At 42.2% G+C, this 57,215-nt stretch carries 56 protein-coding genes, 1 tRNA gene and 1 pseudogene (2 of these 58 only partly in view); 31 read left to right on the top strand and 27 right to left on the bottom strand.

Annotated elements, in window-relative coordinates; all coding sequences use genetic code 11:
• The 3 genes in view from ACST14_RS07905 to ACST14_RS07895 are tightly spaced (at most 5 nt apart) and all read left to right on the top strand, a layout consistent with a single transcriptional unit that may run on beyond the window.
• Positions 1-516: the 3' portion of a DUF1599 domain-containing protein gene (locus ACST14_RS07905; protein WP_459462326.1), read on the top strand. The gene continues 63 nt to the left of window position 1, outside the view; the window shows 516 of its 579 coding nt (coding positions 64-579); its start codon lies beyond the left edge, outside the window; it ends in the stop codon at positions 514-516.
• Positions 516-1,598, top strand: coding sequence for a BT_3928 family protein (locus ACST14_RS07900; RefSeq protein WP_459462324.1), 1,083 nt, complete (start codon positions 516-518; stop codon positions 1,596-1,598). The genes ACST14_RS07905 and ACST14_RS07900 overlap by 1 nt, the downstream gene beginning before the upstream one ends.
• 5 nt (positions 1,599-1,603) lie before the next feature.
• A complete protein-coding gene (locus ACST14_RS07895) occupies positions 1,604-2,122 on the top strand; it encodes a shikimate kinase (RefSeq protein WP_459462322.1) in 519 nt (172 codons plus the stop codon).
• On the opposite strand, the gene ACST14_RS07890 is transcribed toward ACST14_RS07895, so the two are convergent.
• Positions 2,119-3,672, bottom strand: coding sequence for a hypothetical protein (locus ACST14_RS07890; protein ID WP_459462320.1), 1,554 nt, complete (start codon positions 3,670-3,672; stop codon positions 2,119-2,121). The two genes, ACST14_RS07895 and ACST14_RS07890, sit on opposite strands and share 4 nt — an antisense overlap.
• Before the next feature lie 9 nt (positions 3,673-3,681).
• Positions 3,682-4,662: a hypothetical protein gene (locus tag ACST14_RS07885; protein ID WP_459462318.1), complete on the bottom strand. Its 981-nt coding sequence runs from the start codon at positions 4,660-4,662 to the stop codon at positions 3,682-3,684.
• A gap of 118 nt (positions 4,663-4,780) precedes the next feature.
• On the opposite strand from ACST14_RS07885, the gene proS reads away from it, so the two are divergent.
• Entirely contained in the window at positions 4,781-6,253 is a 1,473-nt protein-coding gene (gene proS / locus ACST14_RS07880; protein WP_459462316.1) for a proline--tRNA ligase, read from the top strand.
• On the opposite strand, the gene ACST14_RS07875 is transcribed toward proS, so the two are convergent.
• Both ACST14_RS07875 and glmM read right to left on the bottom strand, forming a co-directional pair.
• A complete protein-coding gene (locus ACST14_RS07875) occupies positions 6,250-7,392 on the bottom strand; it encodes a cysteine desulfurase family protein (protein WP_459462314.1) in 1,143 nt (380 codons plus the stop codon). The genes proS and ACST14_RS07875 overlap by 4 nt on opposite strands.
• Positions 7,393-8,781, bottom strand: coding sequence for a phosphoglucosamine mutase (gene glmM / locus ACST14_RS07870; protein ID WP_459462312.1), 1,389 nt, complete (start codon positions 8,779-8,781; stop codon positions 7,393-7,395).
• An 88-nt stretch (positions 8,782-8,869) separates the two neighbouring features.
• On the opposite strand from glmM, the gene ACST14_RS07865 reads away from it, so the two are divergent.
• From ACST14_RS07865 to ACST14_RS07850, 4 genes and pseudogenes are all read left to right on the top strand, one after another.
• Entirely contained in the window at positions 8,870-9,820 is a 951-nt protein-coding gene (locus ACST14_RS07865) for a bifunctional heptose 7-phosphate kinase/heptose 1-phosphate adenyltransferase (protein WP_459462310.1), read from the top strand.
• Entirely contained in the window at positions 9,801-11,057 is a 1,257-nt protein-coding gene (locus ACST14_RS07860; protein ID WP_459462308.1) for an AGE family epimerase/isomerase, read from the top strand. The genes ACST14_RS07865 and ACST14_RS07860 overlap by 20 nt, the downstream gene beginning before the upstream one ends.
• Positions 11,054-11,683, top strand: a pseudogene (locus ACST14_RS07855) (TonB-dependent receptor plug domain-containing protein); the annotation flags it as partial. The gene ACST14_RS07860 and the pseudogene ACST14_RS07855, both read left to right, overlap by 4 nt.
• 136 nt (positions 11,684-11,819) lie before the next feature.
• Complete coding sequence (locus ACST14_RS07850; protein ID WP_459462306.1) at positions 11,820-12,743, top strand: sugar phosphate isomerase/epimerase family protein; 924 nt, start codon at positions 11,820-11,822, stop codon at positions 12,741-12,743.
• A 50-nt stretch (positions 12,744-12,793) separates the two neighbouring features.
• On the opposite strand, the gene ACST14_RS07845 is transcribed toward ACST14_RS07850, so the two are convergent.
• From ACST14_RS07845 to ACST14_RS07830, 4 genes are all read right to left on the bottom strand, one after another.
• A tRNA-Gln gene (locus tag ACST14_RS07845) sits at positions 12,794-12,864 on the bottom strand.
• A 158-nt stretch (positions 12,865-13,022) separates the two neighbouring features.
• Positions 13,023-13,904, bottom strand: coding sequence for an ACP S-malonyltransferase (gene fabD / locus ACST14_RS07840; RefSeq protein WP_459462305.1), 882 nt, complete (start codon positions 13,902-13,904; stop codon positions 13,023-13,025).
• Between the two features lie 46 nt (positions 13,905-13,950).
• Entirely contained in the window at positions 13,951-14,286 is a 336-nt protein-coding gene (locus ACST14_RS07835; protein WP_459462303.1) for a thiol-disulfide oxidoreductase DCC family protein, read from the bottom strand.
• A gap of 1 nt (position 14,287) precedes the next feature.
• A complete protein-coding gene (locus ACST14_RS07830) occupies positions 14,288-17,101 on the bottom strand; it encodes a T9SS type B sorting domain-containing protein (RefSeq protein ID WP_459462301.1) in 2,814 nt (937 codons plus the stop codon).
• 171 nt (positions 17,102-17,272) lie between these two features.
• On the opposite strand from ACST14_RS07830, the gene ACST14_RS07825 reads away from it, so the two are divergent.
• From ACST14_RS07825 to ACST14_RS07775, 11 genes are all read left to right on the top strand, one after another.
• Positions 17,273-17,938 carry a succinate dehydrogenase cytochrome b subunit gene (locus ACST14_RS07825; RefSeq protein ID WP_459462299.1) on the top strand — a complete coding sequence of 222 codons (666 nt, stop codon included), beginning with the start codon at positions 17,273-17,275 and terminating at the stop codon, positions 17,936-17,938.
• Positions 17,939-17,959: 21 nt separating this feature from the next.
• A complete protein-coding gene (locus ACST14_RS07820; protein WP_459462297.1) occupies positions 17,960-19,939 on the top strand; it encodes a fumarate reductase/succinate dehydrogenase flavoprotein subunit in 1,980 nt (659 codons plus the stop codon).
• A gap of 9 nt (positions 19,940-19,948) precedes the next feature.
• Positions 19,949-20,707: a succinate dehydrogenase/fumarate reductase iron-sulfur subunit gene (locus ACST14_RS07815; RefSeq protein ID WP_459462296.1), complete on the top strand. Its 759-nt coding sequence runs from the start codon at positions 19,949-19,951 to the stop codon at positions 20,705-20,707.
• Positions 20,708-20,754: 47 nt separating this feature from the next.
• On the top strand, positions 20,755-21,333 hold the full coding sequence (locus ACST14_RS07810; protein ID WP_459462411.1) for a thymidine kinase: 579 nt from the start codon (positions 20,755-20,757) through the stop codon (positions 21,331-21,333).
• Entirely contained in the window at positions 21,299-21,796 is a 498-nt protein-coding gene (locus ACST14_RS07805; RefSeq protein ID WP_459462294.1) for a YkgJ family cysteine cluster protein, read from the top strand. The genes ACST14_RS07810 and ACST14_RS07805 overlap by 35 nt, the downstream gene beginning before the upstream one ends.
• Before the next feature lie 63 nt (positions 21,797-21,859).
• Complete coding sequence (locus ACST14_RS07800) at positions 21,860-22,777, top strand: ROK family protein (RefSeq protein ID WP_459462293.1); 918 nt, start codon at positions 21,860-21,862, stop codon at positions 22,775-22,777.
• 102 nt (positions 22,778-22,879) lie between these two features.
• Positions 22,880-23,116, top strand: coding sequence for an acyl carrier protein (locus ACST14_RS07795; protein ID WP_130895240.1), 237 nt, complete (start codon positions 22,880-22,882; stop codon positions 23,114-23,116).
• A gap of 118 nt (positions 23,117-23,234) precedes the next feature.
• Positions 23,235-24,482, top strand: coding sequence for a beta-ketoacyl-ACP synthase II (fabF, locus tag ACST14_RS07790; protein ID WP_459462291.1), 1,248 nt, complete (start codon positions 23,235-23,237; stop codon positions 24,480-24,482).
• A 7-nt stretch (positions 24,483-24,489) separates the two neighbouring features.
• The gene (gene rnc, locus ACST14_RS07785) at positions 24,490-25,236 is read left to right on the top strand and encodes a ribonuclease III (RefSeq protein WP_459462289.1); all 747 of its coding nucleotides are present in this window, start codon (positions 24,490-24,492) and stop codon (positions 25,234-25,236) included.
• Between the two features lies 1 nt (position 25,237).
• Positions 25,238-25,999: a hypothetical protein gene (locus tag ACST14_RS07780; RefSeq protein WP_459462287.1), complete on the top strand. Its 762-nt coding sequence runs from the start codon at positions 25,238-25,240 to the stop codon at positions 25,997-25,999.
• A gap of 69 nt (positions 26,000-26,068) precedes the next feature.
• Positions 26,069-27,967: a hypothetical protein gene (locus ACST14_RS07775; RefSeq protein WP_459462285.1), complete on the top strand. Its 1,899-nt coding sequence runs from the start codon at positions 26,069-26,071 to the stop codon at positions 27,965-27,967.
• On the opposite strand, the gene kdsA is transcribed toward ACST14_RS07775, so the two are convergent.
• The 3 genes from kdsA to ACST14_RS07760 are packed head-to-tail and all read right to left on the bottom strand — an operon-like array spanning position 27,964 to position 30,509.
• A complete protein-coding gene (kdsA, locus tag ACST14_RS07770) occupies positions 27,964-28,773 on the bottom strand; it encodes a 3-deoxy-8-phosphooctulonate synthase (RefSeq protein ID WP_459462283.1) in 810 nt (269 codons plus the stop codon). The genes ACST14_RS07775 and kdsA overlap by 4 nt on opposite strands.
• A 1-nt stretch (position 28,774) precedes the next feature.
• Positions 28,775-29,779, bottom strand: coding sequence for a UDP-N-acetylmuramate dehydrogenase (gene murB / locus ACST14_RS07765; protein WP_459462281.1), 1,005 nt, complete (start codon positions 29,777-29,779; stop codon positions 28,775-28,777).
• 1 nt (position 29,780) lies between these two features.
• Positions 29,781-30,509: an ABC transporter ATP-binding protein gene (locus tag ACST14_RS07760; protein WP_459462279.1), complete on the bottom strand. Its 729-nt coding sequence runs from the start codon at positions 30,507-30,509 to the stop codon at positions 29,781-29,783.
• A gap of 63 nt (positions 30,510-30,572) precedes the next feature.
• Here ACST14_RS07760 and ACST14_RS07755 point away from each other — a divergent pair, with 63 nt between their 5' ends.
• Entirely contained in the window at positions 30,573-31,475 is a 903-nt protein-coding gene (locus ACST14_RS07755; RefSeq protein WP_459462277.1) for a prohibitin family protein, read from the top strand.
• 18 nt (positions 31,476-31,493) lie between these two features.
• On the opposite strand, the gene ACST14_RS07750 is transcribed toward ACST14_RS07755, so the two are convergent.
• Positions 31,494-32,705 (bottom strand): bifunctional 3,4-dihydroxy-2-butanone-4-phosphate synthase/GTP cyclohydrolase II, encoded by a 1,212-nt coding sequence (locus ACST14_RS07750; RefSeq protein ID WP_459462275.1) that lies wholly within the window; start codon positions 32,703-32,705, stop codon positions 31,494-31,496.
• A gap of 68 nt (positions 32,706-32,773) precedes the next feature.
• On the opposite strand from ACST14_RS07750, the gene ACST14_RS07745 reads away from it, so the two are divergent.
• On the top strand, positions 32,774-33,463 hold the full coding sequence (locus tag ACST14_RS07745) for an ABC transporter ATP-binding protein (protein ID WP_459462274.1): 690 nt from the start codon (positions 32,774-32,776) through the stop codon (positions 33,461-33,463).
• Here ACST14_RS07745 and ACST14_RS07740 read toward each other — a convergent pair.
• Genes ACST14_RS07740 through ACST14_RS07730 form a run of 3 tightly spaced genes read right to left on the bottom strand, consistent with a single transcriptional unit; the run spans position 33,444 to position 36,366 of the window.
• Positions 33,444-34,223 (bottom strand): amidohydrolase, encoded by a 780-nt coding sequence (locus tag ACST14_RS07740; protein ID WP_459462272.1) that lies wholly within the window; start codon positions 34,221-34,223, stop codon positions 33,444-33,446. The genes ACST14_RS07745 and ACST14_RS07740 overlap by 20 nt on opposite strands.
• Before the next feature lie 12 nt (positions 34,224-34,235).
• Complete coding sequence (locus ACST14_RS07735) at positions 34,236-35,606, bottom strand: DUF4270 family protein (RefSeq protein WP_459462270.1); 1,371 nt, start codon at positions 35,604-35,606, stop codon at positions 34,236-34,238.
• Positions 35,557-36,366, bottom strand: coding sequence for a glycogen/starch synthase (locus ACST14_RS07730; protein WP_459462268.1), 810 nt, complete (start codon positions 36,364-36,366; stop codon positions 35,557-35,559). Before ACST14_RS07730 ends, ACST14_RS07735 begins: the two co-directional genes overlap by 50 nt.
• Before the next feature lie 124 nt (positions 36,367-36,490).
• Here ACST14_RS07730 and ACST14_RS07725 point away from each other — a divergent pair, with 124 nt between their 5' ends.
• From ACST14_RS07725 to ACST14_RS07715, 3 genes are read left to right on the top strand one after another with little or no spacing between them, the layout of a single operon-like run.
• Entirely contained in the window at positions 36,491-37,474 is a 984-nt protein-coding gene (locus ACST14_RS07725; protein ID WP_459462266.1) for a lysylphosphatidylglycerol synthase transmembrane domain-containing protein, read from the top strand.
• A complete protein-coding gene (rfaE2, locus tag ACST14_RS07720; protein ID WP_459462264.1) occupies positions 37,458-37,943 on the top strand; it encodes a D-glycero-beta-D-manno-heptose 1-phosphate adenylyltransferase in 486 nt (161 codons plus the stop codon). The genes ACST14_RS07725 and rfaE2 overlap by 17 nt, the downstream gene beginning before the upstream one ends.
• A gap of 4 nt (positions 37,944-37,947) precedes the next feature.
• Positions 37,948-38,628: a zinc metallopeptidase gene (locus tag ACST14_RS07715; RefSeq protein WP_459462262.1), complete on the top strand. Its 681-nt coding sequence runs from the start codon at positions 37,948-37,950 to the stop codon at positions 38,626-38,628.
• A gap of 221 nt (positions 38,629-38,849) precedes the next feature.
• Here the strand turns inward: ACST14_RS07715 and ACST14_RS07710 are convergent, their stop codons facing one another.
• Positions 38,850-40,568 (bottom strand): amino acid permease, encoded by a 1,719-nt coding sequence (locus tag ACST14_RS07710; protein ID WP_459462260.1) that lies wholly within the window; start codon positions 40,566-40,568, stop codon positions 38,850-38,852.
• A gap of 84 nt (positions 40,569-40,652) precedes the next feature.
• Here ACST14_RS07710 and ACST14_RS07705 point away from each other — a divergent pair, with 84 nt between their 5' ends.
• Entirely contained in the window at positions 40,653-41,657 is a 1,005-nt protein-coding gene (locus ACST14_RS07705) for a glycosyltransferase family 2 protein (RefSeq protein ID WP_459462258.1), read from the top strand.
• Here the strand turns inward: ACST14_RS07705 and ACST14_RS07700 are convergent.
• Positions 41,654-41,875: a PspC domain-containing protein gene (locus tag ACST14_RS07700; RefSeq protein WP_459462256.1), complete on the bottom strand. Its 222-nt coding sequence runs from the start codon at positions 41,873-41,875 to the stop codon at positions 41,654-41,656. The genes ACST14_RS07705 and ACST14_RS07700 overlap by 4 nt on opposite strands.
• A 212-nt stretch (positions 41,876-42,087) precedes the next feature.
• Between ACST14_RS07700 and ACST14_RS07695 the strand changes: the two genes are divergently transcribed.
• Positions 42,088-42,282, top strand: coding sequence for a cold-shock protein (locus tag ACST14_RS07695; RefSeq protein WP_395783928.1), 195 nt, complete (start codon positions 42,088-42,090; stop codon positions 42,280-42,282).
• Positions 42,283-42,429: 147 nt separating this feature from the next.
• On the opposite strand, the gene lysS is transcribed toward ACST14_RS07695, so the two are convergent.
• Complete coding sequence (gene lysS, locus ACST14_RS07690) at positions 42,430-44,145, bottom strand: lysine--tRNA ligase (protein ID WP_459462253.1); 1,716 nt, start codon at positions 44,143-44,145, stop codon at positions 42,430-42,432.
• 145 nt (positions 44,146-44,290) lie between these two features.
• Here lysS and ACST14_RS07685 point away from each other — a divergent pair, with 145 nt between their 5' ends.
• On the top strand, positions 44,291-45,766 hold the full coding sequence (locus ACST14_RS07685) for a Do family serine endopeptidase (protein ID WP_459462251.1): 1,476 nt from the start codon (positions 44,291-44,293) through the stop codon (positions 45,764-45,766).
• Positions 45,767-45,921: 155 nt separating this feature from the next.
• On the opposite strand, the gene ACST14_RS07680 is transcribed toward ACST14_RS07685, so the two are convergent.
• Positions 45,922-46,905: a pyruvate dehydrogenase complex E1 component subunit beta gene (locus ACST14_RS07680; protein WP_459462249.1), complete on the bottom strand. Its 984-nt coding sequence runs from the start codon at positions 46,903-46,905 to the stop codon at positions 45,922-45,924.
• A 111-nt stretch (positions 46,906-47,016) separates the two neighbouring features.
• Here ACST14_RS07680 and aroB point away from each other — a divergent pair, with 111 nt between their 5' ends.
• Positions 47,017-48,045, top strand: a complete 1,029-nt coding sequence (gene aroB / locus ACST14_RS07675; RefSeq protein ID WP_459462247.1) for a 3-dehydroquinate synthase — start codon at positions 47,017-47,019, stop codon at positions 48,043-48,045.
• 12 nt (positions 48,046-48,057) lie between these two features.
• Here aroB and gatC read toward each other — a convergent pair whose 3' ends face one another.
• The 4 genes from gatC to ACST14_RS07655 are packed head-to-tail and all read right to left on the bottom strand — an operon-like array spanning position 48,058 to position 50,408.
• Complete coding sequence (gene gatC, locus ACST14_RS07670) at positions 48,058-48,345, bottom strand: Asp-tRNA(Asn)/Glu-tRNA(Gln) amidotransferase subunit GatC (RefSeq protein ID WP_459462245.1); 288 nt, start codon at positions 48,343-48,345, stop codon at positions 48,058-48,060.
• On the bottom strand, positions 48,335-48,517 hold the full coding sequence (locus tag ACST14_RS07665) for a hypothetical protein (protein ID WP_459462243.1): 183 nt from the start codon (positions 48,515-48,517) through the stop codon (positions 48,335-48,337). The genes gatC and ACST14_RS07665 overlap by 11 nt, the downstream gene beginning before the upstream one ends.
• Positions 48,518-48,526: 9 nt before the next feature.
• The gene (gltX, locus tag ACST14_RS07660) at positions 48,527-50,029 is read right to left on the bottom strand and encodes a glutamate--tRNA ligase (RefSeq protein WP_459462241.1); all 1,503 of its coding nucleotides are present in this window, start codon (positions 50,027-50,029) and stop codon (positions 48,527-48,529) included.
• Positions 50,030-50,036: 7 nt separating this feature from the next.
• Positions 50,037-50,408, bottom strand: a complete 372-nt coding sequence (locus ACST14_RS07655) for a Rid family detoxifying hydrolase (RefSeq protein ID WP_459462239.1) — start codon at positions 50,406-50,408, stop codon at positions 50,037-50,039.
• 74 nt (positions 50,409-50,482) lie between these two features.
• Here ACST14_RS07655 and ACST14_RS07650 point away from each other — a divergent pair, with 74 nt between their 5' ends.
• Positions 50,483-51,364 (top strand): DMT family transporter, encoded by an 882-nt coding sequence (locus ACST14_RS07650; RefSeq protein WP_459462237.1) that lies wholly within the window; start codon positions 50,483-50,485, stop codon positions 51,362-51,364.
• A gap of 319 nt (positions 51,365-51,683) precedes the next feature.
• Here ACST14_RS07650 and ACST14_RS07645 read toward each other — a convergent pair whose 3' ends face one another.
• A complete protein-coding gene (locus ACST14_RS07645; protein ID WP_459462235.1) occupies positions 51,684-52,778 on the bottom strand; it encodes a chorismate mutase in 1,095 nt (364 codons plus the stop codon).
• A gap of 106 nt (positions 52,779-52,884) precedes the next feature.
• Here ACST14_RS07645 and ACST14_RS07640 point away from each other — a divergent pair, with 106 nt between their 5' ends.
• Positions 52,885-54,084, top strand: coding sequence for a proline dehydrogenase family protein (locus ACST14_RS07640; RefSeq protein ID WP_459462234.1), 1,200 nt, complete (start codon positions 52,885-52,887; stop codon positions 54,082-54,084).
• Positions 54,081-54,659, top strand: coding sequence for a lipoprotein signal peptidase (locus ACST14_RS07635; RefSeq protein ID WP_459462232.1), 579 nt, complete (start codon positions 54,081-54,083; stop codon positions 54,657-54,659). The genes ACST14_RS07640 and ACST14_RS07635 overlap by 4 nt, the downstream gene beginning before the upstream one ends.
• A gap of 65 nt (positions 54,660-54,724) precedes the next feature.
• On the opposite strand, the gene ACST14_RS07630 is transcribed toward ACST14_RS07635, so the two are convergent.
• The 3 genes in view from ACST14_RS07630 to bamA are tightly spaced (at most 45 nt apart) and all read right to left on the bottom strand, a layout consistent with a single transcriptional unit that may run on beyond the window.
• Entirely contained in the window at positions 54,725-55,333 is a 609-nt protein-coding gene (locus ACST14_RS07630) for an OmpH/Skp family outer membrane protein (protein ID WP_459462230.1), read from the bottom strand.
• A gap of 45 nt (positions 55,334-55,378) precedes the next feature.
• The gene (locus ACST14_RS07625) at positions 55,379-55,960 is read right to left on the bottom strand and encodes an OmpH/Skp family outer membrane protein (RefSeq protein WP_459462228.1); all 582 of its coding nucleotides are present in this window, start codon (positions 55,958-55,960) and stop codon (positions 55,379-55,381) included.
• A gap of 5 nt (positions 55,961-55,965) precedes the next feature.
• On the bottom strand, positions 55,966-57,215 hold the 3' portion of the coding sequence (gene bamA / locus ACST14_RS07620) for an outer membrane protein assembly factor BamA (protein ID WP_459462226.1). It continues 1,414 nt past the right edge of the window; 1,250 of the gene's 2,664 nt are visible here — the last part of the coding sequence; its start codon lies beyond the right edge, outside the window; the stop codon is at positions 55,966-55,968.

Below are 57,215 nucleotides of genomic sequence, written 5' to 3'. Positions count from 1 at the left end.
AAAGCCTTGTTTGATAAAAAAAACAAAGATTACGGTACTTCATGGAGAATTTTACGACTTTCTAGCCTAACGGATCAAATCTTCATTAAAGCTCAGCGTATTCGCAGCATCCAGGAAAAAGGAAGCCAAAAAATCGCGGATGGAATCGAAGGCGAGTTCATTGGGATTATTAATTACTGCATCATTGCTTTAATTCAAAAATCATTAGAAAATTCGGATCAGATGGAGTTCGCTCCAGAAGAGTTGAGTGGCTTTTACGATCAGCAAGTGGAAATTACGTTGGAATTATTAAGAAATAAAAACCATGATTACGGCGAGGCTTGGCGTGATATGCGGATTAGTAGTATGACGGATCTGATTTTAATGAAGATTTTCCGCACTAAGCAAATTGAAAATAATGATGGGGTAACACTCGTTTCTGAAGGAGTAGAGGCGAATTATCAAGATATGTTGAATTATGCCGTCTTCTGTTTAATCACTTTGAAGGGGGAGCAACAACAGCAACAACAGCAATAATGACCAAAATCGCAAAGATTTTATTGGTAAGCATTTTCATCTTTTCGGGTCTCATTAAATTGAATGACCCGATCGGAACCCAGCTAAAGCTAGAAGAATACTTCGAAGTGTTCTCGGTGGACTTTGCTTTTATGGCCGGTTTTTGGAAATTCTGGATTCCGTATGCACTAATCTTATCAATCCTTTTAAGTAGCTTAGAAATTGTATTGGCGGTGGCTTTAGCACTTAATTACCGAGTTAAACAGACCTTATATGCCTTCATAGGGATTTTAGCCTTCTTCGGATTCCTAACTTTCTATTCAGCCTATTTTAATAAGGTAACGGATTGTGGATGCTTTGGAGAAACAATCAAATTAACGCCCTGGACTTCTTTCTTTAAAGACATTTTCTTAATCGCATTAACGGTAATCATCCTCATTTCGAGAAAACCGCAAGATAGAAAAACAGGCAAGTGGGTCCTGATAACATCAGCTCTAAGTATTGCTTTAGGCATATTCTGCTATTTTCACCTACCTATTAGCGATGGTTTGCCCTACGCGATAGGGGATCACATTCCTACTAATATGAAGGAACGCGAACCATTGAAGTTTACCTATGTCTATAAAATCAAAGGGGTCGAAACGGAATTAAGTGAGATGCCTACGGATACGACGGCGCAATTTATTTCGATGAATGCGACTAACGAAAAAGAGGCTAGACCTTTGATTACCGACTACCAATTGTGGGCAGAGGGTGATACGACTAATTACACGCAAGAAAGCTTTAAAGGGGCTAAATTGATGGTGATTATCCCTAACGTTCACCATATGAATGAAGGGGCACTACCTCAAATTGAACAGCTAACTAAGGGATTGAAAAATATCACCGTTTGGCTTGTTTCTGCTTCACCGGATGGGGAAGTAAACGCTTTGAGACATAAATACCAGTTAGGATTTCCAGCCTTATCTGCCGATACAAAAATATTAAAAACCATTGTTCGCTCTAGCCCCGGATTGTGGCTAATAAAGGATGGAACGGTGAAAGGAAAATGGTCTTCCTACGCCCTACCCTCTGCGGATGAAATTCAACAAAGCCTAGAATAAAAAGAATGAAGAATATCTATTTAGTAGGAATGCCGTCCTCGGGTAAAAGTACGTTGGGGAAGGAATTAGCAAAGAATATTGGATACTCCTTTATGGACATGGATAAATTGATTGAAACCCGTGAACAAAAGACCGTGTCTGAGATTTTCTCTAATTTAGGTGAGGCACATTTCCGTGAAATAGAAAAAAAGACGCTGAGAGGTTTTCAACCAGATCAATCCATGGTCATCGCGACCGGAGGCGGTGTACCTTGCTTTCATGATAACATGGACTTCATTAAAGAAAACGGGGTGAGCGTATTTTTAAATGTAGATGTGAACGATTTAGCAACTCGCTTATACAAAGCGCAGGGAAATAATCGTCCCTTATTAGATAAGTCCCAAAGCGAGGACGTAGTAATCGCCTCCATCAAAAAAACCTTCAAGGAAAGACTCTCATTTTACCAGCAAGCTGATATTCAAGTTGACGGTGAGATTTCGGTAAGTCAATTGCTTTGGCTTTTAGACCAATACTTACCTGTCTAGAAATAGATCCCTCCACCTAGCATCAATTGCGTAGACGTCATATCTAAAGTAGCGGAACTAAAGTCGGCCGTATTTTTTAGCGTATACGGCGTATAAGCATCTTTCTGCGTCCTACGAATCGCGGTTAAATCGATATAGAAATTAGATTTACGGTATCCTATGCCACCAGAAACCTGGAAAGCATTGCGATCAATCGTGTCATAGCTAGGCGCATATCCACTTCCGTAAAGAGCCGCTCCCGCGCGCAAACTAAACACCGGTGAAACACGAATTTCAGAACCTAATTTGACGTTCAAAGCCCCTTCAAAATTACGGGAAATTTGACCATTGTACTTTGTCTGAAAAGACTGATCAGCGGATCCACCTAATTCAGACGAAGATACCTTCATAGCTCCATAACCCACATATTCTACATCTGCGGTAACAAAACCTTTCTTGGAGAAGAAAAAAGCAAGACCACCTGAAACCTTCAAAGGACTTACAAATTGATACGTAAACTCGTTCGTCGTTAATCGGATCGGATTCACCTTAGTGATCGTAATCGGATTACCAGTTGAACCGATGGTAGGAATGCCGATCACATTCGGAAACAAACGTGCATTATAGGTCTCGTTCATTTGGTCATAATAGGTAGGCGTTTTTAAGGCCAAAGAAAGTCGGAGTGATGGATTCACTTTGTAAATCCCCCCTAAACTAAGGGCAATACCTGATCCTGTCGTCAATAAGGTTTCGGCATATTGAAAACCAGCCACATTTTTCGCTCCTAGATACTCATCTTCCCAAGTCGTGGAAGAACTGGCATTTATTCGAGAAAAGTGCAAAGCAGCACCTAAATAAAATTTATCTTGATAAGATGCCCCATAAGCGAAGTCCCAAGAGGTTAAAGCACCCGAATTAGTGGCAGATCCGTATTGATTCGTGGGCAATAAAGGCTGAAAACGTTCAAATGGTGCTCCGCCCGTCACAGAGTTTGGATTAATTAAATAGGAATGGTAAGCTAATGCCTCTGCTGAGCCAGCTGTTCCGGTATAGGAGTCATATTCATCATCTAAACTAGCTCCTGTAGCCCCTTTATCATTCGCCTTCTCGATGAAGTTGTCTAGCAACGAACTCCGATTATTGGTTCCTGAAATAGTAATAGGCTGAATAAAAATCGCCTGTCGAGAATAACCAAAACCAAAAGACCCATTCCAATCACCTCCACTCAAATTATTACTAGAGATCACCATCCCTAAAGTAGGCACTTGTATCTGACTATCCGATGCTTCATCCGCAGAAGACAAATACATGGATTTAGTCTGAACTCCCGTATAGGCTAGGCTCAAGTTCACCTCAGAACGCGTGTAAAAACCTAAACCGGCTGGATTACCTGAAATGGAACTCAAGTCTGCCCCTAAGGCACTATGAGAACCCCCTAAAGCTTGCATGCGAGCCGTCCCGACAGAATAGCTTGTGGTAAACTGCTTGGCTAAACCTGGATAGGTATAGATTTGGGCCATAGCCTCGCTCAGCGCAAACACGCTGATAAATAATAAAAGAGCTTTTTTCATGATCGTAAATTAACGAGGACCGCGACTAGAACCACCTCCGCCACCACCGGAACTTGAACCTCCACCAGAACTAGGGCTGCTATAAGAAGGTGTTGATGTGGATGTGGATGTCGAATTACCACGTTGCACACCACCGCCATCTGAAGGAGCCGCGCGGTATTCGTAATTCGAATTACGACGCGGTGCTACATAAGGCTGAGCACTCGAACCTGAACTAGCGTTTTGTTGCGTAACAACACGAGGTAAATTATTCCCTTGTGTATTATAAGAATTATTTCCGCCACGAGGAGAATTAGTATAATTTCCACCCGAATTACGGTTGTTAGAACGATCGTCACGCGGACCAAAATTCTTCTTCTCTCTTATATCATTCGTCTGGTATTGACCACTATATCCCGTGTAATTACCTCCTGGTCCATAATAATTATAGTTATTATAGAAGGAGTTGAAGCCGAATGGACTATAAAAAGGGCTGTTGAAATTTCTATAGAAAGGACTGTAGAAAGGATCAAAAAACGGATTAAATGGATCGTTAAATGGACTATAAAATGAATATGGATTAAGAGCAGATACCCCTAAACCGATACCAAACGTCCTAAACGGGTTTCCAAAATAAGAAAAAGACGGATTAAAATAATTAAAAGGAGTATATCGATAACCATAACCTAAATAAGGACTATTAAATAGACCATCTGAAAGACCTTGCTGGTAAGCAGATTGATATAAATTAGGATTTACGCGAGTATAGGATTGCTGAGCTAACCCATCCTCTTCTTCGATGACTTCCACATCTGACTCGTCTAAGTCTTGAAAATCTAAGTATTTCTTATCTTTAGCGGCTTTAGCTGCCTGAACTTTGGCCACCTGAACACTACGATTCGCTTCATCATACAAATCATCTGTGACATAGGAAGATGTTGTCACATTCACGCAACTGGTGAGGATTCCGAATCCTACAAGCAGTAAATAAGCAAAGGATTGATTTTTCATGGTTTTTAGCGGATGATGTCAAATAAAAGCTTAACAAAACGTATCTTTGTATCGTTCCACTTTTCAAGTGTAAAGTAAACGAAAAAATGGACACTACATTACGATTTTAACAATATTTATGAGTAAATCCCTACCGAGCCGCGCAGAAAATTATTCCGAGTGGTATAACGAATTAGTTAAGAGAGCAGATTTAGCGGAAAATTCCGCAGTTCGAGGCTGTATGATTATTAAACCTTATGGCTATTCCATTTGGGAAAAAATGCAACGTGCCTTAGATGATATGTTCAAAGAAACAGGCCACTCGAATGCCTATTTCCCCCTTTTTATCCCTAAATCTTTCCTTTCGAAGGAGGCTTCTCACGTAGAGGGTTTTGCCAAAGAATGTGCAGTAGTAACACATTACCGACTAAAAAATGATCCGAATGGCGGTGGAGTTATCGTCGATCCAGACGCGAAATTAGAAGAAGAATTAATTGTGAGACCTACGTCGGAAACGGTGATTTGGTCCTCCTATAAAAACTGGATTCAATCCTACCGCGATTTGCCTTTGTTGATTAATCAATGGGCAAACGTAGTCAGATGGGAAATGCGTACGCGTTTATTCTTGCGTACCGCAGAATTCCTGTGGCAAGAAGGCCATACGGCACACGCAACGAAGCAAGAGGCGATCGAGGAGACAGAACAAATGCTAGAGGTGTATGCGGAATTTGCAGAGACTTTTATGGCGATGCCGGTATTGAAGGGAATTAAAACGGCGAACGAGCGTTTTGCGGGAGCGGATGAAACCTATTGCATCGAAGCGATGATGCAAGATGGAAAGGCACTTCAGGCAGGTACGTCGCACTTTTTAGGCCAAAACTTCGCTAAAGCCTTTGACGTTAAATTCGTCAACAAGGAAAACCAATTGGATTATGTGTGGGGAACCTCTTGGGGTGTTTCCACCCGTTTAGTGGGTGCCTTAATTATGGCGCACTCGGATGATCAAGGTTTGGTTTTACCTCCTAAATTAGCGCCGATTCAAGTGGTGATAGTTCCCATCTATAAAGGGGATGAACAATTAGAAAATATTAAAGCACGCATTAATCCCTTAGTGAAGGCTTTGAAAAAGCGCGGTGTTTCCGTGAAATTTGATTTCAGTGAAAACCAAAGTCCTGGATTTAAATTCGCAGAATACGAATTGAAGGGTGTTCCAATTAGATTAGCAATTGGAAACCGCGATATGGAAAATGGCACGATCGAATTAGCTCGTCGTGATACGCGAGAGAAGACAAGCATGTCGTTTGAGGGAATTGAAGACGTGGTGGTGGATACCTTAGAAGACATCCAAAAAAGCATCTATCAAAAAGCGTTTGATTTCAGAGCAGCAAATACCTTCGAAGTGAATAGCTGGGAAGAATTTACGACTAAGATTGAAGAGGGAGGATTCCTTTCTGCGCATTGGGATGGCTCATCTGAGACAGAAGAAAAAATCAAAGATTTAACAAAGGCGACTATTCGCTGCATTCCTCTTAATACTAAAGAAGAAGCTGGAAAATGTATCCTAACGGGAGCACCTTCTAGCCGCAGAGTTATCTTTGCGCGCGCCTACTAGGCCACGATTTTTTTCAAGACTTCTACTACCCGATCGATCTCCGTTCGGGTATTATTTTTGCTAAACGAAAAGCGAACCGCTGCGCCAGTTGCCGTCGGATTCAAGGCTGTTAATACGTGAGATCCCACTGAAGTACCACTCGAACAGGCGCTACCACCTGAAGCAGAAATCTTCTCGATATCGAGTTGAAATAACAGCATATCACCATCGGCTACCGATGGAAAACGCACATTTAATACCGTGTATAAACTATTATCTACATCCCCAGAGGCTCCGTTGAAGGAAATGCCGGGGAATTGTTTTTGTAATCCTTCTATGAAATAGGCTTTTAATCCTTTGATATAGGCTTCGTGTTCGTCCATGGAAGCATAGGCTAATTCCAACGCTTTGGCGATACCCACCATTCCGTATACATTTTCCGTTCCTCCACGTTGGTTACGCTCTTGCGCTCCGCCGTGCATTAATGGACTGAATTTAGAACCTGCTTTCGCATACAAGAAACCGACACCCTTAGGGCCGTGAAACTTGTGGGCAGCGCCCACCATGAAATCGACTTTGAGAGCCGACACATCGTGCTTGTAATGGCCCATGGTTTGGACTGTATCCGAATGAAATAAAGCCCCGTATTGCTCGCAAAGGTCTCCCACCGCGTTCAAGTCTAAGAGATTTCCGATTTCATTATTACCCTGCATTAAACTCACGATCGCCTGCTCAGAAGAAGCTAATAATTCTTCCAAATGTGCTAAATCAATCGATCCATCGGCATTCACGCGAACTAATTTCAATTCCGCCAAACCCAATTTTGCCCAAGCCTCCGCCGCATGTAAAACCGCGTGATGTTCTACAGGCGAAGTGATAATTACCTTGCATCCTCCATGCAAAACTGCCGATTGCAAAACCGTATTATCAGCCTCTGTACCTCCTGACGTAAAGAAAATCTCCGATGGAGAGGCATGCAATAATGACGCAATTGTCTTGCGCGCCTTTTCTACGGCCACCTTCGCTTGACGACCGTGGGAGTGAATTGACGACGGATTTGCCGTGAAATTCTCGAAATAAGGCTGCATTTCAGCATAAACCGCTGGATCCACCGGAGTGGTTGCCGCATTATCTAAATAAATTGGTGTTATATCTGCCATCTACCCTTTCGCGATCTCAGAGATCACGTCTATAATTTGTTGTGCAAGTGTATCTGCTTCAGCCTCCGAAGATGCCTCCGCGTAAATTCGAATGATAGGCTCCGTGTTCGATTTGCGTAAATGAACCCAGCGATCTGGGAAGTCAATTTTCACGCCATCGATCGTGTTTACTTTCTCCTCCTTGTATTTTTCAGCGACCGTCGCTAGAATTAAATCTACGTTCAGGTCAGTGGATAATTCAATCTTGTTTTTAGAAATCACATACGCCGGATAGCTCGCACGCAATTCAGAGGCTTTGATGCCTTTGTTTGCCAAATGCGTCAAGAACAAACCGATTCCCACTAGGGAATCACGTCCGTAATGCGACTCTGGGAAGATCACGCCTCCATTTCCTTCGCCACCGATGATCGCGTTCACCGACTTCATCTGAGTCACCACGTTAACCTCACCTACTGCAGCCGCGAAATATTCGCCACCCGCTTTACGCGTTACATCGGCTAAAGCACGCGTAGAGGAAAGGTTTGAAACGGTATTGCCTGGTTTCACAGAAAGCACGTAATCCGCTACTGCCACAAGCGTATATTCTTCACCAAATGGTGTTCCATCCTCCGAAACAAAGCAAAGACGATCCACATCGGGATCCACCACAATACCTAAATCATAATTTCCAGCCTTCATTTTCGAGATCATCTCCGTCAAATTCTCCGGAAGTGGTTCTGGATTGTGGCCAAAATGTCCCGTCGCTTCTCCAAAAATCACGTCCACCTGCTCAACGCCTAAAGCCTTCAATAACATAGGAACCACGATTCCTCCGGTCGAATTCACTGCATCCACTAAGACACGGAAGTTCGCTTTTGCGATCAAAGGCTGATCCACCCAACTTAAACCCAACACATGATCGACGTGTTGCGCTAAAAAGCTATCGTCTTGGGTTAATTTTCCTAATTTCATCACGTCCGCAAAATCGAAATCTTGATTTTCTGCGATCGTTAATAAGTCCTTTCCATCCTGATCCGAGATAAATTCTCCACGATCGTTCAATAATTTCAAGGCATTCCATTGCGCTGGATTGTGGCTAGCGGTGATAATAATTCCACCTGCTGCTTTCGTCCAAGGCACCGCTAATTCTACTGTTGGAGTTGTGGAAAGTCCAATATCTAACACATCCCAGCCTAAACCGATCAACGTATTAGCCACTAAGGAACTAACCATCTCACCGGAGATACGCGCATCGCGACCGAGCACGATCGAATTCGATGGATGACCCACTTTTTTCAGCCAAGTGCCATAAGCCGCGGCGAAAGTTACCACGTCCAGAGGACTTAAACCCTCACCCGGTTTTCCACCGATGGTACCACGTATGCCAGAGATTGATTTGATTAATGCCAAAACAAAAAAGAATTAGAATGAATAGATGATCAAAATTAAAGAAAATATCCCTATTTTTCGATGAAAATTTAGCTAAACCTAACAGTACATGAACTCGGAAAGATTGGAGACCATATTGGCTCGAATCCAACAGCTGCGTATAGCGGTGCTGGGGGATTTTGCGTTGGACTTCTATTTTGACGTTCAGACTTCAACAGCAGAGTTTTCCATCGAAACCACCAAGGAAGTTCATTTAGCCTCTCAGCCGCGCGCCTCTTTAGGCGGTGCGGGGAATGTAGCGAAAAATCTAGCTATTTTAGGTGCACAAGTTTCAGCCTTTGGGGTGCGCGGAAATGACCTATTCGGACGGGAGATGGCACATCAAATGGCGGCTCTAGGTATCGATGCAACGAACATCCGAGAAACTAAAATCGACACGCCTACCTATTCGAAACCGATGAGTGGTAACGAAGAATTAAATCGAATTGATTTTGGGACGAGGTCACCGAACTTTCAGGATCAAACGAGCGAGTTAATCAAGGCTCTGGAAGCTGCTGACTTCCACTGGGTAATTATTAACGAACAATTCAGGATTCCGCTCCTGCAAGCGCAGCATATAGAAGCATTAAGCAATCAACAGGCCTTAGCCGATTTGCGATCCTTAGGCAGTCATGCAAAAAACTTGCCTTTAAAAGTAAATGAGGCAGAGTTTATCCATATTCATCAAAAACCCGCCACGAAAGAAAATATTCAAGCTTGGGCGGCGACCAGAAAACAAGCGGTGCTCGTTACCTTAGGCGAAAAAGGTATGATCTATGCGAGCCAAAAAGAATATCATCATCAGCCCGCTTTCCCAGTGAAAGGCCCTATCGATACGGTGGGTGCTGGCGATATGGTAGTGGCCGGTTATTCGGCGGCTCGAGCGGCGGGGGCTTCTGTAGAGGAGGCGTGTGAATTTGCCTCTTTGGCCGTACATATTAGTATTCATCAACTAGGCAAAACCGGTTCCGCGAGTCCGGACGCCATCAGACAATTACATCATGGACATTCAATCGCTTAGATCGGAAATCAAGGAATATACGGAAGGAGCTTTATTACCTTTTTGGATTCAGCGGACGGTAGACAAAAAGCAGGGAGGTTATATTACCCATTTCAATGAATTTGGGGAAGATTCGGGCGAAAATGAGAAATCATTGATTGCGATGACGCGTTCGGTATTTACGTATTCGCAGGCGTACAGGCATGGTTTTGGTGGGGACGTGATGAAAGAAATGGCCGCGCATGGGGTTCGGTTTTTATTAGACAAAATGTGGGACGAGACCCACGGTGGATTCTATTGGATGGTGAATCGCGCGGGTGAAGCGACGAACAAGCAGAAGATCGGATACGGCCATAGTTTTGCTATCTATTCCCTGAGCGAATATACCCTGGCAACTGGGGATCCGGTGGGGTTGGAATATGCGGAGAAAGTTTTTGATTTACTCCAAAAATATGCGGTGGACACCCATTACGGCGGTTACTGGGAATTCTTTGCAGAAGATTGGTCGATGATGGGACCAGGTGCTCCGGGTGGGGATCGCAAGACGCTGGACGTACACATGCATTTAATGGAAGCCTTCACGACCTTGTATGAGGCGAGTGGCAAAGACATTCACCGCAGAAAACTAAAGGAAGCGATCGACATTTTGATATATAAAATCATGGATCCGGCGACGGGGACGGGTATTCCGCAGTTTTGGGCGGATTGGAGCGTGGCGCCACAGATAAAATTTGATATTGTGTGGGGATGGGATCGTTTTCAGGATGGAGGCCAAAAAGCCTCTGCCATCGACAATACCTCCTACGGTCATAACTCGGAATTTGGTTGGCTTTTGATGCATGCGCTGAAGGTGGGGAAGATTGATGTGACGCCTTATTTAGGTAATATTAAAAAGGCCTTCTATCATTCGATGGAAAATGGCATCGACTGGGAATATGGTGGCGTGTATGTCGAGGGGTCGCATGGTGGTGGGCCTACGGATCTGGAGAAAGAGTTTTGGCAAAATGCCGAAATGCTAATCGGAATGCTAGATGCGTATCTTTTAACGAAAGATGAAAAGTTCCTGAAGGCTTACGAACAGGTGCATCGCTTCGTTTTTGACAAGATGATTAACCGTAATACAGGTGAATGGTGGCCGTTGATGACCCGCGAAGGGGAACCGATATGGCGTCACATGGCTACGAATTGGAAGATAAATTACCATAACGTTCGTTCGATGATTCTCTCGTATGAGAAGCTAGGCGAAATCAAACTATGAAAAAGCTACTAATCTTACTATTTTTTCCGTTGGTTTTATTTGGCCAAAAAAATTCCTTTTTTGACCTCCTCAAAAAACATTTCGAGAACCCGAAGCAACAATTTACCCTTCGGAATGACACGCTTTTCGTTCAACTATATGAACCCGCTTCAGCTAGTCAGCCAGAATTTAAAGAGACCTCTATTGTTCCTTTGAATTTCATAGATCACATTGAGCTCGTGACAGGTAAGGATTTGAAAGGCGTGGCGGGCATCAGCTTGCAGATTCACCCGATTAACTTCAAAAAACTCCCTAAAAACACAGACATTACTACGGTCAGCTCAGATCGCCTAAGTCAAGTAAATGTCGCTTCGGTAAACCAAAAGCTTCAAGGTCAAGTGTCCGGCGTCACTGTGGGCAACGATAATTCTCCGGGAGGTGGAACGATGGTCAGAATACGGGGAATAGGCTCCATTAATAATAATAGCCCGCTTTATGTGATTGATGACGTCCCTTTTATGGGAAATATCAATGCCATTAATCCGAATGATATCGAGAGTGTGAATGTGTTAAAGGATCCTTCTCAAACGGCTATCTATGGTGTCAGGGGTGCTAATGGGGTGATTTTAATTAAGACCAAAAAAGGTACAAGCGTCAGCGCTACGGTCGATTTAGGCGACCAGGAAATCCCACTCATTTTATGGACCTGGGGAGAAGCCTACAAACAATTGAAAAAATCAGGCGATCTTGCCCTATTGAAAACGCTATTATCCTCTAAAAGCTATGACAAAAATTAGTCGCCGTGATTTATTAATCGCCTCAGGTACGGCTGCAGGTGCTGCTTTGTTGCCGTCCTCGGCCTCTGCTGCTTCCTCTAAGAAAGCGCATAAATTCGAGTTCTCGTTAAATATGAGTACGATTATGGGCCAAAAGCTCGGCCTCATCAAAGAACTCGAAGTCGCCTCCGCGGCAGGCTACAAGCATTGTGAGATTTGGGTACCTACGCTAGAAGCTTATTTAAAATCTGGCGGAACTTTGCTAGAAGCTAAAAAGCGAATCGATGATTTAGGCATTAACGTCCAAAACGCCATCGGCTTCGCCCAATGGATCGTCGATGATGAGGCAACTCGTAAACAAGGTTTGGAACAAATGAAACGCGAGATGGATATGCTCGCACAATTAGGCTGCTTCCGCACGGCCGCTCCACCCATGGGTGCCACGAAAGAAGCCGGCCTCGACCTGCGACGCGCCGCGGAACGCTACCGCGCCATCTTAGACATAGGAGCGAACATGGGCGTCACACCTCAACTTGAAATGTGGGGACATTCGAAAAACCTCAACCGCGTGGCTGACGTCCTATTCGTCGCCGCCGAAGCCGGGCAACCCAATGCAAAACTATTATTAGACGTATTCCACCTGTACAAGGGCGAATCCTCCATCGACTGCCTCCACCTAGTAGGAGAAAACTCGATCGAAGTCTTCCACGTAAACGACTACGTCACTTCCAATAAACCTACTACCATTACTGATGGCGATCGCATCTACGCGGGCGATGGCGAAGCACCTATCAAGGAAATTATCAAACGCTTAAAACCATCCGAAAAACCAGTCATTCTATCCTTGGAATTATTCAACAAAGAACTTTGGGCTCAAGATCCGCTGAAAGTGGCGAAGACGGGATTAGAGAAGTTGAAGGGTTTGGTGTAAGGGGGAAACAAAAGGAGCTCATCTTGCGATGAGCTCCTTTAAATTTTCTGTTGACCTACCAGGATTCGAACCTAGAAAACCAGAACCAAAAACTGGTGTGTTACCATTACACCATAGGTCAATTCCATAATGTGATGCAAAAGTAAGGGCTTGCACCCAAATTATCAAACGATAGCGGAAAAATAATTGAATTATTTCCGCCGTTTTTCGCTTAAGCGCTCACAATCAGCGCGTCAAATTCGATTATTCTTATTCCAATTCCCGTTATTCAAATTCCCGTTATTCAAATTCAAAGGAAGACACGACTGCCTCCGCGTGTACCTTACGAACTAGGCCTTGCAATACTTTGCCCGGACCACATTCGATAAATTCGGTTGCACCTGCTGCGACCATTGCCTCCACGGACTGTGTCCAACGAACGGCTCCTGTTAATTGAGAGATCAAGTTCGCTTTGATTTCGGCTGGGTCTTGGGATGGTTTGGCGTTGACGTTTTGGAAAATAGGACAAATCGGACGAACGATTTCCGTTGCCTCGATTGCTGCTGCTAATTCTAAACGTGCTGGTTCCATAAAGGGCGAGTGGAATGCTCCACCCACTGGCAAAGGCAATACGCGCTTCGCTCCTGCTTCTTTTAATTGAGCTCCTACCACTTCGATTCCCTCTAAAGAACCGGAGATCACGACTTGACCTGGGCAGTTATAGTTAGCTGCGACTACGGATGGACCGTAAGCCTTGCAAATATCTTCGATCGTTGCGTCTGGTAAACCTAAAACTGCGGCCATCGTACTTGGCTCTATTTCGCAGGCCTTTTGCATCGCTAAGGCTCTCTTAAACACTAATCTTAATCCATCTTGCCAGCTTAATCCTTCCGCAGAAACGAGTGCAGAGAACTCTCCCAGCGAGTGACCTGCTACCATCGAAGGAGCGAAGTCTTTCCCTAATTTGGGGATCAAAATAGAATGCAAATAAATCGCAGGCTGCGTCACTTTCGTTTGCTTTAATTCTTCGTCCGTTCCCTCGAACATCACAGCAGATAGCGAGAAACCTAAAATGGCATCTGCCTCGTCGATGATTTGTTTAGCAACAGGAAAATTCGTGTACAAATCCTTTGCCATACCCGGAAACTGAGAACCCTGACCTGGGAAAATATATGCTTTCATAAAGAGTTTTAATTTTTGATATTTTTACAAAGATAGGCCAAAAGCCCTACACAGCACAATCATCCACCGATTTACCCCAAAATAATCGATTCTTCGCCACCCAATCATAGCCTTTGTCTAACACAAAAGAAGGCAATAAAAACACGATTCGAAGCGGTTGAAAATACCAATGCGAAAACGCTAAAATTCGAGATAAAGCAGCTGATTTAACATAGACCTCTGATCCTACGATCCATTTGATGCTATCAATTTCGGGGAGTGTAAATTCGGTAAAGGAAGTCTCAGGCATAATCTGAAGATCTCCAGCTACCATTCGTTTCAGTAGCTTCGAGGAGAAGCGACAAAAGCGACAACCGCCATCGATTAATACGATTCCGTCCATCTTAGCGAACTAGTTCTACCCAGCCTTTAAGGCTTTTGTTTTGCGCTGACTTATCAAACAAATCAAATACCACATCGCACGTATAGAAATACGAAGAAGCAGACATCTGAATGCCATTTGCATCCGTTCCATTCCAACCAAAACCGTCCACAGGACCCGAGTATTGATAAATCAATTGGCCGTTTCGATCCACTATTTTCACCGACACATTAGAAATAAAACGAGGGCATCGCATCGGCTTGAAGGAATCATTCAGGCCATCGCCATTGGGACTAAATAAATTAGGCAAATCAAAGGATGCGCAGTTTTCTACACAAATCTTATTACTAGGCCCACTCTCCTTTCCTAAGGCACTTACCGCGGTAACATAATAGCATCCGCGGTAGGAGTTGGGAAGAATATGTGAAAATTTCAACGTGGCAGAATTTCCTAGAAGCGTATATGGCGACGAAGGGTCTTTAGCATAATAAATCTTATAACTCACTAGATCCGGATCGCATATTCCTGATACGGTAGGATTCCACGTAAGCTGATTCGTGAAACTGCTAAACGAACAATCAGCCTTCGCATCTAAAGACGCACAATCTACGGTATACAGCTGAAGCGAAGGAGGGCAAGGGAAAATATCGGTCTGAGGAATACCACAAATGATTTGGGACTTATTAATCAGCTCCATCGCCGGTAAACCTGGCCCATAAGAACCCAGAGTCTCTACATAATAACAATACGAGGAATCCGTCTTCATCGAAATAGTGAAGGTTCCATCCGCGGTATACGTATCTGTCCCAAAATCCACGTATTTAAAGGTCGAAGCCGTCGTAACAGGCACATCAGCAATTCGATTAAAGAGGCCAGAACCACGCGGTGTCTCCCGATAAACCCGGTGTGTTCTATTTTCATTCGTCCAAGGTACGCTCGCCGTCCAAGCTAACTTTACGGAAGCGATAGCCACTTGAGTGCTCAAACGCACATTCGAAGCTGGTGCTGGTGACTCTAATAAGGTACGCACGCCGTTTAAGGTATAATAGAAATCTGTTCGGTAACGGTAGGTCAAAGCCGACGTATTCAATCCCGTATCCGTGTAGGAAGTATCATTCACCGCCGTACGAATGGAAGCAGCAATCGGCGCTCCAATGGCTCCATAAGTTCCTGTTCCGATAGCCCGCATTAATTGATAGCTATAAGGACCGCGGTATTGTAAGGTGTCTAATTTAATCGGACGCGTCCATCGAACCAAATTCTCCCCGGCCGTCGTACTTGTTTTCAGTACCGACACGTTTGTCATGATAGGGGATGCACTAGCAATTAAATAACAAGCTGAATTGGACATCGGGCTAAAATCAACTGCCCCTTTTGAATTCGTGAAGACCACTACTAACAGGTACGAATAATTGGTATTTTTAACGATGGCATTATCTATGTAGGATGTGGTGGATACAGGAAATCTAGCTAATTCCGTATACCCTGATTGCGTCATTCCTGTCGCGCAGGATGCATTAGTGACCGCATCACAAGCACCTTGTTTTCGATACAGAATCAAGGTGGCATTAGGTAAGGCACAGCTATAGGCTGACCAGTTAACAATAATTTGTGTTCCTGTTCCCGCTGTAGCCGTCACATTTTTCACTGCTGATGCTAACACGCGTATCTTCCAAATCTTACTATCCACTAAGTTACTGACGCCCGCGCTCGTCACGGGTGGAAAATCCTCTGCTTTAAAGAATACGTCATAATCTTCTTTTCGAATATGCACACAGTCTGTTTGCCAATTGAACGTACCTACAGCCGTTAAAGTAGTTTGGCGTGCAACTGAAGTGAAAGTAGCATTCGGTGGTTTCACCGCATAGGTGGTATCGATGGCATATACATTACCGGTACTCGTAATCGTCAGAGGATCTACCCTACCCGTCTTAGATACTTGATCTATGGCCGTAATAGTTTGGTTAATACGTGTTCCTGCTTGCACACATACGTCTGCTGGAACTGTTAATAAAGGGCCACGGTTATCTAGATCCTTTACTTCTATCTGCATATCGCGGACGGTCTCCGATATTTTCACCCCGTTTCTCCACTCTTCGATAATGAAAGCGCAATTATAAATACCCACTTCTTGTGGTGATCTCCAGATTAAATCGCCTGTTTTGGCATTAATCGTAAACGACGACGGAGTAGTGGAAACCTCATTAGGTTGCTTAAAATTAGGAGCTAATAATCCACGACTTGCTGGATCACAGGTTAATTCTGCGCCAGTTCTAGAGACGGATAAGCGATAGGCTAAAGAATCCCCTTCCGCATCCACCGCATTCGAATTATGAATAAAAGGTTGACCTACTACTGCCGTTAAATCCACCGCGGGATTTAATAAAACGGGGGTGGAATTCAAGCCAAGACCTGCATTAATCGAGAAAATCGTCTCCACATAAAAGGGGACATCGACCGAGCGCGTGATATTCAATACGCCATCGTTCCGATTAGGAACGGCTACAGAAACTTTATAAAATAAAGAGGCGGCAGGATAGGTATATTCAATCTTATAGACGTTTTTCATCGTCCCATTTCCTAAATTCTGCGGATAGCCGGCAGATCTTTTCGCAGATAAAATCGATGATCCATCCCCAAAACAGAAATTCACCGCGTTTTGCTCCACGTTCGCCCGGTTGTTTTCCGTGAACGTCGTTAGCGTAAATTCAAAGGTTAATGTTTTATCAGAAATACGCTTAACAGTGATTTCTCCTCCCTTTAGATGGGTTGCTTGTGCCGCAAAACTAAGTGTGCACAGAAAGAGAAAATAAAGGCTGATTCTTTTGATGAGCATAAAACATTTTTGAATTGGTGTAAGTTAAGAAGGCAATTCGTTTTTTTCAAAAAAAAAGGATTTTTTACGTTTTAAATTTGATAGAGCGGCATTTCGATTGTAGTTTTGATAGTTAAAATTATTCGAACCAGTTCGTTTATTTTTCATTCCTTTTAACAAATACATTTATTTATGGCTTGGTTAGCAAAATCACTTAATTCATCTCTCGGGAAAAAGCTCCTGATGGCCATTACGGGCCTCTTTTTAATCAGCTTCCTGTTAGTTCATTGCAGTTTGAACGCCTTAATTTTCTTGAATGACGGTGGCGCTGCCTTTAACGAAGGCGCCGAGTTTATGGGAACAAACCCGATTATCCGAACGATGGAGATCGTCTTGTTTGGAGGATTATTATTACACATTTTTGATGGCCTTCGCCTTTGGTTTGAAAATAAATCAAAACGCCCGGTAGCTTATGCTAAAGTAGACGGTGCGGCTAATAGCAAGTGGTATTCTCGCTCGATGGGTCTTTTAGGAACTTTATTATTATTATTCTTAATTCTACACTTAAAGCATTTTTGGTACTTCTCTCGCTTAACAGAAGGCTTAGAAGACCATACCTTATACGCAGAAATGCAATCGGTTTTCATGAACCCTGTAGTGGTAGTTGTCTATGTTTTAGGATGCATTTCCTTAGCTTACCACTTATTACATGGATTCCAAAGTGCTTTCCAGTCCATCGGTTGGAATCACCCGAAGTATAGTCCGGGCATTAAATTAGTAGGAGCTATCTTCTCTATTCTCATTCCAGCGGTTTTTGCTGCGATGCCAATAGCCTTTCATTTCCATTTGATTCATTAATATTTCAGCGATACGATTGATATGACAAAAATAGATGCAAAAATCCCTGGAGGTAATTTAGCCGACAAGTGGACTTCGTTCAAATCCAGTGTTCCGTTGGTGAATCCTTCCAACAAACGTAGCTTAGAAATCATCGTGGTAGGTTCCGGCCTAGCTGGTGCGTCTGCGGCTGCCTCACTTGCTGAATTAGGATATAAAGTAAAAGTATTCTGTTTCCAAGATTCTCCACGTCGTGCGCACTCGATTGCCGCACAAGGGGGTATTAACGCAGCGAAGAACTACCAAAACGACGGTGACTCGATTTACCGTTTATTCTACGATACTATTAAAGGGGGTGACTACCGTTCGCGTGAGGCAAACGTTCACCGTCTTGCCGAAGTTTCTGGAAACATCATCGACCAATGTGTGGCGCAAGGAGTTCCTTTCGCTCGTGAATACGGTGGATTGCTATCTAACCGTTCGTTTGGTGGAACGCAAGTACAGCGTACCTTCTACGCAGCTGGTCAAACAGGTCAACAACTATTATTAGGTGCTTATTCTTCTTTGCAACGTCAAATAGGCATGGGTAACGTAAAAATGTATACTCGCCATGAAATGCTGGATGTCGTTACCATCGACGGAAAAGCGCGTGGTATTATCGCTCGTGATTCGGTAACTGGAGCTTTAGAGCGTCACTTTGGACACGCTGTTTTATTATGTACAGGTGGTTACGGAAACGTATTCTACTTGTCTACGAACGCGATGGGATCGAACGTAACGGCGGCTTGGAAAGCACACAAAAAAGGTGCCTTCTTCGCAAATCCTTGCTATACACAGATTCACCCGACTTGTATCCCGGTTTCAGGTGATCATCAGTCGAAATTAACCTTGATGTCTGAATCCCTTCGTAATGACGGTCGTATTTGGGTTCCTAAAAAGGAAAACGATACCCGTAAGGCGAACGAGATTCCTGAGGACGAAAGAGACTATTACTTAGAGCGTCGTTATCCTGCATTCGGAAACTTAGTACCACGTGACATCGCGTCTCGTGCGGCGAAGGAGCGTTGTGATGCAGGTTTTGGCGTAGGAACATCTAAAATGGCCGTTTACTTAGATTATGCAGCGGCGATTATCCGTTACGGTCAAGGAGAAGCGAACAAACACAATATGCATAATCCGTCTGATGAAGAGATTCAAGCGATGGGTAAGGCAGTGGTAAAAGAGAAATACGGTAACTTGTTTGATATGTACAAGCAAATTACGGGAGAAGATCCTTACCAGGTGCCCATGCGTATTTATCCAGCAGTTCACTACACGATGGGTGGTCTTTGGGTAGATTATAATTTAATGACGACTGTCCCTGGTTTATATGCTTTAGGAGAGGCTAACTTCTCTGATCACGGCGCGAACCGTTTAGGAGCATCTGCTTTAATGCAAGGTTTAGCGGATGGTTATTTCGTGATTCCGTACACGATCGGTGCTTATTTAGCGGCCGAAATTCGCACACCTGCGATGTCAACGGATAACCCAGATTTCGAAGCAGCAGAAAAAGCGGTGCGAGATCGTTTAGAGACGTTGATGAACATTAAAGGAAATAAGCCAGTTGATTACTTCCACAAGCGTTTAGGTAAAATCATGTGGGATGAATGTGGGATGGCGCGTAGTGCAGAAGGATTGAAAGCTTCTATTAAAGAGATTCAAGCCTTGCAAAAAGAGTTTTGGTCAGATGTGAAGATTCCAGGTGAAATTGATAACCTAAACCCTGAATTAGAGAAAGCGGGCCGTGTGGCTGACTTCCTAGAATTAGGCGAGTTAATGTGTATTGATGCCTTGGATCGCGACGAAAGTTGTGGTGGTCACTTCCGTACTGAGTTCCAAACAGAAGATGGGGAAGCCCTTCGTGATGACGAAAAGTACGCCTATGTAGCGGCTTGGGAATACGAAAAACAATCGACTTTCAAACTTCATAAAGAAGAGTTGAAATACGAAAACATCAAAATTGCTCAAAGATCTTATAAATAATTCGATACAATGGAAGGAAATTTAAACCTGACACTCAAAATTTGGAGACAAAAAAATGCAAGCGTAGCTGGTAAATTCGAAACATACCAGGTAAGCGGCATCTCCACCGATATGTCATTTTTGGAAATGATTGACGTGTTAAACAACCGTTTGATCGAAGAAGGGGATGATCCAGTTGCTTTTGACCACGATTGCCGCGAAGGTATTTGCGGTATGTGCTCGATGTACATTAACGGTCGTCCGCATGGACCGAACCGCGGTGTAACGACCTGTCAATTGCACATGCGTTCCTTTAAAGATGGTGAAACGATCACCGTGGAGCCTTGGAGAGCGAGCGCATTCCCCGTGATTAAAGACTTAGTGGTGAACCGTTCTTCTTTTGACCGCATTATCGCGGCAGGAGGTTTCATTTCAGTGAATACAGGTAACGCAAAGGATGCGAACAACATACCGATTAACAAGGACAATGCGGACGAGGCTTTCGCTGCAGCAGCTTGTATCGGTTGTGGTGCTTGCGTGGCGGCATGTAAGAATGCGTCGGCGATGTTATTTACGTCTGCCAAAGTTTCTCAACTCGCCCTCCTTCCTCAAGGTCAAATCGAAGCAGCTACTCGCGCACAAGCGATGGTCGCACAGATGGACGAAGAAGGATTTGGTGCTTGTTCTAATACCGGTGCTTGCGAGGCAGAATGCCCTAAAGGTATCTCCATCGAGAACATTGCCAGAATGAACCGCGAATATTTCTCGGCGACATTCACTTCAAAATAAACCTAATTAATAGCCCCTGAATGCAAAATCAGGGGCTTTTTACGCACTTGTTTTTAGAACCGAATCATACAAAATCCACCGAACGTAATCCGCCAGCAGGCTGGATAGAAGTCGTGTGCGGCTCGATGTTTTCGGGTAAAACGGAAGAACTAATCCGCCGCCTGAAGCGTGCGAAAATCGCCCAAATGCGGGTCGAAATATTCAAACCGATTACTGACACGCGTTACCACGACGAAGATATTGTCTCCCATAACCAGAACTCGATTCGTTCTACTCCAGTTAATAATTCAGGTGAAATCCTGCTATTAGCTGGGGACTGTGATGTAATTGGATTAGATGAAGTTCAATTCTTCGACGAAAACATCGTGGAAGTTTGTAATACCTTAGCGAATCAAGGGAAGCGAATCATCGTAGCCGGATTGGATATGGATTTCAAAGGGAATCCTTTTGGGCCCATGCCGGCCTTAATGGCGATCGCCGAGTTCGTCACGAAAGTGCACGCGGTTTGCGTGAATTGTGGAGCAGCTGCCCACTATTCCTACCGCAAGGCCGATCAACAACAAACGGTTTTACTAGGTGAAACAGAATCCTATGAAGCGCGTTGCCGCTCTTGCTTCCATGCCTAAGGACAAAAAAAAAGACCCCTCTTTCCGGAAATTCATACAGCGCTTGGTAGCCAGGAAGCCTAAGAATCTAGACGCTCAATTTTCCCAAGCTCACCAAGAGGTTTTTGCAAAAACGGATTGTTTGACCTGCGGAAATTGTTGTCGTACGACGAGTCCCATTTGGAATGATACGGATATCCAACGGGTTTCCCATTTATTTAAAATGAAGACCTCTGCCTTTTTAGACGCCTATTTAGTTCAAGATTCGGATGGCGATTGGGTATATCCAAAAGCTCCTTGTCCCTTTTTAGATTTAGATGACAATAAATGTGGTATTTATGACCACCGCCCCAAAGCCTGCCGAGAATACCCGCATACCGATCGCAAGAACATCATGGGCATCTTGGCTTTGACACAGCAAAATGCGCTCATCTGCCCAGCAGTCACGCAAATACTTGAAAAAATCGAGCAAATTTACAATTGAGTGCCTTTTGATTTGAAATTCACGTCAAAAATCGGCAATTTCGTAACTCAATAAATCAAAATAATGGTAGCAGCAGAATACTTAGGAATCGATGTAGGTGGAACAGGGGTAAAAATGGGCATTGTCCATGCAGATACAGGTCAAATCAACAATTTTCAAAGTTACGATACCGCTACTTGGAGAGAATCAAACCATTTTTTAGAGCGTTTAGCAGATGCCATTGCCTTGCAATTGTACCAACATAAGAGTGTAAAGAAAATCGGAATCGGCCTTCCAGGTATTTTGACGAAAGACCGCCGTACCTTGGTGGAAATCACTGCTATTCCTGAAATTGACGGCTCCCCCATGATCGACATGTTAGAAAAACGTTTCCCGGAACATACATTCTTCATGGAAAATGACGCAAATGCCGCAGCCTTAGGTGAATTCTATTTCTCGCCTGAGAAAGCTACTATGCCGGAAGACTTTGTCTTTATTACTCTTGGAACAGGTGTAGGCGGTGCAGCAGTTATCGATCGTAAAATCTTCTTAGGAGGCGATGGTAATGCCATGGAACCAGGTCACGTACCATCTCGCGATGGAAAAGTGCTTGAACGTAATGTAGGAAAGAAAGAATTATTGCAATTGGCTACGGCTATGCGCGCATCCTATACGGGTAAAACATCTTTACCTGCAGATGGTACTATTTCCACAACGGCTTTAGTGGTGGGTGCAGAAGAAGGGGACGAATTAGCTTTAGCTGTTTGGGATGAAGTAGGTACGCTGTTAGGGGATATGTTAGTTTCCTTAATTCGTATCTTAGATATCAAAAATATATTCATAGGTGGCGGATTATCAGCCTCTTACGACTTTATTCTTCCTAGTATGGAGAAGCAATTAAATTACTGGTTAACACCTGCTTATTTAGAAAAATTAACGATTAAAAAAGCTTTATTAGGAAACGACGCAGGCCTTTTAGGGGCGGCGTCGCTTTGTTTTTAGTATAAACACCCTAGAACAGGTTAATTAGAATCAAATTTGTTTGATAAATTCAACTTTAATTCTAATCTTTGCAACGTTTTTGAACCCCAAAATAATATTAAAATGTCAGATATTGCAGAAAAAGTAAAGAGCATCATCGTTGAAAAATTAGGTGTAGAAGCATCAGAAGTTACTCCTGAGGCATCTTTCACAAACGATTTGGGCGCTGACTCGTTAGACACGGTTGAGCTAATCATGGAATTCGAAAAAGAATTCTCTGTTTCTATTCCAGATGATCAAGCGGAGAATATCCAAACAGTAGGCCAAGCTATTACTTATTTGGAAGAGAACGCAAAGTAATCGAAGCAACTATAAAAATTATGTCAATTAGTTAAAAGTAATCAGGTGGATTTTTCCATGGGATTTCTCGAACTAATTGACATTTTTTATTAAGAGTAGATTCATAAATACAAATAATATGGAGTTAAAACGTGTAGTTGTCACGGGCTTAGGCGCCCTAACCCCCATCGGGAATACAATTAGTGAATATTGGGATGGATTGAAAAACGGCGTGAACGGCTGTGGTCCTATCACTAAATTCGATGCGGAAAAATTCAAAACTCGTTTTGCTTGTGAATTAAAGAACTTCAAGGTAGAGGATTTTATCAATGCTAAAGAAGCTCGCAAAATGGATCCATTCACTCAATACGCCGTAGTAGCAGCCGATGAGGCGATAGCTGATGCGAATTTTGATATGGAGACAATAAATAAAAATAAAGTAGGCGTTATCTGGGGATCAGGTATCGGTGGTTTGAAGACTTTTGAAGACGAAATGATCTATTTCGGACAAGGGGATGGAACACCGAAAATCAATCCTTTCTTTATCCCTAAGATGATTGCAGATTCATCATCAGGCCAAATTTCTATTCGTAACGGATTCCGTGGTCCTAACTACGTAACCGTTTCAGCTTGTTCATCAGCTAACAACGCGATCATTGATGCGTTCAATTACATTCGTACCGGACGTATAAACGTATGCGTAACGGGTGGTTCTGAAGCTCCAGTGACCATCGCTTCAGTAGGTGGTTTCACAGCCATGCATGCCATGTCCACACGTAACGACGATCCAGCAACTGCCTCACGCCCTTATGACGTTGACCGGGATGGTTTCGTAGTAGGTGAAGGTGCTGGTGCCTTAATTTTAGAAGAATACGAGCACGCTAAAGCGCGTGGTGCGAAAATATATGCCGAATTAATCGGTGGAGGTTTCTCGTCTGATGCGCATCACATTACAGCTCCGCACCCAGAAGGATTAGGCGCTTTATTATCGATGAATGACGCCCTAGATGATGCAAACATCAAGCCGGAGGAAGTAGATTATGTGAATACACATGGAACCTCGACTCCGATCGGTGATCCACAAGAAATTAAAGCAATCGTGGATTGTTTTGGTGAACACGCTTACAAAATATCGATCTCTTCGACTAAATCGATGACAGGTCACTTATTAGGAGGTGCAGGGGCGGTAGAGGCCATTGCTTCTGTTCTAGCGATTCAACACCAATTTGTTCCACCGACCATCAACATTTTTAACCGCGATCCAGAAATCGATCAACGCATCGACCTAACGGAGAACGTGGGCAAAGCACGTAAGATTGATGTTGCCATGAGTAATGGATTTGGGTTTGGCGGTCATAATGCAACGGTAATCTTCAGAAAAATCTAAGACAAATATGGCCGTAAAATCTCTCCTAAACTGGTTAGATCCGATTCGACTGGACGAACGAGAGAAATTCTTAAAGAAATCGGTTACACATTTAATAGGAACTAGTCCAAGTAATTTAACTTTATATAGACTAGCTTTTTTACACGCCTCTGCTTCGAAGGAGAGTGTGGCAGAAAATTATAAAGAGTCGAACGAACGCCTTGAATTCCTAGGCGATTCCGTTCTAGGGATGATTACAGCTACGTATTTGTTCCAAAAATTCCCCTTCAAAGACGAAGGTTTCTTGACTGAAATTCGTTCTAGAATGGTGAGCCGTGAATCCTTGAATGTCATAGGCCGAAAGCTCGGATTAGAAGAAGTCATTGAATTCGAAGCTCAACGCAAATCATCCATGTCCCGCACGTCTATGTATGGCGATGCTTTAGAGGCTTTTATAGGAGCCGTGTATTTAGATAAAGGATTCGCCTTCACCCAAAACTTCATCATTAAAAAGATTCTAACGCAATATTTCGACCTAGATGCCGTTGTTCAAAACAATCCGAACTTCAAGTCGATGCTGATCGAATGGGCCCAAAAAGAAGGTAAAAAAGTGTCTTTCGAACTAGACCAAGAAGGAGAACACCACAACCGCGAATTTACGGCTTTGGTGATCCTAGACGGGGCTAAATTCTCCGAAGGAAAAGGATATTCAAAGAAAAAAGCAGAACAAACTGCCGCGAGAATGGCTTGTGAATTATTAGAAATTAAATCATAAAATGGCTACACCGAATATTTTCTTGCATTACTGGAATGATTCATCCGAAACCATCACATTTCAAGAGGTATTAGCCTGGGAGATTCCCACCCCTATTATTGAAGCCATTCAAACAGAACTTTTAAGTCAATTAAACTCTTCGCGGGCTGTAGAAATTTTCCCTAATTTCCCCTGGTCTAGCCCTCGTTTTGAAGAAAAATGGGCAGGTATTGCTCAAACTTTATTGTACCAAGTGTCTTTGCCCGAGTTTATTTGGGCTTCTTGGATTGAAAGCATTTCGGTACCTGTTTCCGATGCACCACAGCCAAGTTTCGCGGATTTAGTCAATTCGTATGAAGCGACGGATGCACCCGCTTCCCTCGAGTATGCAGCTCCAGAAACTCCAGCAGAACCTTTCGATCTATTGAATACAGAAGTATATTTCGAGGCACCAGAAAGTCTAGAGGATTCCACGGAAGAAGAGTATACGAGATTAAAGGACTTATTAAGTGGATCATCTGGTTCATTGAAATCAAAAGTAGAGTCTCAAATGACCCAGCGTATCGCGGACACGATTAGTTTACACCAACGCATTCAATTCATTCAAGAATTATTCCGTGGCGACGTGGAGCAACTCGAATCGCTAATTCAGTACATCGATGAAGAAGCAGAAGCAGAAACTTGGGCTACTGAGCTTTTGGCTCGCTATCAAGCTTACCGCGCCGCAGAAAATGAGGCCATCTGGGAAGAGCTCCACTTAATCATCGAACGAAAGTTCAATTAACTGATTTTCAATATCAGTTTTTAAGCCCTTTACCTAGGAGCATACTCGTAATTTCAAGAAAAAAATTCCTTGAAAACGATACTGCTCCTCCTGTGCTCCTTCACCACCTTTGCCCAAATTCCCACCCAAGAAGAGGAGGAAAAGCAATCTAGTTTCGACTACTATCTCGCTAATCCACTGAATATCAATTTTGTCACAGAAACCGAACTACAATCCTCTCTTTTATTTAGTTCTGAACAAATCACGAACTTCTTAGCCTTTCGAAAACAAATTGGCACTTTTCAGTCTGTTTTAGAACTGCAAACGATTCCCTCCTGGGATCTCGACTTCCTGCGAAGAACCCAAGACTTCCTGATTTGCAGCCCTATACAACCCAGTTGGTGGAAACCCAGCTCATCCATACATCAAATTTTATTTAAAACAGATTGGACTTTGGAAACTAAAAAAGGGTTTACCGAACCTGATTTACGAAGTAAAGTACGCTATGTGGGCGATCGAACAAATCAAACCTTACGTTACCGAGGTCAATTAAATGCAAACTTGCGCATCGGCTTTCTCTTACAAAAAGATGCAGGTGAAAAAGACCTCAGTGATTTCAGCAGCGGATTTATGGAATATAAATCGAAAGGAATCCTTGAAAAAATCATCATAGGCGACTTTATCAACCAATGGGGACAAGGTTTAGTCCAAGCCGGCGGATTTTCATTAGGCAAGAGTTTCGAAAGCATAAAAGCAACCCAAAAATTCAATCTGGGCGGATTAGCCTACAGTTCCAGCGTAGAATACGGCTACTATCGTGGAATCAACACCACCTTTAAATTAGCCGAATTCTTACGCTTGCAAGCTTTTGCCTCATACCGTAACTTAGACGCGACGACTGGCTCAGACTCCACAGGAAATAAATACCTCCGATCTAGAGTCGAAGACGGATTCCACCGAACATCCTCTGAAATTAGCCACATCAATGCGATGCAAGAGAAAACCGCTGGAGCGAACCTCGTATATTCCCCGCTTAGCATTCCACTGGTGTTGCAACTGAATGCGGTGTGGACGGAATGGTCCTTACCTAAACTGATGGGTATAGGGTATAAACAGCCGGAATGGTCAGGAAAAGCGCTAAAAAATTATTCCATCAACTTCCAATATCCACTTCGCAACGTAAGACTAGTGGGAGAATTCGCTTATTCTGATAATCAGCAATATTCAATTCTACAATCTGGAGCTACCTCCATTTCGAAGAAAATGGATCTATCCTATTTATTTCGAATGTATTCCGCAGGGTATTTTAGTCCTAAGTCTAATGGTCTATCAGAAAACTCAGAGAATCTCAATGAAATAGGCCTATTCCTGGGCCATGGCTATCAACTATCGAAGCGATTCAAGCTTAGCTCCTATTTCGATTATTATCGCTTCCCTGGGCCTAAATACCAAGTGAATGAATCTAATACGTCCGGATGGGAAATTTTGAGTCGATTACAATACGAAAAGCGCAAGGCGATGCGACTATTTCTTCAAGGAAAGTGGACTAGAAAAGAAGCGAAAGACCTGATTCAAGCTAGTCTAGATGGACATTACCTAGCTCTTACATCTTGGGATTTTCACTTTCGAGCGATGGCTTCTAAATTAGGCTCAGATTTAGGATATCTACTCTTGCAAGACATCAAATGGGATCAAGGCAAATGGAACCTTCAAGCTAGATTCGCTTATATAAATACACCCTCCTATGACACGCGCTTATATGCCTATGAACCTGGGGTGCCTTATTCTTTTTTACTGCCGGCCTACACAGGCAAAGCCATTAAAACAACTTTAGTACTGGCTTATCAATGGAACAGAGAAATACAATTGGCTGCAAAGTGGGCTAGTATAAACTACCAAGACCGAACAGAAATAGGCTCTGGTTTAGACACCATAGACGGGACAACTAAAACTGATATCACACTACAAATTTTCTATAAGACGCATTAAACTATCGCTTCGCGAACGCGCAATAACCTTTCGAGAAGACCTTCTAATTGATCTAAAGGGAGCATATTCGCGCCATCTGATTTTGCAATCGATGGATTGGGATGCGTTTCGATGAAGATTCCATCTGCACCTACCGCAATGGCTGCTTTCGCAATCGTTTCGATCAAGGCCGGTTGCCCTCCGGTAATACCGGTAGTTTGATTAGGGCGCTGTAAAGAGTGCGTACAATCCATAATCACGGGGACATTCATCGCCGCCATTTCTGGAAGATTGCGGTAATCAACCACTAGATCACCATATCCAAAAGAATTTCCGCGATCTGTTAAATAAACCACCGCCTCTGGATTTTCATACATCACTTTTTCGACCGCAAATCTCATGGAAGCGCCAGACATGAATTGACCTTTCTTGATGTTAACGGCTTTACCTGTTAGGGCTGCGGCAGCCAATAAATCGGTTTGACGGCAAAGGAAAGCCGGTATCTGTAAAACATCTACGTAAGCCGCTGCCATAGCTGCTTCCGCACTTTCGTGAATATCGGTGACCGTAGGTAAGGAATAATGCTGACCTACTGCCTTTAATATTTCTAGGGCTTTAATATCACCAATCCCGGTAAAGGAATCGATTTTAGTCCGATTAGCTTTGCGGTAAGAACCTTTGAAAATATAAGGAATACCCATTGACTTTGTGATTCCATCTATTTTTTCGGCAATTTCAAAAGCAAGATCATTGCTCTCAATCGCGCAAGATCCAGCCATTAAAAAGAAAGGCCCTTTGCCTAAATTCGCTAAAGTCGGTAATGTCATATTATAAAATATTTACTTCGGTCTCTAAAGTGACTCCGAATTTGTCCTTAATTGATTTCTTTATTTCTTCAGATAAGGCCAAAATCTCCTCGCCCTTAGCCTCCCCATAATTCACTAAAACAAGTGCCTGCTTTGCATGCACACCAGCATCTCCCCTTCTGAAACCTTTCCATCCGGCTTGTTCAATAAACCAACCCGCAGGAAACTTCACTTCCGTACTTCCTTCTACTGCATAAAACGGAATACCTGGGAATTCATTTTGAAGACGAACAGCCTCTGTGGCGGATACAGTGGGATTCTTAAAGAAACTACCTGAGTTTCCGATTTCTTTCGGATCAGGTAATTTACTTTTTCGTATTTCGATAACCGCATCGGCCACTTCTCGTATCGTGGGTTGTGTAATTCCTTTTGCGGCTAAAACCTCCTGAATCGCTCCATAAGAAGTCTTTACAGAAGGCTTTTTTGATAACTTAAAGGTAACAGAACTAATTAAATACTGTCCTTTTCCTGCGCGCTTGAAAAAACTCTCGCGGTAAGCGAAGCCGCAGGCTTTGGCATCAAAATGTTCTACAGTCAAGGTCTGCAAATTCAGCGCCTCTAAGGACTCAAATGTATCTTTTATTTCCGCACCATATGCACCGATATTCTGCATAGGAGCTGCTCCCACTGTCCCAGGAATCAAGGACAAATTCTCTAATCCTGACCAACCCTGGTCCACGGTATATTGTACAAGGTCATCCCAAACAACCCCAGCTCCACTTTTGACCCAAACAAAATCTACCTCTTCCTTCACAATCGAAATCCCTGGAATAGAAATCTTCACGACCAGGGCCTCTTGATTTTTCGTCAACAACACATTGCTTCCTCCGCCTAAAAAAAGGTGCGGAAGATGCGCAAATTCGCCAGAGTTTCGAAGGGATACATATTGCTCCACTGAACTAATCTCTACGAATTGACTTGCTGCCGCCTCAATCCCAAACGTATTAAAAGCACGTAGAGAATACATATTAAAACAATTTGGTAGATAAAAACTCCTCTAAAGCGGGAACTCCAGACTGATGAAAAGATTCGGAATTTCCTTCCCAAATATTCTTTCCGTCTTTCAAGAAAATGATTGATTCCCCCATGCGCATCACCGAGTTCATATCATGTGATATAACGACAGTGGTCATGTTGTACTCTTGAGTAATTTCTTGAATTAAATAATCAATTTTGACCGCTGTTAATGGATCCAAGCCAGAATTCGGCTCATCACAGAATAAATATTTAGGATTCATTACAATCGCACGCGCAATCCCAACTCTCTTTTTCATACCACCCGAAATCTCTGATGGCATTAATAAAGCGGCACTTTCTAAACCCACCCGCTGCAAACAAAGCATGGCTTGCTCATTCTTTTCATCGAGGGTTTGGGAAGTTAAAGTATCTAATGGAAAACGCACATTCTCTAACACGGATTTAGAATCAAAAAGGGCTCCTCCTTGAAATAAAACACCCATTTCGCGGCGAATCTCCTTCACCACATCCGAGTGTGCTGTTAAGAAATCACGACCATCGTATAATACTTCACCTGTTTCAGGTGCTAAAATCCCAATCATGCATTTTAGCAATACAGACTTACCTGTACCGCTTCCACCGATGACCATATTTGTCTTTCCCTGATGGAAATTCGCATTAATGTCTTCGAGTACTACACGACCTTTAAAAGATTTAGATAAGCCCCTGATTTCAATCATATTCAAAATTAGGGATTATTGAATACTTTATGATAAATTTGATGACATTTAAATACAATAATCATGTTTTTAATCTTCTTAGGCATAGCCCTCTTTGTTGCAGGTAATGCCATTTCTAATCCGAACTTGGTATTTTCAAAATACAGCAAGACCCTAAAGGTAATCGGAGCCGTTTTCGCCATTATTGGCTTAACCAGTTCAGCGGTAGTTCAAGTAGACGCAGGTGAAGTAGGTGTCCAAAGTGTCTTCGGAAAAGTACAACCCACTACTTTAAATAGTGGACTTAATTTTGTTAACCCATTAGCTAAAGTAGTCGTATTCGATGCAAAAACGCAAAACTATACGATGTCTAGCGTACATGACGAAGGAGACAAGGCTGGCGACGATGCCATTCGCGTATTAACGAAAGATGGCTTAGAGGTTGTGGTAGATTTAACCGTTCTTTATCGAATCTTACCCACCGAAGCACCCCGTGTCCTTCGCGAAATTGGTGAGGATTACAAAGACAAGGTTGTTCGCCCCATTACACGGACAATGATTCGTGACAATGCGGTGTATTATGATGCAGTAGGCCTTTATTCCTTAAAACGCAATGAATTCCAACAACGCATCTATACTGACATCGAGAAAAACTTCAAGAAAAGAGGTTTGGTTTTAGAGCAATTATTGATTCGCAACATCAACCTTCCCACTTCTGTTAAGCAAACGATCGAATCCAAGATTAATGCGGAACAAGACGCACAGAAGATGCAATTCGTCTTACAGAAAGAGAAGCAAGAAGCGGAGAGAAAGCGCGTAGAGGCGCAAGGTATCGCAGATTACCAGAAGATTTTATCCACTGGTTTAAGCGACAAGCAATTGCAGTATGAGTCGATTATTGCCCAAAAAGAATTAGCTAAATCCCCTAACGCAAAAGTGATCATCATGGGTGGAAAAAACACCCCGATCATTCTAGGGAATCAATAAAATAAAAGGCGCGCGATTCTAGCGAATGGCGTGCCCCATTTTATCTCTTTTCGTTTCTAAGTATTTTTTGTTGTGCGGATTTGCCGGAATTTCAATGGCAATCGAATCTACAATCTCTAATCCATAGCCCATCAATCCAGCTCTTTTCTTCGGATTATTAGAAATTAAACGAATTTTTTGAACGCCTAGGTCACGTAAGATTTGGGCTCCGACTCCATAATCGCGCTCATCCATGGCAAAGCCTAATTCCAAGTTGGCTTCTACCGTATCCCGGCCTTGCTCTTGCAGCTTATACGCTTTCAATTTATTGATTAAACCGATTCCTCGGCCCTCTTGAAACATATACAAGATCACACCTTTTCCTTCTTTCTCCACCATCTCCATCGCAGCGTGCAATTGTTCACCACAGTCGCAACGACAAGATCCAAAAATATCCCCCGTTACACAAGAGCTATGCACACGAACCATCACGGGCTCGTTGCTCTCCCAGCTTCCCTTGATTAAGGCTAAATGAGTGTCTCCCGTGTTAATTTGCTTGAAGGCAACTAGTTCGAAGGATCCCCATTCTGTGGGCATATTAACACCTATCTCGCGCTTGATCAAAGATTCTTTAGCCAAACGGTATTCAATCAAATCTTTAATAGTCACTAATTTTAACTTATGCTTATCTGCTAACAGACGTAAATCTGGCAAACGCGCCATACTTCCATCCTCGTTCAATACTTCGATCAAAACTCCAGAGGGTTGAAAACCAGCTAAACGTGCGAAATCCATCGATGCTTCCGTATGACCCGTGCGACGCAAAACGCCTTCCGTACGTGATTTTAGAGGGAAAATATGACCTGGACGACCTAAATCGGCCGGTTGAGTAGCAGGGTTCACTAAGGCTTGAATTGTTTTCGAACGATCCGAGGCAGAAATACCTGTCGTGCAACCATTACCCAATAAATCTACCGAAACCGTAAATGGAGTTTCGTGAGACGTCGTGTTCTGATTCACCATCATCTCTAAACCTAATTCCTGACAACGCTCATCCGTTAAAGAAACGCACATCAAACCGCGTGCTTCTTTAATCATAAAGTTCACAATTTCAGGTGTGATCGCTTCAGATGCACAAATCATGTCACCCTCATTCTCCCGATCTTCATCATCGGCAACAATAATTATTTTTCCCTGGCGAATATCCTCCAGGGCATCTTCTATACGATCTAAGCGAATTTTATCTAGCATTTTTAGGCATTTGAATCAGAAACACAAAGTTACACGAAATAATTCCCTTTTTGACTACCTTTGTTAATATGTTCATAGAGGCCCAAAATCTAAGCAAAACATACGGTAAACAGTCAGCCGTCCAAGATCTAAATTTCCGTTTAGAGGAAGGCCAAATCGTGGGTTTTCTAGGACCCAATGGGGCAGGCAAGTCGACGACATTGAAAATGCTTTTGGGACTTATTCAACCCTCCAGCGGAAGTGTTCAAATCGATGGGAAAGATCCTCAAGACCAAGCAATCTCATTAAAAAAGCAAATAGGCTACCTCGCGGAGAATAACCCGCTTTACCCTGAAATGTATGTAAGAGAATTTCTCGAATTTATTGCTAACATACATCAACTAGAAAATGCTCAGGTCCGAATCCAAGAGGTTATCGAATGGGTCGGTCTTCAAAAAGAAGCGCATAAAAAAATTCAAGAACTTTCAAAAGGCTACCAACAACGCGTAGGCATAGCTTTAGCGATAATACACGACCCCCAAATTTTGATTTTGGATGAACCCACTAGTGGATTAGATCCAAATCAACGAGACGAAATCAGAGACCTCATCCAAAGTCTACGAAAAAATCGTATCATCTTATTTTCTAGCCATATTCTATCCGAAGTAGAAGCTATCTGTGATCGAGTCTTGTTAATTCACCAAGGGAAACTAGTAAGCGACAGCCCAATGAAGGAGATAAAAGACCTAGAAAAGTTCTTTAAAGAGAAGACAAACTAAACGAATCCGCATCTAAGTGGGCGGGGAATTTAACCCGAAATTCAGCTAATTCAGCTGCTGATAATTCAGCTGTAGCGATTTGATCATGTGAAGCTAAATCAAGCAAAAGCCCTCCTTTAAAATCTACTAACAAGGAATCTCCCGCATAAGTTAAACCATTCGCATCTGTTCCGATTCGATTTACTCCGATGACATAGGAAAGGTTTTCAATTGCTCTAGCTTGCAACAAGGTCCGCCAGGCAGTTGCTCTAGGCGCTGGCCAATTAGCCACATAAATCGCTGCATCGTAAGCTGAACCTACGTTGCGAGACCAAACAGGAAAACGTAGGTCATAGCAGATAAACAAGGCTATATTCCAGCCTAAATAAGAGATGACGACCTGCTTTTCACCGGCTTGATAATGCGTATGCTCATCAGCCATTCGAAATAAATGTCGCTTATCATATACCTGATAAGTGCCATCTGGTTGAACGGCATAAAGCCGATTATAAAGTGAATTTTGATGTTTTACTTTGAGTGAGCCTACTAGTAAGACTCCTAAGCGATTAGCTTGCAATTGCATCCATTGTAAAGCAGGACCCCTACCTATTTCAGCCCCTGTTTCTGACATAGAGAAACCCGTAGCAAACATTTCGGGCAAGACAATAACATCCGTTTCACCAGCTAAGCCAGCTAATTTTTCCTCTAATTGAGCACAATTAGCAGCAGAATCCTCCCAAATTAAATCAGTTTGAACTAAGCTTACCCGTAGATTCGCCATGTATGCCGGTGTTTATTTGGCAATATAAGAATAATAGATCTTCAATCGAGCTTTCATTGCTTGCAAAGGCACAAAACGCGTACTTTCATTAATGATTCTCGTATTTCCAGCAGAATTAGAAGTTAAAGCTGGGGTGATTATCCAGCCACTATTCGCTTGTTTGCCCACTAAGATAGATTGAATGGCGGTCGTCACATTAAATGTATAGGTCTTAGATCCAGGTTCGATGGCTGAGGTAATTACACTTGCACCACCTTCTGAAAGTAAATATTTTAAACCATACGAATTTCTCAATGTTCGGTTCGTTGCATTCGTTTCCACAATGGACAATTGACCTATTGTTTGTTGCAAATCGATGTTATCTGCAGCAGTCAAGACTAATTCTGCCTTATTCACAGCCACATTACGATTCCCTTTCAAATTTAATAAATAAGGAAATTCCACCTTCGTCGCTACCCCTGTTCCTGCTTGAATATAAGTCAATCCACTTGTTACTGTGGAAGGCACCAAATCACCCGGCTTTTGTAGGCCGGCTAATGCAACGGATTTGGTCGACTTAATTTGATTAAAACGGGCTATTATCTCAGGAAAAATTGCATTAGATAAACTAAAATAATAATCCATAGAATATTTAAATGGATCACCCGGATTATGAAAATATAAAGTCATTCGAGAATAACCAGGATTGAAGCCGATCATCGCTCCTGCACTTGAAGAGGATGATTTAAACAACATCCCTGGAAAATAATCTCTGAATCCCTTACTACCAGCCGCCACTTTTGCATCCGCATATTTACTCAATAATTCTCTACCAAAAGCATCCGACATACGGAAACGCAAGGTATCTAATTGAACAGAGTCGCCATTCATAGCTTTCGTACGAATAGGACGAGGTTTGAACGTATGACTACCTAAAACCGACGGATCAGACCGAACAGTAGAATTAGCAAAATAATCAGTACCCCTGTTTAAACTATCTAATAAACGGTAAACGCTCAAAGTCTGGGACTTAGTCGTATCACCTTGATATCCGCCATACGCTAAGCGCATGGTAAGAGAATCATAGATAGACGTTGCTTTTGAGAATAAGGTATCTATATTAGAAACCTGCGTAAAAGCCGACGATTCCGCTAAACCTAAAACAGGGTGATTATAACTTCCCACTAATAAAGTGCTCGGAGAACCTGTGTAAATCGAATCAATCAAAACGGTCGACGACTTAATCGTGATCGTATCTGAGAAATTTAGACCCACTTCTACACTAAACAAATCGTCACCGATTTCTTTAGGTGTATCACAGGAAACAAGGAATAAGGAAAGAATTCCTACCCATTTAATTGCCGGACATTTCCAAGTAAGTTTTTTCGAAGAAATCGAGATCATTGTCGGCAATATTTTGAGAGGTTTTATGTTGATGTTCATCAATAATCGATTGAATACGGCTATTATCCGCATTTACTAAAGAAACTATTTTATCTGCATACTCAGCACCTATCTTGATAAATGCTTCGTAATTTCCACCCGCTAGGCTACCTAAATGAGCCTCATCTAAATCAGCAATCTTCACTTTTTCGGTTAGATCGCTTGCTTCAAACGTGAAATCAAACGGTATATTATGTGGAGAGAAAATGGTTTTCGAATCCTTATAAATCGGGTGATTTTGGTAATGCGTAGAAATATATAAAGGAATTAAACTAGACATCCAATCATTGCAATGAATGATATCGGGTGCCCAACCTAACTTCACAACCGTCTCTAATGCTCCCTTACAGAAGAAAATCGCGCGTTCGTGGTTATCTGGATAAAATGCACCATCCTTATCGGTTAATGCATATTTACGTTGGTAATAATCTTCGTTATCGATGAAGTATACTTGTAATTTCGCAGCTGGAATACTCGCTACTTTAATGGTCAAAGGCTTTTCTTCCTCACCCATTGGAATGGTAATACCAGAAAGACGAACCACCTCGTGCAATCGGTTTTTACGTTCATTAATAGTCCCAAAACGCGGTACCAAAATTCTAATTTCCATGCCTCTCTCCTGCATAGCAGTAGGTAGTGCGCGTACAAAATCAGCAATTTTAGACGTGTTTTGAAAAGGATCTACCTCACTTGAAACGTAAAGAATACGTAATTTGGCCATTCTAATTTGATTACTAGGGGGAAATTTCCCCAAAAAACATTACAAAATTACAAAAAATAATCTGATTAACACCATCATTAACTAATGAAAGGTCTTTAATTTGCGAACTGAAAGAGAGAAGAATATGCTGAAGTCGATTATAAAATACCTTATTTCCAGTTTATTGGCTGGTGGCCTTTTATTTTGGGCCTTTTCTAAAAGCCAATTGCACTGGAACGACATTCTGCAAACCTTTTATCAAGCTGATTACAACTGGGTCATCGTATCCATCATTATATCCTTAGTTTCACATGTATTTCGCACCCTGCGTTGGGAGCAATTACTAGGCGCCATGGCCTATCAGCCAGGTACCCTTAGAACCTTTTCAGCCGTATTAATTGGCTATTTTGCTAATTTTTTAGTTCCCCGTTTGGGCGAAGTGTCCCGTTGTGGATCATTGAAAAAAACGGCAGACATTCCGTTTGAGGAGTCGTTTGGCACGGTCATTACAGAGCGAATTGTCGACCTATTAAGCCTCGTTGTTTTAGTCGGAATTACTTTTCTGATCGAATGGGAACCCCTACAAAAAAGTCTTTTTCCTACCTTGCAATTGCCATCGGGCACATTAATTATCACGGCATCAGCAATCGGATTAATCGGATTAGGCCTGCTTTGGAAATTCAAAGACTTCTTGAAAAATAGTGGTGAAGAAAGCAAAATAGGTAAAATACTAAAAGGCTGGATTGCCGGAATCGGTAGTATCCGCCACCTGGAATCACCAGCTAAATTCATCGGATACAGTGTGGGAATTTGGCTTTGCTATTACCTCAGCACCTATACCTTATTTTTAGCCTTTCCAATGAGCGAAAATCTAGGAATGAGTGCCGCATTAACCGTTTTAGTGATGGGGACCTTCGGAATGGCCACACCTACTCAAGGCGGAATTGGCGCCTACCATAGTCTGGTGGCATCTGCCTTTGTATTCTATTCTCTAACCTATAAAGACGGCTTTATGCTAGCCACCTTTTTCCATGGAACTCAAATGATCACGCTCTTGTTATTGGGTGGATTTAGTTTTATTATTACGTTGTTTTTACCCATAATTTCGTCCCGTGTCCAACAGAACTGAACATAAAATCGTCTCTCTTACAGAAGCCATCGAGATCCGCAAAAACTGGAAATCGGCTGGCGATAAAGTCGTTTTTACGAACGGATGCTTTGATATTTTGCATTTAGGGCACATCGATTATTTGGAAAAATCGAGCGAATTCGGAACACAAATGATCGTAGCCGTTAATTCTGATGCATCAGTTCGTACACTTGAAAAAGGGGTTGAAAGACCCATTAATTCGGAACATGCGCGCGCAAGATTGATCGCCGCTTTGGAATTTGTCTCCTGCGTGATTATCTTCGACAAATCGACTCCTTTAGAACTAATTCAGGCCTTATGCCCGGATGTATTAGTAAAAGGTGACGATTATACGATAGAGACTATTGTAGGGGCCAAAGAAGTGTTAGCAGCTGGCGGTGACGTTAAAACCATCGCACTCGTGCCAGATTATTCAACCACCAAAATCATTCAAAAACTTAAACAATAAACATATGTATTTCATAGCCATTATTTTCGGAGTCGCAGGTATGCTTATCTCTTGGCGACTAAAATCAAAGTTTAAAACTTATTCACAAACTCCGCTGCAAAGCAATTTGTCTGGACAAGAGATCGCTGAACAAATGCTCGCCGACCACGGAATCTCTGATGTACGTGTCATCTCAGTGGCAGGCCAATTAACCGACCATTACAATCCCGCTGACAAGACTGTCAATTTAAGTGAAGATGTATATACCGGTCGAAACGCGGCAGCCGCGGCGGTATCTGCCCACGAATGTGGTCACGCAGTTCAACACGCAAGAGCTTACTCCTATTTACAATTACGTAGCGCTCTAGTTCCCATGCTTAGTATTTCGAATGGTTTTATGCCCATCCTATTAATGATAGGCATGTTTGCCCTTTATTCAACTGGGAACTCCACCTTATTAGCCATTGGCGTTGCACTTTTTGCCATGGCCACCTTATTTAGTTTCGTGACCCTTCCTGTCGAATTCGACGCCTCTAATAGAGCCTTAAGCTGGATTAAGGAGAAAGGCATCGTGACTCCAGAAGAATACGTGATGTCGAAAGATGCGCTTTGGTGGGCTGCGATGACCTATGTCGTTGCCGCGCTGGGTATGTTAGCGCAGTTGCTTTATTATATGAACTTGTTAGGTGGGAGGAGAAATGATTAATCATTTCTTTTAAAGAATAAAGAATAAAGCACAAAGAATAAAGTTTGAATAAAAAAAGGGGCGGAAAATCAGCCCCTTTTTTATGATTCAGAAATACATTTCACAAACCGTTGCGAAGCAACATCCATCTTTATTCTTTGTGCTTTGTGCTTTATGCTTTATGCTTTAATTTAAAAGCTCTATGCTTTAATTTAAAAGCTCTATGCTTTAATTTAAAAGCTCTATACTTTAATATTTAACTTCGACTTCCGATAACTATACCCAAAATAAATAAGCACCCCGGCCAAACACCAATACATAAACCGTTCCCAGTTCGTGGAGCCCATTTGGGTCATCAGGTATAGGTTAACTAATAGGCCTAAGACGGGAATTAAAGAAAGTTTTTTCGTCACACTAAAGAACGACATTACAGCCCAAATCAAGAAGAAGCCTCCCATGATAAAATGATCTACTTTCGTCTCTCCCGAGTATAAACCTTGCAACCATTCGCCCAGATTTACACCGGAATTAACGATCAAAACAAGCGCTAAAATCAAGGATAAACCCACGTAGTAACTTGAGTTGATATAGGGGATTTTGAATTTGGATTTCTTTTGATTCTCCGGATCTAAATCTAAAACCAATACGCCGCCGCAGACTAAAACGAAGGCAAAAAGGGTTCCAATACTACTTAAATTAATCACTTCCTCCAGGTTCGCAAATAAGGCTGGAACACCTACTAAAACACCGGTCATGATGGTGGAGAAGGAAGGAGTGCGGTATTTGGGGTGGATGCGGGAGAAGGCTTTTGGCAATAAACCATCGCGTGACATCGTCATCCAGATACGTGGCTGACCTAATTGATAAACTAAAAGTGCGGATGTTAAGGCGATTACGGCGCTGGCTGCGACGATTCCGGCTACTCCTGGCAATCCGACATGCATAAACATGAATGCCAAAGGATCCTCAATTCCAGCTAATTCCTGGGATGGAACAATTCCCGTTAAAACTAAAGTAACTAATACGTAGAGTACGGTACAGATAATGAGGGCGTACATCATGGCTTTGGGAATATCTCGCTGCGGATTCTTACACTCTTCCGCCGTGGTCGAAATCGAGTCAAAGCCAATATAGGCAAAGCAAACGGCGGCCACACTCTTTAAAACTCCAGAGATTCCGTTAGGAGCAAATGGGGTCCAGTTCTCTACCTGCACATAAAAAGCACCTACTCCGACCACAATCATAATCACTAAAAGTTTCAAAATCACCAGAATATTATTCGTGTTTTTTGATTCCCTAATTCCGATATATACTAAATAAGTAATGGCAACGGTGATCAATAGTGCCGGAATATTTGCTACAAAATGCCAGCCAAAAATAGTAGGAGCTGATTGGTAGGCCGTAAATCCTTCGCGAAGATTAACCGATAAGGTTTCAAATTTTTGACCACTGGCTAAAGAAGATGAGGTTTCGACGAAGGCTCTTTTAGCTGATAAATAATCCATCGTCATAAACTCGGGAACGTGAACGCCTAGGCCTTCTAATAAGTCTACAAAGTATTTAGACCATGAAATGGCTACTGCTACATTCGAGATTGCATATTCTAACAATAAATTCCAGCCCAAAATCCAGGCCACAATCTCCCCTAAACTGGTATACGCATACGTATAGGCACTACCAGAAATAGGCACAGTGGCCGCGAAACGCGCATAACAGAAGGCTGTAAACATACAGGCCATAGCGGTAAACACGAATAACATAGAAACCGCCGGGCCACCATTTGCAGAGGCCTGACCGATCGCAGAGAAAATACTCGCACCGATAATGGCTGCCACACCCATGAAGGTCAAGTCGCGCACTCCTAGGTTTCGATCCATAGAATTACCTTCCAGGCTTTCGATCTCTAACTGATCTGCAATAATTTTATCAATGGATTTCTTGCGAAAAAAACTTGACCACATACGGTATTGAATTATTAATGAGGCACAAAAATACATCTTTCTGAAAGAAATTCTAATTTGATTGATTTCGATTACCTTTGTGGCATGTCTGTTGCCGTCGTCATATTAAATTACAATGGTCGGAAATTCTTAGCCGACTTTTTACCTATCGTCCTGGAAAACACGCAGGATGCGGCGATTTATGTGGCAGACAATGGTTCAACAGATGATTCTTTGGCCCTATTAGCCTCGGATTTCTCGAACATTTCTGTCCTTTCGTGGGCTGAAAATTTAGGCTATGCGGGAGGATATAATTTTGCATTAAGCCAAATAAAAGCCGACTACTTTGTATTAATGAATTCTGATATAGCACCGCGAAAAGGCTGGTTAGCCCCTTTAGTCAACTATTTCGAAGCTAATCCACTTACAGCAGCCGCACAACCTTATCTAATAGATTATAATCAACCTGATTATTTTGAGTACGCGGGAGCTGCTGGTGGTTTTTGGGACAAATACGGATATCCCTTCTGTCGTGGTCGAATTTTCGATACCCTAGAAAAAAACGAAGGACAATTTGCCACCTCACTAGTCAACTGGGCTACAGGTGCTTGTTTGATGGTTCGATCCGATGTATTCCAAAAAGTAGGCGGATTAGATGACTATCTTTTCGCGCACATGGAGGAAATCGATCTATGTTGGAGAATGCAAAGAGCTGGATATAACATCGCAGCCGTGGCTGAAAGCGAGGTTTTACACGTAGGTGGAGGTACATTAAACAAAGAAAATCCATTCAAAACCTACCTGAACTTTAGAAACAACTTAATTTTATTGTATAAAAATGTAGATCCCTCTCAGCGTTTCAAAACTATTTTCATTCGAATGATCTTAGACGGAATCGCAGGCATTAAGTTTTTAGTAGAGGGTAAATTCTCTTCGTTTACGGCCATCTTGAAGGCTCATTTTGGCTATTACCACTATGTATTCTTTAAAAAAGACAAACAGAATTTACCTGCAGAACTGCAAAAATCATGGCCTACTAGTTATTCAGGCAGCATTTTAAAGGCCTATTTCTTAGAAGGCAAAAAGCAATTCGATAAAATCAAGTTTTAAATATCCCAGACACTTGGGTTATTTCTCTGACGTAAATAGCGACGTATATTCATCCAAAAAGCTAAGATCAAATAAATAATAACGGGGGATCCCATCGTCAAAAAAGAGGTGTAAATAAAGTACAATCGGATGCTACTTGTGGAGATTTTAAACTTCTCTCCTAAGCGAGTGCAAACGCCAAATGCCTGATTCTCAACAAAAAATTTCAGTTTTTCCATGGGGTGCTGATTGAACGAGACAAATTTAGTCAATTTTGTATGTAATTATAGGATACTCGAAATAATAATATAAAATATATGAATATTTATATTATATTTTTAAATAATGGCATTTTTTTATAAAAAATCTTGCATGCAATTGTTTTTTTTCTACATTTGAGAGCTTGAAAGACTTTCGTCTGGATGGTATTAATATTTTTAACATTATTTTTATGCAAACTGGTAAAGTAAAATTTTTCAACGAGACTAAAGGTTTCGGATTCGTTGTTGACGATCAAACAGGTGAAGACATTTTCGTACACGTAACTGGCCTTTCAGGTGTTACTATTCGCGAAAATGATTCAGTATCTTATGAAGTTACTGATGGAAAGCGTGGAGCAAACGCTATCAACGTAAAGAAAATCTAATTTTCTTACGTTTTTTTGATTAGAGAAAATCTTTATTTACAATATATATATAGGTTTACCTATAAAATTGCAACATTGATCTCTAGTTAAAGAGAAATAAAAAAAGCCTTCTTTACGGAAGGCTTTTTTTATGCATATCAGGTATACTTAAGCTTGAATCCAAGCCATCACCTCCTCTTTCGTCGGCATCGCGGCATCAATCTTCAATTTCTTACGCATTCCACCTAAATCATTGAACACTTTATTCGGGTTCGCGGCATCTAATGCTTCTAATGTTAAGATACCCATTTTTTGTAAAGCTGGAATCCAAACCTCAGAAATACCTCTCTCAGCAAAAGCCGATTCGGAATCTACTTCCTTTACTACTTCGGCGCGCATTTGAGGGAAGAATAATACTTCTTGAATAGAGGACTGATTCGTCATCAACATCGTTAAACGATCGATACCGATTCCAATACCCGAAGTAGGTGGCATCGCATATTCTAAAGAACGAATAAAATCATGATCCATAGCCATCGCTTCATCATCACCACGCTCAGCAAGAGCTAGTTGATCCTCGAAACGCTCCCTTTGATCGATGGGGTCATTTAATTCAGAATACGCATTGGCGATCTCTTTACCATTCACAAATAATTCAAAACGCTCCACTAAACCTTCTTTAGAACGGTGCTTCTTAGTTAATGGAGACATCTCTACTGGATAATCTATAATGAAAGTAGGTTGAATCAAATTCGCCTCTACTTTCTCTCCAAATAATTCGTCGATCAGCTTTCCTTTCCCCATTCCTTTATCCACATCCATTCCGAATTCGACACACCTAGCGCGCAATTCATCTTCGCTCAAAGCATCTACGTCCACACCTGAATACTGTAAAATAGCACCCGAGATCGTTAAACGAGGATAAGGGCCTGCGAATTCAATTTCACTCTCCCCTACTGCGATTTTAGTTTTACTATGTAAACGAACGGCAACTGTTTCGAAGATTAACTCCGTCAAGTTCATCATCCAGTTATAATCTTTATAGGCTACATAGAACTCTAATGAGGTAAATTCTGGATTATGCGTGCGGTCCATTCCTTCATTACGGAACATTTTACCGAACTCATATACTCCATCAAAACCACCTACAATCAAACGCTTTAGATATAATTCATTCGCAATACGCAAATAAAGGGGCATATCTAACGTATTATGATGCGTCTTGAACGGACGAGCGGATGCTCCACCGTGCACAGCTTGCAAAATAGGTGTTTCCACTTCTAACCAGCCGCGTTCGTCAAACATCCTACGCATCGTAGAAATAATCTTCGCACGTTTGATAAAGATGTCCTTTACGGATGGATTGACAATTAAGTCTACATAACGTTGTCTGTAACGCATTTCTGGGTCAGAGAAGGCGTCGTAGGTTTGGCCATCTGCTTCTTTAACGACAGGAAGTGGCTTTAAGGCTTTGGACAATAGCGTAAATTCGCGCACGTGAACGGAGATTTCTCCCATTTGCGTCGTGAAAACATATCCTTTCACACCAATGATGTCACCGATGTCTAATAACCTTTTAAATACCGTATTATATAAGGTTTTATCCTCTCCTGGACAAAGATCGTCCCGGCGGAAATATAATTGAATACGTCCATTCGCATCTTGAAGCTCCGCAAAGGAGGCATTTCCCATAATTCGAAAGCCCATTAAGCGACCCGCTAACACGACGTCCTGGAAATGACCAGACTCCGGTTTAAATTCTGCCAAAATCTGATCAGAATAAACATTCACCGGGAATTCCTGTGCAGGATAAGGATCGATTCCCATCGCCAGTAACTCTTGGCGCTTCTGTCTCCTCAATAATTCTTGCTCACTTAAAATCATTTGGACGTGTTTTTACGTATGAAGCACAAAATTAGCCATTTCCTTTGGGATTTAAAACTCTTAAAACTTGTTAATGAGGTTGTTCGAGGCTAATTTTCGATTAAATTCGCAGTACAAATTTTAAAAATACTAATACCAAATAGAAATGAATAATCAGCTTAAGTCGTATGCAATCATTGCATTAATGTCTAGTGGAGTCACTTTAGGTGCCTATTCGCTCTTTAATTTAGGTAATTCATCCGGACTTTCGGATGCGCCGTCTGCCTTCACCTCCTCTGTTTCAAATCAAAACGTTCCAGGTAATCCAGGTGAATTCACCTATGCTGCGGAAAAATCAACTCCAGCCGTCGTTCACATTAAGACGAAGATGGAGACACGCCAAAGACAACAACAATACTCGAGCCCGTTCGACGATTTCTTTGGTGGCGATCCTTTCGGAGGTGGCGGAGGTCGCAGACAACAACAACCACAAGAAGCATCAGGTTCTGGAGTTATCATCTCTGCTGATGGCTATATAGTTACAAATAACCACGTAGTCGCTGAAGCGTCAGAGGTATTAGTTATCCTAAATGACAAGCGCGAATACAAGGCAAAAGTTATTTCAACGGATCCATCATCTGATTTAGCCGTGATCCAAATCAAAGAAACAAATTTACCCTTCTTAACTTTTGGAGATTCTGACGGAATTCGCGTAGGCGAATGGGTATTAGCCGTGGGTAATCCATTCAATTTAGAGTCCACCGTTACAGCAGGTATTGTTTCTGCCAAAGGTCGCCAGAACATCATCGACCGCGATAGTCCAGACATGAATCCTTTAGAATCATTCATCCAAACCGATGCAGCGGTAAACCCAGGTAATTCAGGTGGAGCTTTGGTGAACCTAAAAGGAGAATTAATCGGCATCAATACGGCCATCTACTCTCGTACAGGACAATTTGCCGGCTATTCCTTCGCCGTGCCTGTGAGCATTGTAAAGAAAGTATCTGGGGACTTAATCAAATACGGTAACGTACAACGCGGATTTTTAGGGGTTCAAATTTCGGAAGTAAATGCCAAATTAGCCGACGAAAAAGACCTAAAAACAAGTGCAGGAGTATACGTAGGTGGATTCTCTGAGAATTCAGCAGCGAAAGATGCTGGCATTAAAATCAACGACGTGATCATTAAAATCGATGGCGTAGAGACTAAATCATCTTCGAAATTAATGGAAATCGTGAGCAGAAAGCGTCCAGGTGAGCCACTTCAAGTAACGGTGAATCGCGATGGAGCTTTGAAGGAATTCAAAGTAACCTTAAAGAATAAGGACGGGAATATGGAAATCTTGAAAGGGGATAGTTCTTCCGAATCGGCTAAATCGGAATTCCTAGGCGCTAAGTTTGCAAGCTTGACACCTGCGGAGATGAAGAAGTTTGGCGTAAGCTCAGGAGTGAAAATCGCTGAAGTATTACCAGATGGTCGCTTAGAGATGTATGGTCTTGCGAAAGGTTCGGTGATCACTAAGATCAATGATAAAGTAATCAATACTCCTAAGGAGGCTGTTGAAGCTTTGGAAGCTAGAAAGGGAAGAATCAAGTTAGAGGGTGTGGATGTGGATGGATCACGCTTCATTTATGTGCTGTAGTCCGAAGGGAGATAGTCCGAAGTCCGAAGGGAGGGAGTCGATAATTTAGACTCATTCCCTCAGGACTAGTTCCCTCCGGACTCATTTCCTCCGGACTAAAAAAAAAGCCGCAGCCTCTCACGAAGCTCCGGCTTTTTTATATGCAATTAAGAAGACTACTTCTTATAAGTCACTGTTTTCACCGCTTGGATGGTACGCTCGATGCTTGGAAGAATTTCTTCGATCAAGGTAGGTGCGTATGGAAGTGGTAAGTCACGCGAGTTAACACGAACGACTGGCGCATCTAAATAATCAAATGCCCAACGCTGTAAGTGATACGCAATCTCAGATGAAATCGCAGATAATGGATTCGCTTCCTCCACGACTACACAACGATTTGTTTTCTTTACCGATTCTACCACGGTGATATAATCAATCGGACGAACCGAACGTAAATCGATTACTTCGCAAGAGATTCCTTGCTTCTCTAATTCCTCCACTGCAGGCATAACCACGCGAGAAAGCATTTTACCAAAGGTAACAATCGTCACCGTAGAACCTGGCTTCACGATATTTGCCTTTCCGATCGGGATTAAATATTCTCCTTCAGGTACTAAGCCTTTGTCCCCATACATCACCTCAGATTCCATAAAGATCACCGGATCGTTATCACGAATCGCTGATTTTAATAAACCTTTCGCATCTGCTGGATTCGAAGGAACGACCACTTTTAAACCGGGCGTGTTAGCAAACCAGTTCTCAAAGTTAGACGAGTGTTGTGAAGATAATTGACCTGCATTTCCCGTAGGACCACGGAAAACGATAGGACAAAAATATTGTCCACCGGACATAGACATCAATTTAGCTGCTGAATTGATAATTTGATCAATCGCCACTAAAGAGAAGTTAAAAGTCATAAATTCAACAATAGGACGAAGACCATTCGCTGATGCACCTACGGCGATACCACCAAAACCTAATTCAGCAATCGGCGTATCAATCACGCGCTCAGGACCAAATTCATCTAACATTCCTTGTGAAACTTTGTAGGCTCCATTATACTCCGCCACTTCTTCACCCATTAAAAAAACAGATGCATCACGTCGCATTTCTTCTGTCATCGCCTCACGTAAGGCTTCTCTATACTGAATCTCTCTCATAAAAAATGTAAATCTTGTGGGATTAACAAGCAGGCACAAAATTAGGCAAAAAATAGTCCATTTTCACAAAATCATGGTAATTTTGAGGAATCCATTGAAGAAAAAAATCCTATGTCAGTCGAAATCGCATCTATTTCAAAATCTTTGCCTGCTTTTTTAAGCCAAAATACCTATTTGCAAATAGCGGTTTTAGTCGACGAGCACACATCGAAGCATTGTCTTCCGCTAATTCAAGCCTTTTTGCCCTCCGGATTTATTAAGATTCAGGTCAAATCAGGTGAGAATAATAAGCATTTGGGGACTTGTGAGAAGGTGTGGGAAGCGATGACCAAAGCCAATATGGATCGCCATGGACTTTTGATTAATCTGGGAGGTGGAGTGATTGGGGATTTGGGCGGGTTTTGTGCGTCCACCTATAAGAGAGGAATTGATTTTATTCAGGTGCCTACCACGCTTTTAGCCCAAGTGGATGCGAGTGTAGGAGGCAAATTAGGCGTAGATTTTCAAGGCTTAAAGAACCATATTGGGGTATTTAATCTTCCCAAAACCGTTTTAATCGACCCTGATTTCATACAGACTTTACCCGCCGCTCAAAAGCTTTCGGGTTACGCAGAAATCATCAAACATTGCCTAATTCGCGATGCAGCGAAATGGGAGCTAATCAGCCACATAGATTTCGAAAAAGTAGACATCGCTGGACTTATTCAACATTCCGTTGAAATCAAAAAAGCGGTTGTTGCAGAGGATCCCACAGAAAAAGGCTTACGTAAGATCCTCAACTGGGGTCATACCTTGGGTCATGCGGTGGAAACGTTTTTATTAGAACAAGGCAAACGCAAGATCTTACACGGCGAAGCGATCGCTATGGGGATGATCATGGAGGCCTATCTTGCCTTTCAACGCGGATTAATTAGCGCAGATGAATTAGAGGATATCGAAGTCTATTTGTTTGAGACTTATGGAAAAGTAAAACTAAAAGCATCCGAGATTCCTGCGATTATTGCCTTGACATTGCAGGACAAAAAGAACAAAGGTGGAGAAGTTTTATTCTCTCTTTTAACAGGTATTGGAGATTGTGGCTATGATATTCCGGTTAGTAAAGCGGAAATGAAAAAGGCTATCGAATACTATATCGGATAATTATTCCAGTACTCACTCAATCACTTGCGGAACTTTAAAATAGGTCTCATTTGTATCTGGACCTAAAGCGAGCGCTTTTTCGCGATCTAAGGTGATTTTTGCCTCATCTTCTCTGAAGTTATTCAAGGCTGGGGTCATGTGTACTAAAGGTTCCACAGCTGAGGTATCCACTGAATTCAACGCCTCCATCCAAACTAATACTTTGTTAATGGAATCTTGCATCTGTTCTATTTGTGATTCAGCTATGTCTAATCGAGCTAAATGTGCCACTTTCCTCACATCATCTTGACTAACCTTCATTTTCTTTCTGCTTTAGTTTTTTATCCTCGGGCATGTGCTTGTCCAAAAATTCATTTAAACGATCGCGATCGAGGCTGGACGTGATTTGGCCTAATGAATCAATATTCATCTCAAACCCCGCTAATTCCGGATGCACTTTAGGCAAATCCTTCTTTTTATCCTTCTTCGCCATCTTATTTTTTTACACTGTAGGAAATTTAGATAAGGCCAAAGTCAATCGCTCGATCACCTCCGCTTTACCCCATAATTGCATCGAAATCATCAAATCTGGACCAGCTCCATTTCCGCTAAGCGCCACACGCAAAATCTGCATCACTTTGCCCATTTTTATACCATTCGCCTCTAAAACATCATGAATGGCCTGCTTAATATTTTCTGGCTCCCAAACGGTCACCGCTGGCAAAGCCTGTAAAATAAATTTCAGTCCATTGGCTGCATCCGCATTCCATTTAGAAGCTAAAACAGCCTCTTCGTAAAGCGCTGGTTGTGATTGAAATTCAGCCACCTTTTCTGCTAATTCTTGCGGAAAAGTAATGCGATCTAAAAACAAGTGAACAAAAGAAAGTCCTTGATCAGCTGGTAAAGCAGGCAAATAATCCTTCGCTAATGCCGCCGGATCTTGTAATTTCAAATATTGCTCATTAAACCATTGGGCTTTTTTCACATCGAATTTAGCTCCGGCTTTATTAATCCGCTCTAAAGAGAATGCCTCCGTTAATTCTGTCAAACTAAACATCTCCTGCTCCGTCCCTGGATTCCAACCTAAGAAGGCTAAGAAATTCAAGGTAGCCTCTTTCAAATAGCCTTCTTGCTTAAATCCTTTGGAAATAATACCCGTCGCTGGATCCGTCCATTCCATCGGGAATACAGGGAAACCACCTAAATCCGCATCGCGTTTAGATAATTTACCATTGCCTTCTGGCTTTAATAAAAGAGGTAAATGTGCGAACTGAGGCGCTTTCCATCCAAAAGCCTGGTATAATAAAATATGCAATGGCGCCGAAGGCAACCATTCCTCCCCACGAATCACGTGGGTAATTTCCATGATATGATCATCGACCACATTCGCTAAGTGATACGTGGGCATTCCGTCGGATTTCATCAAGACCTTATCGTCAATGCTAGACGTATGTACGTGTACCCAATCGCGGATGCTGTCTTGGAAGCGAACCTCGCCTTTCGCTGGAACTTTCAAGCGAATGACATAGGGAGTTCCGTCAGCGATTAATTGATCTACCTCAGCCTGAGCTAGAGCGATCGAGTTTTTTAATTTAACGCGCGTTAGTGAATTGTATTGAAAAGCAGAACCCTGGCTTTCAAAACTGGTACGCATCGCGTCTAAGTCTTCTGATGTATCAAAGGCGTAATACGCTTTGCCTTCTACTAATAATTGATCTGCATAAGCTTTGTATAGGCCTTTGCGTTCGCTTTGGCGGTAAGGTTCATGTGGACCACCCACGCCTACTCCTTCATCCGGACTGATACCTAACCAAGCTAAACTGTCAATAATATATTGTTCCGCACCGGGCACAAATCGGGCCTGATCGGTATCTTCGATTCGTAACAAAAATTTACCCCCCATTTTGCGGGCAAATAGGTAATTATATAAAGCGGTTCTTACCCCTCCAATGTGGAGCGCTCCCGTAGGACTAGGTGCAAACCGAACACGTACTGAATCAGACATTTATCTCTTATTTATAGGCAATACAGGAAATTTCTACGCGCACGTCTTTAGGCAAGCGAGCGACCTCTACCGTTTCCCTAGCTGGAGGATTTTCTACAAAATAACGACCGTACACTTGATTTATCAAAGAAAAATGATTCATATCCTTCACGAAAATGGAGCATTTCACCACCTGATCAAAACGGTAACCAGCCGCCGTCAAAATGTGTTGCAAATTCAACATCACTTGATTCGTCTCCTCTTCTATCGTTCCTCCTGCGTCAAAAACGGATAAGGCAATCTGGCCGGACACATACAGGGTGTTATTTACCTCAACTGCCTGGGAATAAGGCCCGATCGGAGCGGGTGCTTCAGGGGATAAAATTATTTTTTTTGTCATACCTTTGAAATGAAATGCAAGTTACCAAAATTTGGGCTAATCCTCGAAATCCTAGCTTGCTTTGTTTGAAAATCATGCTGAAACAAATCTACTCTAACAAGGGCGTCTTTTTCATGTTACTTTCCTCTCTTTGCTTCGCAATCATGTCCGCGATCGCTAAAGAAATGAGCCACACATTCAACTCCATTCAGCTCGTATTTTTCCGCAGCGCCGTAGGTTTACCCTTTCTATTTTTTAGTCTTTACCGCAAGCCCGCCGTCCAAGTAGGCGGTAAGCTTTATTTCATCATTTTGCGCGGCCTATTGGGTGCATTCACCCTCTATTGCCTCTTTTTCACCCTCGAGCATTTAGGTTTATCCTTAACAAACACCTACGGACAGGCGTTCCCCCTATTTATTGCCTTCTTTAGTTTTTTCTTATTGCCAAACGAAGGTTTATCCAGCAAACAGGTTTTATTTCTACTCATCGGCTTTTTCGGCATTTTATTGATTTTCCAGCCTGGAAGCGGCGGGTCGATTTGGCACCATAGCACCGGAATAATTTATGCCATGGGAACTGCCCTAGGCTATTTAGCCATCAAAGAGGCTCAGAAATACTATGACTCCCGCTGGGTAGTCATTTCCTTCATGGGGGCCGGATTAATCGCTTCGACCATCTCTTTACTTACGGGGACTTTAGGTGGATTTGAAAATAGTTTTGTCACTGGTGTTTGGGTACAACCTTCCATCGCGGAATGGTTAGCCGCCTTAGTGATGGGACTATTAGCCTTAGGGGTTCAATACTACACCACTCAGGCGCTCTTGAATGAAAAAGCGAGTGTGGTCGGGGTTGTAGGAAATAGCGCCGTTATTTTCTCGATCATCATCGAGGTGGTGCTAGGCCATGGCTTCCCGAATTTCATTACGTTGTTGGGAATGGGGCTGATTGTTTGGGCGGGGTACAGGATCAGTCGCTAGTCGTCCTTCGGACTTAGTCGCCTATGGCTTAGTCGCGACTAATGTCGCTTAGTCGACTTCGTCTTAGTCGTCCTTCGGACTTAGTCACGACTTTGTCGCTTAGTCGACTTCGTCTTAGTCGCGACTACGTCGCTTGGTCTTCGCTTCGCGATTTAGTCGACACAGTCAATCCTACTTTATTCATTTAAACAAAAAAATAGCCCCAAGTGAGAACCAGGGCTATTTTACATTCTATTTGTTTGACTAAGCGACAAAGTCGCGACTAAATCGCGTAGCGATGACTAAGTCATGAAGTGACGACTGTTTAATCGCTTCGCGATTAAACCGCTGCATTATTCATCACTTCCGTTTGCTTACGGATCGATTCTAAGTGAACTAATTTGAATAGTTCCTCAACGAACTCAGGATATAAGGCTAAGCCTTTGGCCTGATTAGCCCGATCATTATGTAATTGCTTCCAACGATCTAATTGCAATACTGCTACGTTATTATCGCGCTTGTATTCGCCTAATTTCTCCACTACAGACATACGTGCAGCAAGAACTTCTAAAATTTCACGGTCGATATTATCGATTTTCTCGCGAAGGCTCGCTAATTCATCAGAGAAGTCAGCGCCGTAATTTGCATTACGAACTTCTAAGTCACGTAACATTTCGCCTAATTTCGCAGGAGTTACTTGCTGTGAAGCATCTGACCAAGCTGCATCTGGATCGCGGTGAGTTTCGATGATCATACCATCGTAATTCAAATCCAAGATGCGTTGAGATAATTCCATCAATAAAGAACGCTTTCCAGCCATGTGAGATGGATCGCCGATTAATGGCATTTGAGGGAACAAACGCTTTAATTCAACCGCCATCGCCCACATCGGTGAATTACGGTACTTTGTTTCTTGTGCGTTAGAGAAACCACGGTGGATAGCACCTAATTTCTTGATACCTGATCCTTGAAGACGCTCGAAAGCACCTACCCAAAGAGCTAAGTCTGGATTCACTGGATTCTTAACTAGTACAGGAACATCTACTCCTTTCAAAGAATCCGCTAAATCTTGTACGTTAAAAGGGTTAACCGTGGTACGAGCACCTATCCATAAAACATCAACGCCATATTTCAAGGCTAATTCAACGTGTTCTGGAGTAGCTACTTCGATCGCTAAAGGTAATCCTGTTTCTTTCTTCGCTTCTACTAACCACTTTAAAGCTGGCTCTCCCATCCCTTCAAAACTGCCTGGACGTGTACGAGGTTTCCAAACACCTGCTCTCATAATGTGAGCATAACCCTCCGCTTTAATACGGCGAGCTGTTTCTAATACTTGCTCTTCTGTCTCAGCTGAACAGGGACCCGCGATAATAAGGGGCTTCCCGTTCGTCTGAATCCAGTCTTGCATCGGTACAATGTCTAAATTGGCATTCATAATAATCTGACGGTTAACAAGGGTTCACACCCTTCGATTTATTTGTTTATTTTTTTCTTAAGCAACCAAAAATAATTCAATTATATTTGCATGAATTTTCGCCCCAATGACAAAAAAATTAGCAACATCACCCTCATCCAATTTATCGTTTGAGGATACACAAATAGCCTTCGCATCGAAAGACAATTTTCAGTTGAAGAAGTCCTATTGGATTTTCGCCACAATGAACCAAAATTGGCTCGTAAATTTAGGCACTTTTTTTATCAAATTGTTCCTTTTCCTGCATTTTCCCATCAAAAAAGTCATAAAAAGCACTATTTTCGCGCAATTCTGTGGGGGAGAAACCATAGATGGCTGTGAATCAACGATTCAAGAACTAGAAAAAGCAAAAATAGGCACTATCCTAGACTACTCGGTGGAGGGGGAAGAAAGCGAAAAATCATTCCAAAAAACGAAAGAAGAAATCCTCAAGACCATCCGTAAATCAGCTGAAAATCCAGCAATTCCTTATGCTGTATTCAAGGTGACAGGGATTTTCAAGGCGGAACTTTTGGAAAAAGCCCAAACTGAAGCGGAATTATCGGAAGAAGAACAAGAGAATTTTGATCATAGTAAAGAGATATTAGGAGAAATTTGCCAGTTAGCGCACAAGCTCGAGGTTCGACTTTTTATCGATGCAGAAGAAAGTTGGATTCAAACAACAATCGATCAATTGACGTATGAAATGATGGAAAAATACAATCAAAAAACAGCCATCATTTATAATACTTTTCAAATGTACCGCCAGGATATGCTGGCTAATTTAAAAGAGGCGATCGCTGCAGCTCAGGAAAAAGAATACTTTTTGGGGGTAAAATTAGTGCGCGGTGCTTATTTAGAAAAAGAACGTCAAAAAGCCCATGAAGATGAGTATTCTGAACCATTGCATGTGTGCAAGGAAGATACGGATCGAGATTATGATTTAGGGGTTGAATTATGTTTAAAGCACTTAGATCGCGTGCATTTCTGTATGGGAACGCATAATGAAGCAAGCTGCTTACGTCTTTGCGATGCGATGAATGCGCTTCAAATTCCACAAAATCATCCCCATATTTATTTTGCTCAACTATTAGGTATGTCAGATAACATCTCCTATAATTTAGCCGCATCGGGATATAATGTGGCTAAATATGTGCCATATGGTCCTGTAGATACGGTAATGCCCTATTTATTTAGACGTGCAGAGGAAAATAGCTCGATAGCTGGACAAACCTCTCGTGAATTTGCCTTATTACAAAAAGAAGTAAACCGCCGAAAAACTGCATGAAAAATTACCGCTATTTTCTATTGAGTATATTCATTATTGCCCTTGACCAGGGGATTAAAATAGGGGTGCACATGTGGATGGAGCCTGGTTATTTTGGCCAAATTCCCCTCATCGGAGACTTCTTTAAATTACATTATACCTTGAACCCAGGCATGGCTTTTGGGATTCAAATTGGATCTATTTGGGGGAAATTAATCCTGACCACTTTCCGTATTTTTGCGATGTTGGGTCTCGGGTATTACTTGCATTCCTTAACCATTAAAAATAGCCCTATGGGTCTTTTAGTGTCGGTGGCCTTAATTTTAGGTGGGGCAATCGGAAACCTGATTGACTCCGTTTTTTATGGGGTTTGGTTTAATAATGCACCCGCTGGAGCACCCATGCAATGGTTTCACGGCCAAGTAATTGACATGTTTTTTGCTGATTTCTATGAAGGAACTTTACCTAATTGGATTCCATTGTGGGGAGGATCATATTATTCTACACCCATCTTTAATTTCGCGGATGCCGCCATATTTTGCGGGGTAATGTCTATCTTATTGTTCCAGAATAAATTTCTCACTAAGGAACAATAAAAAAAGCCTGACCGTTTCCGATCAGGCTTCCTTCTATTGTCTTTCAGAATTATATTCCTTAAGAATTATTTTTTAGGAGCTGCTGGCTTAGCCGCTGGAGCTGCTACTGGAGTCGCTGCTGCTGGAGCTGGTGCACCTGCAGGGCGTGGAGTAATTCCCATTTTCTTTAATACTAGGTCAGAAATATCAGCCTCCTCAGGGAAGTGTAATACAACTGGATTAGCACCTGTTCCTGGCTCGTAGTTATTGAAAACGAATGTATACGCATTCTCTTTAGCTACAGCGTGCATATTTTCTTCAATTTTCTTTACGATAGGTTGTAATAATTGAGCTTGCTTCTTTTGGATAGAAGTCTGTGCATTTTGTTGGAACTCTTGAATCGAAGTTTGCAAGTTCTGCAATTCCTTCTCTTTATCTTGTTTGATGATATCAGACGTATTAGCAGGCATTTTCTCATAAACTGCTGCCTTATCTTGAAAATCTTTGATTTTTGATTGAATCAATGTTTGGTATTGCTTCTCTGTGGTTTTCAAATCTTCTTCTACTTGCTTAGCCTCAGGCATTTGGCTATAAATTTTCTCTTGGTAGATGAATCCGATTTTTACTTGAGCCGTAGCAGGCAAAGCAACTAATCCGAAAAGTAGGCCTGCGGCCAAAATAAACTTGTTTTTCATGAGTATTGATAATTTGTTTGTGTTCTCTTAATATTTAGGGTAAAATTAATTCTTTTTAGGACTTTTCGGCTCTTGTGCCTCCTCTTTCTTTACTTTTTCTACCAAATTAGGGTCTAAATCTAATCCAAGCTCCTCTAAAACATAGTCAGAATAGTCATGTACTGGGTTTGTATACAATAAAACTAATCCATCATTCGCCTTATCAAAGATAAAATCCAAGCGTTTTGATCGAACTACTTTTTCAATCGCCTTAGATATTTGATCTAATATCGACTTATAAGCCGCTTGTTTTAATTTAAACAACTCCCCTTCTGCACCAAAAACTTGATTCTCAAATGCCTTCGCTTCTTTATTCTTCGCTTGAATTGCAGCTAAACGTTGTTGCTTTAAATCCTCCGTTAGTAAAAGTTCTTCGAGTTTATATTCTTTCTCGAGTTTTTCTAGTTCCGTTTTTTTCTTTTCTACCTCAACTAACCAAGTCTTTGTATTCTGGTCGATCTGCTGCTGAACTTTGGCATAATCCGGCATCTTAGAGGTAATGAATTCCGTATCCACATAACCGAATTTCTGCGCAAATGAAGCACTTGCAAAAAACAGAAACACGAGAAATGTCATCCCAAAACGCATCGCAATTATCTAAGTTGTTGACCGATCGAGAAAGTAAAGGCTTGGCGTCCAAAATCTGTATCTCCTGGACGTGGCTTATCAAAGCCCATTCCATAATCAATTCCAATCATTCCGAAGGCTGGCATAAAGATACGCGCACCAAAACCAGCTGATTTATACAAATTAAATGGACTGTATTCCGTCAAGGAAGAAAAGTTATTTCCTCCTTCAGCAAATCCTAAGATGAAGATGGTAGCCGACGGATTCAATGAAACTGGGTAACGCACCTCCATAACAAACTTGTTATAGGCTACACCACCATTTCCATAAGAACCGGATGGTCCAATCACACGGTCTTTATAACCCCTTAAACCTACGATATCACGGTTAAAGGAGAAACCTTGCACCATACCTGAACCACCTAAATCGAAACGCTCAAATCGAGTTGTCTCTTTTCCTCCATAGGAACCTAAGAAGCCTAAGTGTGCCCGTGTATGCAAGATCAACTTGCCTGCTAATGGACTAAACCAACTCGCGTCTAACATCCACTTATGGTACTCAATTAATAGATTATCTTTATTTAGACCTAGAGAAGAGAAGGGAGGAGTCAACGTTCCTGAAAGAGAAAAGCTTGAGCCTGAACGCGGGAAAGTCGGATTATCAATACTATTTCTAGAGAAGTTCGTCATGAATGTTACTGAAGTAGAAATTCCTTGAGGATAAGCCCAAGTATAATAACGGTCTACATCAAAACGAGAGAAAGATAAGGAATGACTTAAAGAGAAATAATCATCTGGCCATTTTAACCTCTTTCCTAAACTTAATGACAAACTAGTTACATTAAAATGGGCGTCTTCTAATGAATCTGGTACAGAGTAAGAATTAGCTCCACCATAGCCACCGCCACCATAGCCACCATAACCACCATAGCCACCGCCATAGCCACCAAAACCACCGCCGCCGAAACCTCCGCCACCTAGGCCACCGCCACCATAGTTATTATAACCCGTTTGACGAAATTTATAGGGGTAAGATATACTACTATTTAAAGCGATTGATAAGGAATTAGGCTTTTTACCTCCTAACCAAGGTTCTGTGAATGTTAGGCTGTAATTCTGAAAAGAGGCGCCATTTGCTTGAAATCTAATAGCTAATTTTTGACCGTCTCCAGCAGGCAAAGGACGATACGATTTCGTATTAAAGATATTTTTCGCCGAGAAATTATTAAAGACAACCCCTAAGGTTCCTACGAAGCCTATATAGCCTCCCCAACCAC

The sequence above is a fragment of the Aquirufa sp. A-Brett2-15D genome, assembly GCF_054558735.1.
The sequence above is the reverse complement of the archived record's forward strand: the minus strand, read 5'-3'. Positions and strand labels throughout refer to the sequence as shown.

What these genes read in the sequence shown, in the direction of transcription:
- ACST14_RS07895 (WP_459462322.1), top strand. Translation starts at nt 1,604, where the DNA reads ATGAAGAATATCTATTTAGTAGGAATGCCGTCCTCGGGTAAAAGTACG.
- aroB (WP_459462247.1), top strand. Translation starts at nt 47,017, where the DNA reads ATGTCAGTCGAAATCGCATCTATTTCAAAATCTTTGCCTGCTTTTTTA.
- ACST14_RS07745 (WP_459462274.1), top strand. Translation starts at nt 32,774, where the DNA reads ATGTTCATAGAGGCCCAAAATCTAAGCAAAACATACGGTAAACAGTCA.
- ACST14_RS07680 (WP_459462249.1), bottom strand. Translation starts at nt 46,905, where the DNA reads ATGAGAGAGATTCAGTATAGAGAAGCCTTACGTGAGGCGATGACAGAA.
- kdsA (WP_459462283.1), bottom strand. Translation starts at nt 28,773, where the DNA reads ATGACATTACCGACTTTAGCGAATTTAGGCAAAGGGCCTTTCTTTTTA.
- ACST14_RS07725 (WP_459462266.1), top strand. Translation starts at nt 36,491, where the DNA reads ATGCTGAAGTCGATTATAAAATACCTTATTTCCAGTTTATTGGCTGGT.
- ACST14_RS07665 (WP_459462243.1), bottom strand. Translation starts at nt 48,517, where the DNA reads ATGGCGAAGAAGGATAAAAAGAAGGATTTGCCTAAAGTGCATCCGGAA.
- murB (WP_459462281.1), bottom strand. Translation starts at nt 29,779, where the DNA reads ATGTATTCTCTACGTGCTTTTAATACGTTTGGGATTGAGGCGGCAGCA.
- ACST14_RS07645 (WP_459462235.1), bottom strand. Translation starts at nt 52,778, where the DNA reads ATGAATGCCAATTTAGACATTGTACCGATGCAAGACTGGATTCAGACG.
- ACST14_RS07740 (WP_459462272.1), bottom strand. Translation starts at nt 34,223, where the DNA reads ATGGCGAATCTACGGGTAAGCTTAGTTCAAACTGATTTAATTTGGGAG.
- ACST14_RS07695 (WP_395783928.1), top strand. Translation starts at nt 42,088, where the DNA reads ATGCAAACTGGTAAAGTAAAATTTTTCAACGAGACTAAAGGTTTCGGA.
- ACST14_RS07655 (WP_459462239.1), bottom strand. Translation starts at nt 50,408, where the DNA reads ATGACAAAAAAAATAATTTTATCCCCTGAAGCACCCGCTCCGATCGGG.
- ACST14_RS07825 (WP_459462299.1), top strand. Translation starts at nt 17,273, where the DNA reads ATGGCTTGGTTAGCAAAATCACTTAATTCATCTCTCGGGAAAAAGCTC.
- ACST14_RS07865 (WP_459462310.1), top strand. Translation starts at nt 8,870, where the DNA reads ATGAACTCGGAAAGATTGGAGACCATATTGGCTCGAATCCAACAGCTG.
- ACST14_RS07735 (WP_459462270.1), bottom strand. Translation starts at nt 35,606, where the DNA reads ATGATCTCGATTTCTTCGAAAAAACTTACTTGGAAATGTCCGGCAATT.
- ACST14_RS07750 (WP_459462275.1), bottom strand. Translation starts at nt 32,705, where the DNA reads ATGCTAGATAAAATTCGCTTAGATCGTATAGAAGATGCCCTGGAGGAT.
- ACST14_RS07830 (WP_459462301.1), bottom strand. Translation starts at nt 17,101, where the DNA reads ATGCTCATCAAAAGAATCAGCCTTTATTTTCTCTTTCTGTGCACACTT.
- ACST14_RS07850 (WP_459462306.1), top strand. Translation starts at nt 11,820, where the DNA reads ATGACAAAAATTAGTCGCCGTGATTTATTAATCGCCTCAGGTACGGCT.
- ACST14_RS07795 (WP_130895240.1), top strand. Translation starts at nt 22,880, where the DNA reads ATGTCAGATATTGCAGAAAAAGTAAAGAGCATCATCGTTGAAAAATTA.
- ACST14_RS07755 (WP_459462277.1), top strand. Translation starts at nt 30,573, where the DNA reads ATGTTTTTAATCTTCTTAGGCATAGCCCTCTTTGTTGCAGGTAATGCC.
- ACST14_RS07890 (WP_459462320.1), bottom strand. Translation starts at nt 3,672, where the DNA reads ATGAAAAAAGCTCTTTTATTATTTATCAGCGTGTTTGCGCTGAGCGAG.
- gltX (WP_459462241.1), bottom strand. Translation starts at nt 50,029, where the DNA reads ATGTCTGATTCAGTACGTGTTCGGTTTGCACCTAGTCCTACGGGAGCG.
- gatC (WP_459462245.1), bottom strand. Translation starts at nt 48,345, where the DNA reads ATGAAGGTTAGTCAAGATGATGTGAGGAAAGTGGCACATTTAGCTCGA.
- fabF (WP_459462291.1), top strand. Translation starts at nt 23,235, where the DNA reads ATGGAGTTAAAACGTGTAGTTGTCACGGGCTTAGGCGCCCTAACCCCC.
- ACST14_RS07900 (WP_459462324.1), top strand. Translation starts at nt 516, where the DNA reads ATGACCAAAATCGCAAAGATTTTATTGGTAAGCATTTTCATCTTTTCG.
- rnc (WP_459462289.1), top strand. Translation starts at nt 24,490, where the DNA reads ATGGCCGTAAAATCTCTCCTAAACTGGTTAGATCCGATTCGACTGGAC.
- lysS (WP_459462253.1), bottom strand. Translation starts at nt 44,145, where the DNA reads ATGATTTTAAGTGAGCAAGAATTATTGAGGAGACAGAAGCGCCAAGAG.
- ACST14_RS07635 (WP_459462232.1), top strand. Translation starts at nt 54,081, where the DNA reads ATGAAAAATTACCGCTATTTTCTATTGAGTATATTCATTATTGCCCTT.
- proS (WP_459462316.1), top strand. Translation starts at nt 4,781, where the DNA reads ATGAGTAAATCCCTACCGAGCCGCGCAGAAAATTATTCCGAGTGGTAT.
- ACST14_RS07835 (WP_459462303.1), bottom strand. Translation starts at nt 14,286, where the DNA reads ATGGACGGAATCGTATTAATCGATGGCGGTTGTCGCTTTTGTCGCTTC.
- ACST14_RS07715 (WP_459462262.1), top strand. Translation starts at nt 37,948, where the DNA reads ATGTATTTCATAGCCATTATTTTCGGAGTCGCAGGTATGCTTATCTCT.
- ACST14_RS07685 (WP_459462251.1), top strand. Translation starts at nt 44,291, where the DNA reads ATGAATAATCAGCTTAAGTCGTATGCAATCATTGCATTAATGTCTAGT.
- ACST14_RS07800 (WP_459462293.1), top strand. Translation starts at nt 21,860, where the DNA reads ATGGTAGCAGCAGAATACTTAGGAATCGATGTAGGTGGAACAGGGGTA.
- ACST14_RS07640 (WP_459462234.1), top strand. Translation starts at nt 52,885, where the DNA reads ATGACAAAAAAATTAGCAACATCACCCTCATCCAATTTATCGTTTGAG.
- ACST14_RS07805 (WP_459462294.1), top strand. Translation starts at nt 21,299, where the DNA reads ATGAAGCGCGTTGCCGCTCTTGCTTCCATGCCTAAGGACAAAAAAAAA.
- ACST14_RS07780 (WP_459462287.1), top strand. Translation starts at nt 25,238, where the DNA reads ATGGCTACACCGAATATTTTCTTGCATTACTGGAATGATTCATCCGAA.
- ACST14_RS07705 (WP_459462258.1), top strand. Translation starts at nt 40,653, where the DNA reads ATGTCTGTTGCCGTCGTCATATTAAATTACAATGGTCGGAAATTCTTA.
- ACST14_RS07760 (WP_459462279.1), bottom strand. Translation starts at nt 30,509, where the DNA reads ATGATTGAAATCAGGGGCTTATCTAAATCTTTTAAAGGTCGTGTAGTA.
- ACST14_RS07820 (WP_459462297.1), top strand. Translation starts at nt 17,960, where the DNA reads ATGACAAAAATAGATGCAAAAATCCCTGGAGGTAATTTAGCCGACAAG.
- ACST14_RS07875 (WP_459462314.1), bottom strand. Translation starts at nt 7,392, where the DNA reads ATGGCAGATATAACACCAATTTATTTAGATAATGCGGCAACCACTCCG.
- ACST14_RS07860 (WP_459462308.1), top strand. Translation starts at nt 9,801, where the DNA reads ATGGACATTCAATCGCTTAGATCGGAAATCAAGGAATATACGGAAGGA.
- fabD (WP_459462305.1), bottom strand. Translation starts at nt 13,904, where the DNA reads ATGAAAGCATATATTTTCCCAGGTCAGGGTTCTCAGTTTCCGGGTATG.
- ACST14_RS07700 (WP_459462256.1), bottom strand. Translation starts at nt 41,875, where the DNA reads ATGGAAAAACTGAAATTTTTTGTTGAGAATCAGGCATTTGGCGTTTGC.
- ACST14_RS07730 (WP_459462268.1), bottom strand. Translation starts at nt 36,366, where the DNA reads ATGGCCAAATTACGTATTCTTTACGTTTCAAGTGAGGTAGATCCTTTT.
- ACST14_RS07815 (WP_459462296.1), top strand. Translation starts at nt 19,949, where the DNA reads ATGGAAGGAAATTTAAACCTGACACTCAAAATTTGGAGACAAAAAAAT.
- ACST14_RS07710 (WP_459462260.1), bottom strand. Translation starts at nt 40,568, where the DNA reads ATGTGGTCAAGTTTTTTTCGCAAGAAATCCATTGATAAAATTATTGCA.
- ACST14_RS07625 (WP_459462228.1), bottom strand. Translation starts at nt 55,960, where the DNA reads ATGCGTTTTGGGATGACATTTCTCGTGTTTCTGTTTTTTGCAAGTGCT.
- ACST14_RS07650 (WP_459462237.1), top strand. Translation starts at nt 50,483, where the DNA reads ATGCTGAAACAAATCTACTCTAACAAGGGCGTCTTTTTCATGTTACTT.
- ACST14_RS07885 (WP_459462318.1), bottom strand. Translation starts at nt 4,662, where the DNA reads ATGAAAAATCAATCCTTTGCTTATTTACTGCTTGTAGGATTCGGAATC.
- ACST14_RS07630 (WP_459462230.1), bottom strand. Translation starts at nt 55,333, where the DNA reads ATGAAAAACAAGTTTATTTTGGCCGCAGGCCTACTTTTCGGATTAGTT.